The organism is uncultured Cloacibacillus sp., from assembly GCF_963926575.1.
GTDB classification, from domain to species: Bacteria; Synergistota; Synergistia; order Synergistales; family Synergistaceae; genus Caccocola; species Caccocola faecigallinarum.
Map to the genome: position 1 here is coordinate 1 of NZ_CAWUXW010000002.1, position 56,429 is coordinate 56,429.

The window sequence follows — 56,429 nt, forward strand, 5'->3', positions numbered from 1 at the left end:
ACGCGCTATCTCAGAGTCAGTCCGGCTCGATGGTCGCGGACGTTCTCTGGCACAGCGAAGTCCCCGATTTCTACCAGCTTAAGGAGCAGGGCGTGCTCGAAGCCTACAAGTCGCCCGAAGCCCAGTACGTCGACAGCCCCGTTGAAGACCCCGACGGCTACTTCACACCGGCCCGCAACGGAACGCTCGGCATAATCTACAACACCCGCTTCATCAAGACTGCGCCGACCTCGTGGAAGGACGTTCTCGGCCCCGACTATAAGGACGCCTTCGGCGTCGCCGACCCGGCGCTCTCCGGCACCGCCTACGGCAGCGCGGCGGCCCTCGTCAACCTCTACGGCTGGGACTACTTCAAGGATATGCAGAAGAACGGCGGCATCATGAGCCAGGGCTCCGGCCAGGTCGTCGACGACACTGCGATGGGCGACCTCGTGGCCTGCATCGGCGTCGACTACATAGCGATGGCGAAGATAGAGAAGGGCGCGACGCTCGCGATAGCTTACCCGAAAGAGACCGTCGTGCTCCCCAGCCCGATAGCCATCATCAAGGGAACGAAGAACCTCTCCGCGGCTCAGAAGTTTGTAGACTTCGTGCTTTCTAAGGAAGGCCAGCAGATTATAGCCAACAACTACACGCTGCCCGTGCGCGACGACGTTGCGCTCCCCGAAGGCAGCCCGCTGCCCAAGCCGCACGACGCGGTCGTCAACGCCATAAAGCTCGACTTCCAGAAGATGAGCGGCGAAGGCAAGGAAGCGTTCATCAAGCAGTTCAAGGAGATTATGCGCCCCGCCAAGTAAGGGACGCAGAACTGCGGACGGCCTGTAAAGGACGCTCCGCCAAAGTAAGCTGATTGTTCGGGGAAGGCCGAAACTCTGCGGCCTTCCCCGTAATTCTTCCCACCAACATTGAAATGAAAGGAGCAGATTTGCTTGGCTGAAGTAAAACTTGAGCATGTGCGCAAGGCTTACGGCAAGAAAGTCGTTTATAAAGACCTCAACCTCACGATAAACGACGGCGAATGCTTTACGCTGCTCGGCCCCTCCGGCTGCGGCAAGACGGTCATGCTGCGCATGATCGCGGGCTTCGAATCGCCGGATGCGGGCGTCATATCGATAGGCGGCGAGGTGCAGTCCTCGCCCGCCGATAAGATAATGGTGCCGCCCGAGGAGCGCAACCTCGGCGTCGTCTTCCAGGACTACGCCGTGTGGCCTCACATGACGGTGCGCGAGAACGTAATGTATCCGCTTCAGATGCAGAAGGTCGACAAGGCCGAGGCGGCGAAGAGGACGCAGGACGCGATAAACAGCGTCAACCTGAACGGCCTCGAGGAACGTCTGCCGTCTCAGCTCTCGGGCGGACAGCAGCAGCGCGTCGCGCTCGCCCGTGCGCTCGTCGCAGAGCCGAAGATAATGCTTCTCGACGAGCCTCTGACGAACCTTGACGCGAACCTGCGCGAGGAGATGCGCTTTGAGATACGCGCGCTGCAGAGGAGAAAGGGCGCTACGGTGCTCTACGTCACGCACGACCAGGAAATAGCGCTCGCCATTTCCGACCGCCTCGCGGTGCTCGACCAGCACGGAAATATATGTCAGATAGGCACGCCTGTGGAGCTCTTTGAGCATCCCGTCAACGCCTTCGTATTCCGCTTCATGGGCGTGGCGAATATGCTCCCGGTGGAAGGCCGCGACGGAAAGCTCTACGTCAAGGGCACGGACGCGAAGCTCGCCGATGAAATAAAAGAGCCGCTTCCCGCCGACGCAGTCATGGGATGCCGCCCCTCCGACATCGACCTCTTCCGCGATCCGTCGCAGGGCATGGTCGAGGCCACGGTCAGCCGCGTCAACCTGCTCGGCCCGATTGTAGACCAGCGCATAGACTTCGCGGGACACGAGCTGCGTTCCCAGATGGAGACGCACTACGCGATAGACCACAACCTTATCTTTGAAGAGGGAGACCGCGTCGGAGTCCGCATTGCGAACCAGCTTATATTCGACGCGAGAACAATGGAAGGAGTGATAGAGGATGCCTAGCCACAGCCACGGCGGCAAAAAATTCGGGATGGCTGAAATTATATTCCTTCTCGCCGTCCTCATCCTCGTCGTAATAGTCGCGCTTCCGGTCATACTCATCTTCTGGACCTCGTTCATAGTCGACGGCCAGCTCAACCTCCAGACCGTCTACGACACGATAATGCAGCCAGAGACCTTCCAAGCGCTCAAGATGTCCATACTGATAGCGATATGCGTCACGGTGATATGCACGGTCGTCGGCACGCTCTTCGCATGGCTCGTCACGAGGACGGATATGCCGTTTAAGGAGACGATGAAAGTCCTCTTCACCGTCCCGTTCATGCTCCCGGCCTTCATCGGGGCTATCGCGTGGAAGATGCTGCTCTCGCCCCGAGCGGGGTACATCAACCAATTCTGGATGGGACTATGGGGGACGCGCGAGCCGCTCTTCAACGTCTACGGCTTCTGGGGCATAGTCGTTATAGAAAGCATGTACCTGTTCCCGTTCGTCTTCATACAGGTCAGCGGAGCGCTAGAGCACATGGACCCGACGCTTGAGGAGTCGGCGCGCATATCGGGTGCGGGGCTCTTCACGATAACGCGCAAGATAACGATACCGCTCATAATGCCCTCCGTCGTCGCGGGCGCGCTGCTCGTCTGCCTCTACTCGCTCTCGCACTTCGGAACGCCCGCCATCCTCGGCACGGGCGTCGGCATATACACGATACCGACGATGATTTACGAGCTGATTCACCAGAGCGCGGGCAGCTTCGCCGCAATACGCGCGGCGACGGTCCTCTCCGTCGTCCTCGTCCTCTCCGCGGCGATAATCCTCTACGCTCAGAACCGCGTCATCAAGTCCGGCCGCTTCCAGATAATCGCCGGTAAGAGCGTGCGCCCGACGGTGCTCAAGCTGCGCGGGCTGCGTATGCCGCTCTTCATATTCTGCTGCATATACCTGCTCATCACCGTCGTCATGCCTACCGTAACGATATTCATCGTCGGCATGCTCAAGACCTACGGCGTACCTGTGACGCTTGAGAACATGACGTGGGACAACTTCCGCTACGTCCTCTTTGAATGGAAGCTGACGCGCGACGCTATATGGAACTCCACCTATCTGTCGCTCTCCGCGGCCTTCGTCACGATGATCGCGGGCGGAATCATCTCCTACGTCCTCGTCAAGCTCAAGGTCCGCGGCAAGTGGTTCCTCGAGTTCCTCGGAATGCTGCCCTTCTCGCTTCCGGGTACGGTCATCGCGCTCGGCGTCATCCTGACGTGGAGCGGACGCTTCGGAATCAACATCTACAACACGGCGTGGATAATCTTCGTCGCCTACATCGCGCGCTACATGGCCTTCTCGCTCAAGTCCAACAGCGCCGCGCTTGAACAGGTCCACGACTCGCTCGTCGAGGCGAGCCGCGCGAGCGGCGCCACGCCGTGGCAGTCGCTGCGCGACATCGTCATCCCGCTCATACGCCCCGGCATGGTGGCGGCGTTCTTCCTCATCTTCCTGCCGGCGCTGCGCGAGCTGACGACCTCCGTCCTGCTCTACGGGCCTACGACGAGAACGATAGGCGTCGCGATATACACGCTGAACGAGGACGGCGAGACGGTCTACGCCTGCGCCCTCGCGGGCGTCGCGCTGCTTCTCATAGTCGGCGGCGAAATAATCATCAAGCGCTTCTTTGAAAAGAAACACCGCGCTGACAACGGAGGTGCGTAAACATGGCTTATGTAGAACTCAGAGACGTTACGAAGCTCTTCGGCACGGTCCGCGCGGTCGACAAGCTCAACCTCTCCATTGAAAAGGGCGAGTGCTTCTCCTTCCTCGGCCCCTCCGGCTGCGGCAAGACGACGACGCTGCGCATGGTCGCGGGCTTCGAGGACCTCGACGAGGGCGAAATCGAAGTCGGCGGCAAGCTGATGTCGTCGAAGGCGAAAAACTTCTACGTCCCGCCGGAGCACCGAGGCTTCGGAATGGTCTTCCAGGCCTTCGCGGTCTGGCCGCACATGACCGTCTACGACAACGTCGCCTTCCCGCTCAAGATAAAGAAACTCAGCCGCTCCGAGATAGAGGAACGCACGAAGCAGGCGCTCGCCAACACGAACCTCACGAAGCAGGCGCAGCTCTACCCGAACGACCTCTCAGGCGGAGAAAAACAGCGCATAGCGCTCGCGCGCGCGCTGTCCATCAACCCGGGGCTGCTGCTGCTCGACGAGCCTCTCTCGAACCTTGACCCGCACCTCCGCGAGGAGATGCGCTTCGAGATAAAGGACCTTCAGCGCAAATATGACTTCTCAATCATATTCGTCACGCACGACCAGTCCGAAGCGATGGCGCTCTCGAACCGCATCATGGTCATGAAGGACGGGCGCACGATGCAGATAGACACGCCGCTCAACATCTACGCGCATCCGAAGAACCAGTTCGTCTTCAGCTTCATCGGCCTCTCGAACTTCATCAAGGTCAAGCTTGACGGCGGACGCGCCGTCGTAGAAAGCGCGCCCGAGGCTGGAGCCTTGGCGACTGAGATACCGCAGGAATTCGCTGGCGCGCCGTCTGCGACGCTCGCCTGCCGCCCCTCCGACGTGAAATTCGTCCCCGAGGGCGAAGGCGTGCGCGGCGTCATAGACCGCATGGCCTACCTCGGCGAGACAGTAGACTACATAGTGAAGGTCGGCAACCAGGAAATCCGAGTGGAAAAGAGCCGCCGCGAGCCGCGCCTCGAAGTCGGCCACGCCTGCTCGATTGCAATCCCGCGCGTAGTCTGGTACGAATAGCGGGAAATTGGAGAAAAGAGACATAACACAGCAAAAAGGGCCGCGTCAGCGGCCCTTTTTCTTATCGTTGAGTCTGTTCTGAGTTTTCGGACTTCGTTACTTATCCAGCCACTTCGGCATGTTCTGGAGGAAGATGTGCTGGAGCCTCTGGACGGCGGGGCCGGGGCGGCCTGAGCCTATCTTCTGCGAGCCGACGCGCACGACGGGGAGGATTTCCTTGACGGAGCCGGTGATGAAGGCTTCGTCGGCCTGCGCCAGCTCCTCCTCGCGCGGGCAGCGCTCCTCGACGGTGAAGCCGTTTTCGCGCGCGAGCGTGAGGATGATGTCGCGCGTCACGCCCTTCAGGACGCGGCCAACCGGCGCGGTGATGATCTTGCCCTCCTTGCAGAGGAAGAAGTTGCTGCTCATCGCCTCGGTTATCTCGCCCTCGGGCGTAATGTAGAGCGATTCGAAATTCGTCTTCGACGTCTTGGCGAGCGGGATGAAGCCGAAAAGATAGTTCGTGCTCTTGATGAGCGGGTAGGGGCGCGCGACGCGGTTCGGCTCGAGCGCGATGCCGTTCTTCATCTCCTCCGCGGTCGGCTTGTGGATGTTCTCGTCGAAGACGACGAAGAAGCGCGGATGCGGGAACGTGCCGTTGTCGTTCACGTCGCCGCCCGTGATGTAGGGCTTCACTATCCCGTCGAAGCCCTTGACCTCGGGCCTCGCGAGCCCTTCGCGGATAATCTCCGGGAGCTTCGCTATTATCTCCGCAGCCTTGATGCCCGCGCCCTCGGTGCTGCCCGCGAGGCGCTCGAGGTGCTGCGCCATCGCGAAGGTCCTGCCCTCGTATACCCTTATCGATTCGAACGTGCCGACGCCGCGCTGTATGACGAGATCCGTCACGGGCAGCGAGCATTCCGCTATCGGCGCGTATTTACCGTTGTAATAACAAATTGCCATAGAAATTTCCTTCCTTCGTCAGTCGTCGCATAAGAGTATAGCGCTAAACGCCGCGCTTGCAAGACGCGGCGCTAAAAAGGCACGTGAAGCCCGCTGTCTATCCTGTAGTTCCTGTAATAGAGCGCGAGGTCGCAGAGCACGAGCGTCGTGTTCAGTGTGTAGGGGATGAGCATATAGATGGCCGTATGGCTCACGAGCACCTTCGCGATGCCGGCGATGTAGCCGACGAGGACGATCATCATAAAGGCGAGGCTCTTTCCCTTCCTCGTGCGGCTTGCCCACGATTTGTGAATCGACGCGGGCCACGCGGCGGCGAAGCATATCAGCATGACGACTTCGAGAATGTTGCTCCACGGCATTGTCGTAATCCTCCCTTGAGCTTTTCGTCCGCGCGGCGGACGTATCCTCATATTATCGCACGTTTTGCGCGCGGGGAATACGCGCGGAAAAATTTTCATCGCGGCGCTTGACCGCAAAATAAAGGTGGAATACAATATCCACAATTCCATTACTCTGCGGAGGAGGAGAGGAAGCTGAATCCAATTGTAGATCTGCCTGAGCCGCTGCTGCTCGGACTGCACGCGCTCGGCGAGCTTGCGAAAGAGCCCGACCGCTGTCTGACGACGCAGCAGGTCGCCGCGGCGATAGGCACGTCGGAGCCGCACCTGTCGAAGGTGCTCCAGCGTCTCAACAAAGGCGGCCTCATCAAATCCGTCCGCGGCCCCGGCGGCGGCTACAAGCTCAACTGCGTGCCGTCGGAGACCCCGCTTTATCCGATATTCGAGCTTCTCGGCGGCCCCTTTGAATCGCACGAATGTTCGTTCGAGGGCTGCCGCGGCAAAAAATGCTTCATCGCAGACATGGTGAACGAGTTGTCGCGCGCGTTCCTGCGCTACCTCGCGTCGCGCACGCTCGCGGACTTCGCCTCGTACTATGCGAGCGGCCGCGACGTGAGCATAGAGATTTCGGTGATAACCCCGAGCCTCGGGCAGAAACACCCGAACTTCGGGCACATAGCAAAATAAAAATTTCTTAGGGAAGGATTGTTGTAATTGGTCAACGTCAGAAGGAAATTGTTGGCGCTGTTATCCGCCGCGGCACTCACGGCCTGCGCGTCGTCCGCCGCGTTCGCGGAAGGCTTCGGCGTCTACGAATGGAGCGCCGCGGGAACGGCGATGGGCGAAGCGTATATGTTCGGCGAAGAGGACCCGTCCGTCCTCGCCTACAACCCCGCGCAGATAACGAAGCTCGACGGAACATACTTCAGCATCGGCGCCAGCTTGGTCAATCCGGATACGAAGGTGCTGTTTAGACAGTTAGGCCCTCTTGTCGGCGGTCATGGACAGAATGAGGTTTGGGAAAATGAGTATGACCCTGCCGTTATCCCTTATATGTACTATGCGACGAAAGCTGGAAAAAATTCGTGGTGGGGTATCGCGATGTTCTCGCGCTTTGGTAATCAAATTGAATATGATGACCTGTGGCCCGGACGCTACGACACAATCTTTTCCGGCATAAAGGGCTTTACCGTTCAGCCGACGTATGCGTTCAAAATTGGAGATAAACTTTCTGCCGCAGTTGGGCTTGATATAAATTATGTAAAGTTGAGGATGAGAAAATCGTTGCCAGGAGCTGCTCTTGCCCCTGGAATGGGAATAGGTGATATTGGTACAGACCTTGAGGGCGATACTGTTAATGTCGGTTGGCTCGCGTCACTCATGTATGATTTTAATGAAAAAACATCATTAGCTGTAACTTATCGCTCTAGGATAAAGCACACTATGGATGACGCAGATATAGCTTTCGGTATGGGCGGCATGGGGATAAGTACAGGGGCTAGCGGCACGGTTACACTTCCTGACTCTGTATCAATCGGTCTTGGGCATAAATTCAATGATAGAACACGAGTTGAACTTAACGCAGTTTGGACTAATTGGGAAACATACAGAGACCTTGATATATACTTTAATCCCGTACCGACAATCAGCATACCTAGCATAGGAAGTGTATCATTGCCATACTCAAAAAATGAAAAGAACTGGGAAGCCTGCTGGCGTTACGGTATAGGTATTGAGCATAAGCTCAGCAAGCAGTGGAGCATCCTCGCCGGCTACGTCTTTGACGAGAGCCCGATACCGGACAGCACGATGGACTTCACCGTTCCGACCGGCGACCGCCACCGCGGAAGCTTAGGCTTCAAGTACCGCTTCAAGGAAAATCACGAAATCGTCTTCGCCTACACCGGAATTTGGGCCGATAGCCGTGAAACGCAGTCGCGCGTCTCGCCAGGCGCGGACTACCAGTCCTCCGAGATATTCGACGGCTTCACGCAGGTCATCTCGCTCGGCTACACGATCAAGCTTAAGTAATTACCTTACGTTATAGCTTTGACTTACCGGCGGCTCTCAAAAAGGGGGCCGCTTTTTTTAATATTCAGAAATTGTGTATTTTGTAAAAAAACTATTGTCAATTACAAATATTGGTGTATGCTACGGATATGTTACGCAGGCATTGACGGTTCGTTAATTTATTCCTTTTTTCACGATGAGGATAAAGGCGGCCGGGACAAATTAGGAGGGACATTGCATGGCGACTCAGGAACATTTTGTGGATCTCGACAGCTTTAAGCGTCTCAACTCTATACCGATCAGATCGACGATAGAGACCGCTTTCTACGGGAACAACATTCGCCGCATCGAGGACCTGAAAGAGGCCTACGAGCTGGCGAAGAACAGCCCGGGGACGATTGAGCTTACCGGTATGCCGGTCTACAAGCCGGTCGAGCTCGGACTGCCGGAAGGGGCCAACGTCCTTCTCTTCAACGACGGAGCGGTCTACGGACGCTGCGCCGCGGCGCGCCGCATAATCGGCGAGCCGAACGTCAACGTTACGGAGATGGCGGCGCTCCTGCGCGAAGCCGTCTACAACTCGCGCTTCCGCAAATACTACCGCGCCGAGGCCATCATCGGGCTCGACGAGGACTTCATGGTCAAGGCCCATCTCATGATCCCCGAGGGCTTTGAGAACAACCTTTACAGCTGGATGCTCAACTTCCAGTACATCAACGAAGAGTACGCGAAGCGCTACGAGAAGTCGCGCCCGCTCGCGAACGACGGCGACATCTACGTCTTCGCCGACCCGTACTGGACGCACCCCGACTATCCGCTCGGCCTCGCCTTCTTCTCGCCCGAGCAGAACTGCGCCGCCATCCTCGGCATGCGCTACTTCGGCGAATACAAGAAGGGCACGCTGACCCTCGGCTGGGGCATCGCTGCGCGCAACGGCTACGCCTCCTGCCACGGCGGACTCAAGCGCTACACGCTCAAGGACGGAAGCAATAAGAAGTTCGTCCTCGCGGTTTTCGGACTCTCCGGCTCCGGCAAGTCCACCATCACGCACGCGAAGCACGGCGGCAAGTACGACGTCACGGTGCTGCACGACGACGCGCTCATCGTCAACGTCAAGGACAAGTACGCCATAGCGCTCGAGCCGTCCTACTTCGACAAAATGCAGGACTATCCGTTCGGCTGCCCCGACAACAAATATCTGCTCTCGCTCCAGAACTGCGGCGTGACGACGACGCAGGACGGCAAGACGGTCGTCGTCGGCGAAGACGTGCGCAACGGCAACGGCCGCGCGGTCAAGTCGAAGCTCTGGACGCCGAACAGAATAGACAGAATCGACGAGCCGCTCGACGCGATATGCTGGCTCATGAAGGACCCGACGCTCCCGCCGGTCGTGAAGCTCACCGGCGCGTCGCTCGCCGCCGTCATGGGCTCGACGCTCGCGACCAAGCGCACCTCCGCGGAGCGCCTCGCCCCCGGAGTCGACCCCGACGCCCTCGTCATCGAGTGCTACGCGAACCCGTTCCGCACCTATCCGCTCGAGATGGACTACACGCGCTTCCGCTCGCTCTTTGAGGACGGCGTGGCCTGCTACATCATCAACACCGGCTTCTTCATGGACAAGAAGATACCGAAGGAAATGACGCTTGAGATAATCGAGAAGATAGTCGAGGACAGCGCGGAATGGAAGCCGCTCAACGAAATCCCCGGAATGGAGATAATGGAGATAGAGGGCTTCGTCCCCGACTTCAGCGACGCGAACTACAAGCAGCAGTTCATCAACAGAATGAACGACCGCATGAAGTTCGTCAAGTCGCGCGAGACGGAGAAGGGCGGAATAGACAAGCTGCCGCAGGACGCGATAGACGCTCTCGAAAAGGTAATCTCGAACATAAAGTAAGCTGTTTCGGCAGAAATCACAAAAGCCGCGGGCGCTCGCCGTCCGCGGCTTTTTCGCGTCCTCGCGCCGCGCGTTTTACGTATCAGCCGCAAGAGAGTAAAATTTCAGTGTGTGTTGAATTTTTATCAAAGGGGTGTGAAGCATGGCGGATTTTTCAAAGGTTGAAAAGGCGCTGAAGGAGAGAGGATATACGGTGAAGGTCTTCGCGACCGGCGCGGAGGCCGCGGCCTACCTCGACGGCGAAATCGACGGCGCGACCGTCGGCATAGGCGGCTGCGCGACGGCACAGGAGCTCGGGCTCTACGAGCTGCTCGAAAAGCACAACACGGTGATCTGGCACTGGAAGCAGGAGGGCGCCGACGTGCGCAAAAAGGCCATGACGACGGACTTCTATATAACGTCGGCCAACGCGCTCGCCGAAAGCGGCGAAATCGTAAACATCGACGGCGTAGGCAACCGCGTGGCCGCGACGCTCTTCGGCCACAAAAAGGTCTATTTCATAATCGGCCGCAATAAACTGACCGCCGACTACGAAAGCGCCGTCCACCGCGCGCGTAACGTCGCCTCGCCGCGCCGCGCGCAGCAGCTCGGAGCCAAGACGCCCTGCGCCGAAAAGGCCGACCGCTGCTACGACTGCCGCGCAGCCGGAAGAATATGCCGCGGCATGACGACCCTCTGGGGCCCGATGATGGGCTCCGAAGCCGAGGTTATACTTATAGACGAAGAACACGGGCTGTAAGTCGAAGTTTAACGAAGAATTGCAGAAAAATTTCGGGCGGCACCAATGCGGAGCCGCCCGTTTTTTATATGCCTCGAGTTTATAGTCGCTTAACCATAACCAAACAACAAAACACATTATGTCATTCCTGCAATCTTCTGGCAGGAATCTCCGTGGTAAACGTTAGGGGCGACAAGGCAACGTATACGCTTCGTTGTAGCCTCTAACGATTAGGATGGAGGCCCTGGACAGAAGATTTCCAGGGCGACATAGGTTTTGTTATAAAGTTAAGCGACTATAAGCCTCCGGCAGCCTCGGCAGCGCGTCTATCAGCGCCTTTGTGTACGGGTGACGCGGAGTCTGCATTATTTCGCGCGAGGGGCCGCTTTCGCAGATTTTGCCGTCTTTGAGGACGATTATCTCTTCCGCGGCGAAGGCGGCGAGGCGCAGGTCGTGGGTTACGAAGAGCATCGACATGCCTGTCGCGGTGCGGCGGCGCAGAGCTTCGATTATCTCGCCGCGCGTCGAGGCGTCCTGCATCGAGGTCGGCTCGTCGCAGAGCAGCAGCTCCGGCCCGAGCATGAGGGCGCGCGCGAGCTCGACGCGCTGGCGCTGTCCGCCGGAGAGGCCGACGGCGCGCGATGCGAATATCCGTTCGTCGGTGAGGCCGAACTCGGCGAGAAGCTCCTTCGCGCGCTCGCGCCGCTCCGCCTTCGGGCGTTTGACGCCCGCTATTATCTCGGGCTCCGTCACCGCGTCTATGACCGACAGGCCCGGCGGCAGAGCGCCGTATGGGTCCTGCGGCACGTAGCCGCAGCGGCGGCGCAGCGCGGTGAGTTCGCGCGCGGGCGCTGCGTTCAGCTCTTTTCCGAAAAGTTTGACGCTTCCGGATTTCTGCGGAATCAGCCCTATCGCCGAGCGCAGCAGCGTGCTTTTGCCGCTGCCGGATTCGCCGACTATCGCGAGCGCCGCGCCGCCGCCAGCGAGCGAGAGGCTGACGCCGTCTAGCGCTGTGTGGCTTTTCGCGCCGCGCGATTTGAATTCGACCGTCAGGTCTTTTATCTCAAGAATAGGTTCAGCCGTCATTTTTCGTTCCTCAGAGCATCGCGGCGATGAGCGCCTTCGTGTGCTCTTCCTTCGGCGCGCGTATCAAATCCCGCGGCGCGCCGCTCTCTATCAGCCGCCCGTCCTTCATCACGAAAAGCTCCGAACAGGCCGAGGCCGCCATCGGCAGGTCGTGCGTCACGAGCAGTATCGTAAGGTTCTTCTCGCGGCGCAGCTTTTCGAGAAGGCGCAGAATCGCCGCCTGCGTTATCACGTCGAGCGCCGTCGTCGGTTCGTCGGCGAGCACCAGCCCCGGTTCGCAGGAGAGGGCGAGCGCAATCGCGGCGCGCTGTTTCTGCCCGCCGGAGAGCTCGTGCGGGTAGCGGTGCGCTATGTCCGCGGGAAGCTCGACCTCGCCGAGTAGCTCCGCGGCGCGCCGTTCCGCCTCCTCGCCTTTTATCCCGAGATGCACTTCGAGCACCTCTTTTATGTGGCGGCCTATCGTCATTACCGGCGTGAAGGAGTTCAGCGCTCCCTGCGGCACGAGCGCTATTTCGCGCTGGCGCAGCTTCCGCAGTCCGTCTTCGGGCAGGCCGAGGATGTTCCGCCCCTTGTATAAAATTTCGCCGCGCGCCTCGGCTCCCGCGGGCAGCAGGCCGAGCAGCGTCATCAGCACCGTGCTTTTGCCGCTTCCCGACTCTCCTATGAGGCCGCAGAAGGAGTTCTCCGCGACGGCGAAGGATACGTTCTTCACAGCTTCGTTCGCCGCGCCGCGCGCGTCGTATGTCACAGTTAAATTTCTGACTTCGAGCATCATTTCTTGCCGAGCCTCGGATCTATCTTTTCTTCGAGGAATTTGCCTATGTCCATAAAGATAAGGCAGACGGCGACGATTCCGAAGCCGGGCGGCAGCAGCAGCCACCACGCGCCCTCGGTGAACGCGCCGAAGGAATGCGCCTCGTGCAGCATACGCCCCCACGAGATGAGCCGCGGGTCGGAGAGGCCGAGGAAGGCGAGCCCAGCCTCGGCGAGTATCGCGCCGGGCACGCCGAGCGCGATGTTCGCAAGCAGCACGGGGGCGGTCTCGGGCACGAGATGGCGCGCGAGTATGTAGCTGCGCTTCGCGCCGAGCGCGCGCAGAGACTCCACCCACTGGCTTTCGCGCAGCGTCAGGACGAGCGCGCGCACGCTTCGCGCCGTGCCCATCCACGAGAATATCGAAAGTATCAGAACGAGCTGCCATAGCCCCTTGCCCCAGATTCCCGCGAGGACCATCAGAATCGGCAGCGTCGGGATGGACATCAGTATGTCGACGGCGCGCATGATGAGCGCGTCGCAGAGGCCGCCCGCGTAGCCCGCCACGAGGCCGAGCGACATCCCGAGCAGGCTCGCGATGAGCGTCGCGCTGACGCCGATTATGAGCGACGCGCGAATGCCGTATATCAGCAGCGTGAAAACGTCGCGCCCGCGCTGGTCGGTGCCGAGCAGGCCGCAGCGCTCGCCGGGCATCGAAAGCCGCAGCGAGACGGAATCCGCGCCGCGAACGATGAGCTTGTATTCTCCCGCGCAGGGGAAGAGGTAGTCGACGCTTCTGCTGATAAGCGGCAGGCCGAGCGCCTGCTTGAAAATCATGTCGCGCCCGTCGAGGTTCAGCCAGTATTCGGACTCTCCGCTCATCTCCGTAAGTTTATAGTCGCGCTCAGGCGTCCGCCAGATTATCGAAACGTCCGCCTCGGGGCGCGTCGTTACAGTACCTGCGAGCGCGAATATCGCGGGCGGCTTTTTGTCCCATCTGACGGAAGTTTCCGCCGCCGTCAAATCGTATGAGACGTTCGCGGGAAGCGAGCCTGAGCGCCACCAGACGGGGCGCGCGAAGGGCGCTCCCGCGAATTCGTAGGGCGAGCGCGGCAAGAGCGCCGGGCCGAAAGCGCCCAAGAGCGCAAGCAGAATGAAGGCGATGACGCTTTTACGCGACAAAATGTCTTTCATTCTTTGCGTCCCTCGATTCTCACGCGCGGGTCGACGAGGCCGCAGACTATATCCGCAAGCAGGTTGCACGTCACCGTTATCAGCGCGAGCAGGTAGAAGGCCGCGCCCGCGCTCGGGTAGTCGCTGCCGGAAATCGCCTCAAGCAGGAACGTCCCTATGCCGTGCAGCGAAAAGACCGACTCCGTGATGACCGCGCCCGAAACGAGCCCCGGCACCGACATCAGCAGAATCGTCACGACCGGCGGCAGAATCGTGCGGAATGCGTGCCAGACGACGCGCGGGCGCGAAAGTCCGCGCGCTCGCGCCATCAGCGCGAAATCCTCGTTCATCGCGCGCACCATGAGGTTGCGCACGTAGAGCGCCCAGCTGCCGAAGCCCATCAGCGAGAGCGAGAGCACCGGCAGCGCCATGTGCCAGATATAGTCCGCCGCGAGCGCGAAGCCGCCGTCCGGCGGCGGCACTGAGAGCGTGCCGCGCAGCGGGAAGAGCGGCAGGGCGCGCGCGAATATCATAAGCAGCACGAGCTGCACGAAAAATCCGGGGAAAGACGAGGTCAGCGCGGAGGCGCGCAGCACGAGCTTCTCCGCGAATTTTCCGCGGTTGACGGCGGCCTTTACGCCGAGCCACGTACCGAGCAGCGAGGATATCAGCATCGACGAGACCGTAAGCGTCAGCGTCACGGGCAGCCGCGAGAGCAGCTCGTCCCAGACGGGGCGGCGGCTCATGAACGAGAGGCCGAAGCTGAAGGTCAGCATCTGCTTGATATATATGACGAACTGCTCCCAGAGCGGCCTGTCGAGGCCGTAGAGCGCGCGCAGGTTCGCCTTCGCCTCGGGCGAGAACGACGGGTCGATTATCGAGCTGACGGCGTCGCCGGGCATCAGGCGGAAGAGCAGGAAATTCAGCACCAGCACCGCCGCGAGCACGACAAGCGACGAAGCGACGCGGCGCAGCAGCCAGCGGCGGCTCATCGCGTCCCCTCCAAGAGCCTGTAATGCGGATTGCGCCGCATCATGACGTACTCGCCGGGCTTATAGCTTTCGAGCGTGAACGGCCCGCAGCCGAGCAGCCCGCGCGGGCCGAACTTCGCGTCCTCCGACAGCGGGTCCCAGTTCTGCCAGTCCGTCACCCTGTCGAGCACCTTCTTCGGGAAGCAGGGCAGGCCGCCGATGTTGTCGAGATACCAGTAGCTGACGCCCTCCATCACGACGCGCAGCGTGTAGTCGTCGGGCGTCTCGGTGCGGCGCACGTTCTTGACGCTGTCGAAAAATCGCGGCAGCTTGTTCGACTTGATAAAATCGACCGATGCCTTCATGTCGCGCGCCGTCAGCGGCGAGCCGTCGCTCCATTTGAGGCCGCGCTTGAGCCTGAACACGAGCTCAGTATGGCGCGCATCGCCATCGCCCGCCGTGCGAACGCTCCACGACTCCGCGAGCGCCGGCATGTCCTCGAGCGTGTACGGGTCGGTGCCGAGCATCGTCTCGTAAATCATGCCGAGTACCTGCCACGAATATGCCGACGAAGCGGTGAACGGGTTGAGATTGCGCGGCTCCTCGGAGAGCAGCATACGCAGCGGGCGCATTTTGCCGTCAGCGGGCTCCGCGGTCAGCAGCGTCCACATATTGTCGGCGGTGATTTTTTCGGTTGTGAATACGTTTTTCCAGCCGCTCGAAATCGCGGCGACCGAGATGCGGCTGTAGATAGGTACGGAGGGCATAAGCTCGGCGAGAAGCTCCTGCGCCTCGCGCGAAGCCTCGCGCGCCGCAGCCTCGTCGGGCGCGAAGCGCAGCCGTTCGAGCGCCGCGTCGAGGCGCGCGTCGCGCACGCCCGTCATGTTGTAGCCGCCCGGGAAGTCCATCGAGCTGTGATAGAAGGAGTAGAGCGAATCGGGGTTGCGCCCCATGCCCCACGCGAGCACCGCCATGTCGTACTCCTTGCGGTCGAGGCGCGCGATCATCGTCGAAAAATCCATCGGCTCCGTCTCGGCGGGGAAGCCCGCCGCCGTCAGCGAACCGGCGATAAGCTCCGCCAGCTCCGCCGTCGTCGGCGCGAGACGCGCGAGCGGCGTCAGAATCTTCATCTTGGGGAAGGGCCGTCCGTCCGGCGAACGCAGCGCGCCAGTCATGTCGCGCGTATATCCGCGCTCCGCGAGCAGCTTTGCCGCGCCCTCGGGGTCGTATATGTCGCGCGAGCTGTTCGCGAGCGCCCACGGCGAGACCGGAGGCAGCCACGAATTTATCGGCTCGCAGTAGCCCGAGAAAATCATGCGCACAATCGCGCCGCGGTCTATCGACATGGCCGCAGCGCGGCGCACGACGGCGTCGTCCCACGGGAAATTCTTGTTGTTGAGAAGAAGGAAAAAGGCGTGCATTCCGCGTGCGAGCGACATTTTCAGCTTCGGGTCCGCGCCGAGCCTGTCGATGTCCGACGGCCGCGCAATGTCGCTCAGTATGTCCAGCTCGCCCGCCTCGGCGGCGAGTATCTGCGCGTCGGGGTTCGTTATAATGAGCATCGAAAGCTCCTCGAGCTTCGGCCCGCGTATCGAATTTACGTCTATCCGTTCGGCCGCGCGCGCCTCCGCCGCGATGAAGAGCGAAAGCGCCGCGAGCGCCGCAAGCAGAAATTTTATAGCGCTCAGTCCTCTTTTTCGGGGGCCTTGAGCCGCAGCTCCCTTCCCGGAACCGGCTTGCCCGCGATGATTTTCAGCAGGAGCCTCGCCGCGAGCACGCCCGTCTCAAACGACGGCGCGCCGCCCTCCTCCATCACGAGCGAGTGAAAGCCCTCGCGCGTGAAGCCGAAGCAGAGCGCCGGCATCGAAAGCGCGCCCGGGAAATTCTCCCCGTCGCACCAGATTACCCCCTCCGCGCCGAGTCCGTCAAGCGCCTCGGCGGCGCGCCTCGCGCGCACGTCCGCGCCGTCCGTAGATTTCAGTATCACGTCGTAGCCCGAGTTCGACAGCGCGCGCTCGAGCCCCGCGACGAAAGCGCCGGCCCACGGCTCCGTAAGGTCGCGCACGACGACGCCAGCAAGTCCGCTGCTCTTCGTCGAAAGATTGCGCGCGTTGCGGTCAAGCCGGTAATCGAGCGCCCGCACGCTCTCCATCACCTTTATCTTTGTTTTTTCGGAAATTCTGTGATCCCCGCGAAGCACGCGGCTCACCGTGGCCTTGTCCACCCCGGCGCGGTCCGCCACGTCCTGCATAGTGACCCTCATTGCGACACCTCTTATGCAACCGATTGAATGAATTATAGCAGAGGTAATGTGAGAGGTAAATATTCTCGATATCACAGTTTATACATTAAGATAAATTCGAAAAAGTTTGTGTATTGATTTTTACATTTATGTATGATAATATTCATATCAGCAACAATACCATGTTATTAAGTTATTAAAACAAAAGATCTTGAGGAGGCATTCTTATGGAAGATTTCGTAAGGAAATTTACCCGTCCCAACTGGATAGAGGTAAATCTCGATGCAATAGCTAACAACTTCAACAAACTGCGTGAAATGGTAGGCCCTAATATTAAGATAATGCCTGCTGTCAAATCAAACGCATACGGACATGGAATACTTGAGTCGGCGCGTATTCTTGAGGAATGTGGCGCAGATGTTATGGGCATTGGTTCCGTAGATGAAGGAATCGCTCTTCGAAAGTATGGAATTAAGACGCCGCTCTTGATTTTTGCCAGCAACCTTATTGAAGGTGTGGCTGATACATACATTGAATACAGCCTCACCCCCACAATTATGTATGAATTTCAGGGCAAGGCCATTTCCGACGCTGCTGTTGCTGCTGGAAAGAAAGACTTTCCGATATTTATTAAGGTGGAGTGCGGTCGCGGGCGCCTTGGCATCAACGTTGAGGACGCTCCGCCGATCATAGAGAATATTGTCAAAATGCCCAATATAAAGCTCTGCGGTATCTACACACATCTTTGTGACACGAAGTGGGAGGATCAGGGAGCAAATGATTATACGCGCTGGCAGAACGAGCGCTTTAGCAAGATGCTTGATGTGCTTGAAAGCAAAGGCATATATCCTCCATTCATTCAGATTGCCAACACGGCGGCTTCCATTGCAATGCACGAAATATGGCATCATGGAATCTGCCCTGGCAGGGCAATTTGGGGATACTCGCCTCTTGATCCAAGAGAAGAGCACCCGAAACTGCAGCAAGCAATGGTGGCGTGGAAAACGCGGGTTATTCTTACAAAAGATGTCATCGGAGGAAAATTTGGCCCTGGTTTCAAGAACGTCAAATTGGATAAGCCGCTGCATATCGGAATTATCCCATGCGGTTTAAACGATGGTGTCGATCATAAGAACAGCGCTGGATATGTACTGATAAGGGGTAAGCGTATACCAGTAGGAAGCTCTGAATCTCTGGAGCATACGATCCTTGATCTTTCTGATGCGCCGGAAGTTGAAGTCGGGGATGAGGTCGTTATTTTCGGCAAACAAGGCAACGAAGAAATTACATATAAAGAAGTATCTAAACTGTGGGATAGAAATCTTAGTGAATGGCTGATTGGAATTAATCCAAATCTGCCAAGGGTTTATTTCCGTAACGGTAAGGCCGTCAGTATTGCTAACGGCTTTAATGTAACGAAGTTATAGGTTGGTTGTAATGAGGCTTGTCTGTAAATATACACAGACAAGCCTCATGTAGTATCTTGCGTTCAAACAAAAAAGGGGAGAATTGTAATGCCTGTAGACTATCAGCCTTATGAGATGTTAGATAAAGTTATGACGCTTGACATGTCATTGCGCAATGCGATAGAGAAACTTTATAAATCATCACGCAATTTGACAGGAGAAGCACCACTCACATATGCAGCCGCAAAAGCACTTATTGACGAGACAAAACCAGGAGATGTTGTGTTCTTTTTGACCGGGTTGCTTGTACGCTCCGCTTTCACTACTGACATAGCTGAAAGCGATGGGCCTATAGGTATAGCGACACTTATATATACAATGCAGAGAGCGTTGAATATCACGCCAGTTATAGTTGCTGACAAGACGATGGTGCAGCCTTTAGCTACGGTAATGCGCCATGTAGGCTACAGCCGGATTCCTATAGATACGGTACAGGGCGCGTGTGCTCCAAGTAAACGCCCAACGCGCGCATATGCCATTGTTACAATGTCAGAAGATGCCGTAACCGCAATAACAGAAGCAAAGGAACTGTTAAATCGTTTCAATCCAGCAGCCATCATCAGCTGTGAGCGCGGCGGTCCAAATGAATTTGGAATTACCCATAATTCTCAGGGAAAAGATATTAGCTATGGGCATTGCCGTTCTGATCTTTTGTTTAAAACAGCTTTTGAAGACAGTGGAAGGACAGTTACCATTGGCATCGGTGATGGTGGTAATGAGGTAGGTATGGGAAATATCCACGATGATTTGTACGAGTGGCTTCCGCATGGAGATGTTTGTTGCTGTGGGTGTGGAGGTGGCATTATCCCGGAAACGAAATGCGACGTTCTTGTATCTTCTACTGTTTCTAACTGGGGAGCATCAGCGTTGGCTGCGGCTATTGTTATTATGACAGGCAAGCAAGAGGCTTTAGCTGGTATTGACGTGCATCGTAACGCAATAGAGGGAACGGCGGCGGCCGGCTTTATTGACAGCCCGACAGGAGAGATCGCAACTCGCATTGATGGAATGGATATGCCGGTACACCTTGCAATAGCGGAAGAATTTGCTCAGATCGCACGCAGCTATCTCAACAGCCACGCAGATATGTGGGAGAAAAAATAGACTGCTATAAAAATTAAGCCATATAACTGCATGAAGTGAAGGAGTGAATATATGATGAAAAAGTTGCTTAGCATAATTTTGACATTTGCGGCTATACTCAATATTTACAGCATTGATATAGCTTTTGCTGCAGAAGATCCCCCTGTTGTACTTCGTTTAGCATACCTGCCAGAAAACGGTTCGCTTGAAGATTCTGCTGCTAGGGAGTTTAAAAAATATATTGAAGAGAAATCTAATAACAACATAACTATCCATCTATTCCCAGGTGGGCAGTTGGGATCCGAAGGACATATGACAGAACAGTGCCAGTTTGGGACAACTGAAATGGTTGCCGTTGGAGAAATCGCGGCTGTCAATGCAGCACCTGAATACGCTACAATAATGCGTATACCCTATCTTTTTGATTCTTATACTCACCTTGAAAATTATCTGAACAGCAAGATGGGCGATACAGGTAAAACGATCATGGACATTCTGCGCGAACGCCGCGGCTTAAGGACTCTGGGATATTACAACCGCGGAGCACGCCAGTTGACAGCCAATAAGGCGGTTCGCTCGGTTGAAGACTTAAAGCACCTTTCTCTCCGTGTCCCGGATGTTGCTATACAGGTAGCTGCTTGGAGAATGACTGGTGCAATTCCTACTGCGATAAGCGCAGGAGAGCTGTACCTTTCCTTGAATCAAGGGCTTGTAAATGCGCAGGAGAATCCAGTCGATTTTATAAAAGGTTATGCACTGAATGAAGTACAGAGTCATATCATGGAAACGAACCATAATTATGGTATGCGTTGGATACTCATCAACGATAAAACATACCAGTCCTTAACAGATCAGCAAAAGGCTGTGCTTGAAGATGCCGTGAAGCACTATGTAAATGTCGCGAACGAAAGCATTAGCGCTGAAGAAAAGAGTACATGGCAATGGTTTGCAGAAAACGGTATGACAGTGATACGAGCCAACGAAATTGATTCTGCTTCAATCAAAAATGCCATAATGAGCGGAATCGATTCACTCAGCAAAGGTTGGGCTCCCTGTTGCCTAGAAATATGCGAGGCTACGCGCACGAAGTAACAGATATTATTTATGTGCCTGTTTTTTATTATACAACAGGCACATATTTTTATTTATTATCTAAAAAGTGAAGGAGAGCAGTATAATGAAGAAGTTGCAGGAAATATTAAAAAATGCTTCTTGCTTTTTGATAGTTGTTATAACTGTTGTATCTCTTGCTGCAGTTTTTTGGAGAATTATGGCAAAATATATTCCTTCATTGGATGGTTCAGCTTTCTTCTGGGCCAATGAATTCGAGCTTCTTGTGCTAAATTGGGTCGTTGTACTGGGTATGATGGTTGTATATACGCTAGACAACGATATAAGGATTACTCTGTTCTTTGATAAGTTTGGTTTTTCTTCGCAAAGGTTGTTGAAACGTATATTTAACATCCTCGATATTATAGTCTGGGGTGTAGTCGTAGGCTGGGGATCCGGCTTGGCAATGCAGGAATGGCATACTCCGACCTCTACATTGATGTGGTCACGGGGCTGTTTTATTTATTTTCCGTTTGTTGTTTTAGGTGTCTTTGTCGTGTTATTCAGCGCCTATCGTCTCACAACTTCTTTTAAAACAGAATAGGCAGGAAGGAGCGTTTGGAATGTATGGACTGTTGATGTGCCTGTTTTTCATAGGAATTTGTTTATTGGGATTCCCAATCAGCGTTTCTGCCTTGGCGGCGTCAATATTCTATCTTGTTGTTAACGGTGGTAATATAAGTTTAGCCATTGTCACGCAGACAATGTGCAGCGGTATCAACCAGTATTCGATGTTGGCAATTCCGCTCTTTATATTGGCTGGCAATATAATGAACTTTGGTGGGGTTACCGAGCGAATATTTAAATTTTGCTCTGCTATGGTCGGACATATCCCTGGTGGTTTAGGGCAGGTTAACGTACTTGGTTCAATCATATTTGCCGGTATGTCTGGCTCGGGTACGGCTGATGCCGCCGGACTTGGCAAGGTAGAAATAGAAGCTATGAAAAAAGAGGGGTACGACGTCGGCTTTTCGGCTGCAGTTACAGCGGCATCGGCATGTATAGGGCCGATTATCCCTCCAAGTATTCCAGCCGTTGTTTATGCTGTTCAGGCTGGAGTCTCTACAGGGGCGATGTTCGCAGCAGGGGTCATCCCTGGGCTGATAATGGGTATGTCCCAGATGGTGCTCTGTTATTTCCTTGGTAAAAAATATGGCTATTATCAGAAAAAAGCGACATTTGCCACTGTCAAGAAAACATTTTGGTCTGCGTTGCCTGCACTGTTCGCACCTGTCCTAATAATTGGAGGCTCATTTTCTGGTTTCTTCACTCCTACAGAAGCGGCTTCGGTGACAGTTGGCTATGGCGCTGCGATTGGCCTTTTTCTGTATAGGGAATTGAAGCTCACAGACCTAAAGCATATACTTTGGGATACCGTTGAAAATACGGCGATGATTATGCTTATTATGGGGACTGTTACAACGCTGGGGTGGATTCTGACTCGCGAATTGATCCCTCAAACTATTTGCGCATGGATTGTAAGTCTCTCGGATAGTCCAACTGTTGTTATGCTATTAATGCTTGTCTTTCTCTTGATTGTAGGATGTTTTATAACCCCATCTGCGGCAATCTTAATAGTTGTGCCTATTATTAAGCCGCTTGTAGCTGACTTGAATATACCGCCTCTCCAGTTTGCTATGTTGGTGGTCTATACACTTTGCGTTGGTAATGTAACTCCTCCTGTTGGCAACGTTCTTTACATAACGGCACGAGTCGCTAATATCACACTTGAACGGTTGATCAAGTGCATGATTCCGTGGTATATCCCGCTTGTGCTTCTTGCGGTGGCAATTGTGTTCTTCCCCAACCTTTCCACGTGGTTGCCAGTTTATTTACAATTTGCAAAATAATATTTGTATTTGATGTCAAATAACACAGGAGAGTACCTGTACTTTCCTGTGTTATAATTCGATAGTTTATATGTATATGATAATCATCGCTATCTTGAATAATCTGGGATGGTGTATACGATGGCGTAGTTAACCAAATTCAAGCGAATTATGGATCCATGACAACAATTCAGAGAAAGATCGCAGATTATATTGTCAAAAATTCTTCGGCTGTTGCATTTATGACACTTGAAAAGCTTGCTGCTGAGGTCGGAAGCAGCACGGCATCTATCATACGTTTTTCTCGTTTTTTAAATTTAGGCGGTTATGCCGATTTTGTTCAAGAGCTTCGTAAAGAGCTCCTCCAAAAGGATAGTGTGCCGCAACGGCTTTATAAAAACCGAAAAAGGCAACAAAACTCTACTTTGCTTCAAAGCAACTTAAATAATACTGTCAATAACATTCAATTGACCTCAAGTCATATTGATGCGTTGGGCTGCGGACCCGTGGCCGCAAGACTTTTAACCGAGGCCAAACGTATTTTTGTTTACGGTACATGTTCAATGACCGGAGTGGCTCAGTACATGACGGCAAGTCTACGTATGAATCATAACAACGTCAACCAACTCATGGGTGTTGGCGGTATCTATGCTGATGACGCGCTATCTCAGAGTGAAGGTGATGCTATCGTAATATTCTTATTCCCTCGCTATGAGTTTTTATTGCTAAAACTACTTCCGATATTGCGCAAAAAGCAAGTCAAGATTATAGTTTTCACGACACTCATATATGATTCTATTTCTCCTTGGGCGATGTGTTCATTCCATGTAGCGTGGCTGGACTCTCAATTACGTGACTCCTTAACGTCAATAATGTTCGCTGTTGACTACATAGCGTCCGAGGTGTCTGCGCGTACGGGGTATGATATACAGGAACGATATGCGGAGAATATGGAAGAAATGGTCTCAACATTTTATGTCGGGATTTAATAACACTGTCTTTAGTGTTTCTGACTATAATGTTTACTATCCAGTTTCAGCTTAATGACCGTTCTGTAAAAGCTTTGGCCAATGCGCATGTAATTATTTTTGCGCCATACTTTATGAAAAGTATGCTTGTAGCCTCAATTGCTTTTATTTATGTGGGACTGTTCGTTTTTGACAGCAATATTGTAAAAATAATAATGTTGGCGTTTGGATGTTGGACTTTTATGATTGGCCAATACCCAAGCTACAAGCAGAGGCAAAACTTAAAACAAGTATTTAACGACTCATATCCATCATTTCGTTATGATTTTGCTGAAAGTAAATTTTCTGTCTCAAGCATTGGAAACGGAACTTATTCATATTCTGATATAGATAAACTTTTTGTACATTCGATATATCTACTAATATTGTTACACTCAACACAACTATTGTTGATAGACACATCAGCGCTGTCAAAAGAAGAAGTGTATAAATTGAAATCATTCTTAGTGCAGAAATCCTCAAAAAAATGGCGACGCTGTAGCATTATCCGCTTATAAAAGTTCATATTGCTTATGATGTAAATTTACCGGCGATGAATCCCATCGCCGGTAATGGATTCTATTTCTCCATCCACCGCGAGTAGAGCTTTGCGTATTCCGTGTCGTCCTCGATATGCCGCAGCGAGTGGAGGAAGGCGCGGCCTTTTTCGGTCTCTACTTCCTGCGTGAGGCAGCGGACGCGCGTGCGCGGGATCGGGTGGATGAATTCTCCCTCGGCGAGCGCGGGCTCCATGAACTCGGGGACTTCGTCGGGCACGGTGTCGAGCGCCCAGCTGAAGTAGACGGCGTTGTTCGTGTGGTCGTTGACGTCGAGGTCCTGCCAGCGGACCTTCCACGTTTCCTCTATCGACGGGGCCGTGACCGCCGGGATTTTAACGTCGGGCGGCAGCACCTCGTTGACGCGCTCCTTGAAGGCGGTCATCAGCTCGCATTTGTCGAGGCGCATCGGCCTCTGCTTTACGAAGTCGAGCAGCACCCACCAGGTGTAGGCCGAGCCGAGGAACTCGCCGCGCGAGTCCCAGAGCTTGAAGGAGCGCAGCGAGAAGAGGTTGCGGCACGGCTCCGCGTAGGTCTTTATGTGGATGTCGCCGCTTTCCTTCGTCGGGTATTTCTCAAGCTCTATGCGGTACTTGCGCAGCACCCAGGTGATGTTGTGCTCGAGCGTCTGGCGCACGGAGAGGCCGTATTTCGACGCGTCGGCGTCGGCCATCTCCTGGAACATCTCGAGCAGCACGGAGAATTTGACTCGCCCGCGCGGGTCTATGCCGCTGAATGGAACGGCGAGGTCGAGCTCAGTCATCGAGGTAGCTGTCGAAGTAGCCCTGTATGTAGACGACGGGCGTGCCTTTGTCGCCGGAGCCGGAGGTGAGGTCGCAGAGCGAGCCTATGAGGTCGGTCAGGCGGCGCGGCGTCGTGCCGAGCGTCGAGTGGCCGAAGCGGTCGAGGCGGCTCTTCGCGCGTATCGCCTCTTCGACGGCCTTCGCGGGGTCTTTGCCCTCGGCGTTGTCGGCGACGTATTTGAATTTGATTTCCTTCGGCAGTCCGACGAGGCCGTCTGTGAAGCCGGGCGATACGACGGGGTCGGCGAGCTCCCATATTCCGCAGACGGGGTCCTTGAAGGCTCCGTCGCCGTAGACGAGCACCTCGACGTCGCGGCCAGTGCGGCTCTTCATCTCCGCCTGGAGCTTGCGCACGAATTCTTCGCAGCCGCGCGGGAAGAGCTTCACGGAGTCGTCGTTGGTGTAGTTCGAGCCGAGGACGCCGTAGTCGGGGTTGAAGCCCGCGCCCTCGCGCACCGGCGAGGAGCATATCTGGTCGAGCGTGACGACCTTTTCCGCGCCGCCCTTTTCGAGTATGTCGCGGTGTATCGCGCGCGCGTGGATGCTCGCGACTATGACCTGCTTCGCGAATTTGAGCGCAGAGAGCGGGTTGTTCGAGAAATGCACGCTTATGCGCTCGGGGTCGATGCTCTTGTAGAGCTGCACGTAGTCGACGCCCGTGAACGGATGCTTGTACTCGCCGAAGATTTTGTAGTATTCATCCTCGCTGAAGCATTCGCCCGAGAGCCTGCCGCTGTTGAGGTAGTAGTTCATCGGCTCGATTATCTGGTTCCCCACCTCGTCGGAGGGGTAGGTGAGCACGACGTGGATTTTTCCTTTGATGCCCGCCGCCATGCCGCGCAGCAGCTGGTGGAAGCGGTTGCGCGAGAGTATCGGGCTTATGACGGCGACGTCGCCATCGGGGAATTTGCGCGCCACGTCGTCGGATATGTCGCGCAGCGTGACGTAGTTGCCCTGCGAGCGCGCGACGAGCGACTCCGTGACGCCTATCACGTCGCGGTCCCTTATCTCGAATTTGTCGCGCTCAGACGAAGCGGCCTTTATTATGTTGTCTGTGATTATCTTTACAATGTCGTCGCCCTTCGTGACGACCGGGAGGCGTATCCCTCTCGAAACGGTTCCAACGTAACGCATCGAATCGTCCCTTTCAGCCGGAGATTTTTTAGCAAGCCTATCTATTTTAGCATTAAGGGCGGCGTTTTGTGAAATCCGGCGCGCTCGGAAAATTTTTCATGCCCTCACGCAAGCGCGCGGCGCAGCGCTTCGAGCTCCGCGCGCGCGTCGGGGCATGACATGAGGCCGCTCATGACGCAGGCCCCCGCGGCTCCCGCGCCGCGGACGGCGGCGACGTTTTGCGCCGATATCCCGCCTATCGCGTAAACGGGTATGCGCACGGAGGCCGCCGCCGCTTTCAGGAAATCGAGGCCGCGCCCGGGAATGCCGCGTTTGCAGTCGGTCGCGAAAACATGTCCCGCAGTCACGTAGTCCGCGCCGAGGGCTTCCGCGCGCTTCGCCTCCTCCGGCGAATGGACGGAGACGCCGAGAAGCTCCGCCTCGCGCCGCAGCGCCGGATTGTTTTCGAGAAGCGCGAGCGGCAGGTGGAGGCGTGGCAGGCGGCGCAGAAGCGGCAGAGCGCCCGTCCCGTGAAGGACGAGCCTCTCCCCGCATACGGCGAGCGCGCGCTCCGCCAGCTCCGCGTACTCGGCTTCGGATAAATCCTTTTCGCGCAGTATCACGTAATCCGCGCCGCCGCGCGAAATTTCCGAAAGCCGCGCGATGAAGTCCCCCGCGCACAATTTCCTGTTCGTTACGCAGATTATCCGAAACATCGCCTAGAGATAAATGTAGTCGTTCGTGACCGCGCTCAGCCCGCGTTCGCGCGCCGCCGCCGTAACTTCCTCCACCGTGCGGTTGTCGGCTATCTCGAACTGGTCGTCGCCCTTTTCCTCGCCGGTGTGCCCGCCGATGCCGGTGGAGACGCCGGCGGAAATTTTCGTCGCGGCTATGTCCATCACGTTGTCGCGGAAGCCCGCGCGCTCGCGCGTCGAGACCGTGATTCCCGCGTAGGGCATGAAGAGCCTGTAGGCGCAGAGTATCTGTAGCAGCTCGCGCTCGCCGACCTTGTCCGCGGGCTGTATGCCCTCGCCGCCGACGATGGGGCGCAGCCGCGGGCAGGAGAATGAAATCTCGGCGCGCGGATATTTGCGCTGTAGCAGATAGGCGTGCATCCCGACCGCGAAGGCGTCGCGGCGGAAGTCGGAGAGGCCGAGCAGAGCAGCGAAGGCTACGCCGCGCATCCCGCCCATCAGCGCGCGCTCCTGCGCCTCGAAGCGGTAGGGGAATACGCGCTTGTGGCCCGAGAGGTGCAGCTCCTCGTAACGGTCGGAGTCGTAGGTCTCCTGAAAGACCGTGACGTAATCGACGCCGCGCCTGTGCAGGTAGGCGTATTCGTCGGAGTTCATCGGGTAGACCTCGATGCCGACGGTCTTGAAATAGCGGCTCGCGAGCTCACAGGCGTCGCCGATGTACTCGACGCCGCTCGCCTTGCGGCTCTCGCCCGTCAGTATGAGAATCTCTTCGAGCCCCGTTTCTGCTATCGCCTGAAGCTCGCGCTCGATTTCCTCCATGTCGAGCTTCGCGCGGCGGATTTTGTTGTGGCAGTTGAAGCCGCAGTAGACGCAGTAATTTTCGCAGTAGTTTGAAATGTAGAGCGGCGTGAAGAGATAGACGTTGTCGCCGAAATAGCGGCGCTTTTCCTCGCGCGCGAGGCGCGCCATCTCTTCGAGGAACGGGGCCGCGGCGGGGGAGAGCAGCGCCGCGAATTCGCGCGGGCCGCGCGACGAGGCCGAGAGCGCGCGCCGCACGTCGCCCGCGCCGAAGGCCGCCGCGTCGTAGCCCTCGCGCGCCGCTATGACCTCGCGGCGAATCGTCGAGTCTATCTGCTCCATGCCCTCCATGTAGGCCATGTGGTCCGTGCGTCGGGATTTTTCGATAGTTACGGACATTTCGCGGCCTCCTAGTCGGCGAGGAAGCCCGTCAGCGGCGACGAGGCCGCAGCGCCCTTCTCGATGACGCGGCCGAGCCCCGCGAGGTGCGCCTCGCGCCCCGCGCGCACGGCGAGGCCGAAGGCGCGCGCCATTGCGGGCACGTCGCCCGCCGTCGCTATCGCGGTGTTCGCCATTATCGCCGCCGCGCCCATCTCCATAGCCTCGCAGGCCTGCGAGGGCCGCCCGATGCCCGCGTCGACGATTATCGGAAGCTCGATTTCGTCGATGAGTATCTGAATGAACTCGCGCGTCGCGAGCCCCTTGTTCGAGCCTATCGGCGCGCCGAGCGGCATGACGGCGGCGGCCCCGGCGCTCACGAGGTCGCGCGCCGTGTTGAGGTCGGGGTACATATAGGGCATGACGATGAAACCCTCTTTCGCGAGGATTTCAGTCGCGCGCACAGTCTCGCAGTTGTCGGGCAGCAGATACTTGCTGTCGCGCATTATCTCGATTTTGACGAAGTCGCCGCAGCCGCACTCGCGCGCGAGCCGCGCGATGCGCACCGCCTCGTCCGCCGTGCGCGCGCCCGAGGTGTTCGGCAGCAGCGTCACGCCCCGCGGGATATGCTCGAGAATGCTGTCTGTCTTGGAGTTGGCGCGGCGCAGCGCTATCGTGATAATCTGCGCGCCCGCCTCCGAGACGGCGGCCTTGATGAGCTCCGGCGAATATTTACCCGAGCCGAGAATAAAGCGCGACGTGAATTCGTGTCCTCCGATGATGAGTTTGTCGGTCATTGTGGCGATACTTCCTTTCGAAGATGTCCGAGCGCTGTATGCACGGAATTGTCAGAAAATTAGATTTTTAGTCAATCAAACAAAAAACACAAAAAATAAAAACTACATTATCTATGTCGCCCCGGCAATTTTCAGGCCGGGGCCTCCGGCATAAAACGTGAGGCACAATCGGAACGCATAGGCTTTGACGCGGTCTCACGTTTTAGAGCCGGAAGTCCCGGCGCAGCGCGGGCGCGCTGTGAATCTCTTCCGCGCTTGCCGTTAACCCCCGCCGACGAAATGCACGAGCTCCACCCTGTCGCCCGCGCGCAGCTCCGCCGCGCCGAAATCCGAGCGGCGCGCAATCTCGCCGTTCACCTCGGCGGCGACGCGCTCCGGCTCGAGGCCGCGCGCCCGTATCAGCGCGAGCAGCGTCGTCCCCTCAGCGCAGTCGAACGGCTCTCCGTTGACTTCTATCCGCATACTTCTCCCTCCCGCAAAAAACAAAAAGGCGTCACGAAGATTTACACCCGCGGTGGTGTACCCCTTCGTGACGCCTTTCGGAATCACTCTACCGATTAAATTATCACCGCGCGCCCGCAATGTCAAGCGCGCGGCCCGCTAGCCCAGGGCCCCAGCATTTACCTCTTAATCCCAAACAGCACGTTAAGCATAAGCTCTGGCGTCATAGCGGCCATAAACCTTATCCTTTTCTTGCTCACGCGTCCGTATCTGGCATTGTTGAGCAGGGACAGTGCGGTTTTTCTCAGAACGTTCATACACAGCGGCGAGTTGTCTTTTCTGGCTCTCGCCGCGTCTTCTCGAAATATTACGTCTAGCGACCAGTGCAGGTTGTTTTCTATCGCCCAATGGCTTCTTACCGCATTGCCAAATTCTTTTACGTCCGTCAGCGTCGTTATGAAGTATCTCGTATGTTCACACACGGCGTCTTTCTCATATACTGTGCTCTTTGCCTCGCCCACCGCCTTTAAGCCCTTCCATTCCTTACGCCCCTCCAGCCACGAGATGTCTGTCAGAAGTCTGTATTCTCGGCGTTCCATACGTCCATGCCCTTTGTCGAGCGTTTCTTCGGATTCCATTTCATTTCGGAATGAATCGAAGTACATCCTGACGTTTTTATGCAGTTCTGGCTGGTTGTCTTTAAGCGCCAATACATAGTCGGCTTTCTTCATGACTATTTTCTCCGCTATTTTCTTCTGACAGCCTGCCGCGTCTATCGTAACTATCTGGTCTTTTATATCCACAAGGTCGAGCAGCTCAGGTATAGCCGTTATTTCGTTTGTCTTTTCCGGTACGGCTATCTCTCCCAGTGTGATTTGGTTGTCCGTAACGAAGGCGCTGACGACATGGAAGGCTTTGTGTTCCGCATTGGCGCTTCCGCATATCGTCTTTCCGTCGACTGCGACGACGGAACGTTTTCTGTGCTCGACATCAAGCCAGTTTACAAGACATTGCGACAGTTCCTTAGGATTTAAACGTTCAAAGACGCGGCGGAACGTGTCGCTGTCGGGGATGCCGTTAGGCAGTTCAAGAAACTGCTTCAGCCATTCTTCCCTTGTTCTGCCGAAATCCTCCATTTCGATAAAGTCGTCCCCGCCGCAAATTACAGTACACAGCCCGATGATGATAATATCCTCGAGCTTATGTCTGATGTTGCCGAAGTTGGTGCGTCTTGGTTCCGTGATATGCGCGATTAAATCTTTTAATGTCTCTATTTTCATGCTTTAGTTGTAGCGCTTATTTGGAGAAAAGTAAATGCTGTAGCCCTGCCGCTAGCCGTGGACCACGTCCCAGACGATTTTCAGCATAAGCATCGCGAGCACGCAGAGCATCATCGGCCTGATGAAGCGCGCGCCCTTCGTCAGAGCGCAGCGCGAGCCGAGATAATTTCCCGCCATGTTGCAGAGCGCCGCGGGAATCGCGATGGAGAAGATGACGGCGTCAGCGCAGATGAACGTGATAAGCGACGCGTAGTTCGAGGCGGCGTTGAGAATCTTCGCGTTGCCCGACGAGGTCTTCAGGTCGAGGCCGAGCAGCATAGAGAACGCGATAATCGCGAAGGTCCCCGTCCCGGGCCCGAAAAGGCCGTCGTAGCCGCCGATGAGCAGGCCGATGACCGCCGACAGCAGAGCCGCCCGCCGTTTGGAAATCTCCCGCGCGCCGCCCTCCTCGCCGAAATTGCGCTTGAAAAGCACGACGAGCGCGACGCCGGGCAGAATCACCAGCAGCGCCGTCTTTATAGCCGCGTCGCTCAAAAGCAGCGCGATATGCGCGCCGAGCGCCGAGCCCGCGAACGAAGCCGCGAAGGCGATCGCCGCGGAACGCGGCTCCACCGCGCCGCTGCGCCAGAACTTCACGACGGAGAGCGTTGTCCCGCACGCGCTCGAAAGCTTGTTGCTCCCGAGCGCGCAGTGCGCCGGCATCCCCGTGAACAGATAAGCCGGAATAGCGATCAGCGCGCCGCCCCCTGCCGAGGCGTCCACAAACCCCGCGAGAAAAACCATAAAACAGACAAAAGCAAGAGCAGGAGCAGAAACAACAAAAGCATCCGCCATAAAAAATCCTCCCCAAACGGCCCGCGCCGCTGCCGCTATTATAGCCGCGCGCCGTGGAAAGAAAAAGCAGCGGCGGATAATGTATGTGTTGGGCAAGAATATAACCTTATTGTATAATAATTTTTGACGGACTTTCGAGGTGAGGGAACTCGAAGCAGAAGTTTCTCCCTAAAGGGAGGTGAACGCCGTGCATGACAGCAGCGGAAAAGCCTCTCGGAAACGCCGAAGCAAGTGGAGACATTTGAAAAGGCGAGAGGGACGTAACTTCAGTCGCCAGCTGCTCCGTTACGTCCCTCTGTTAAGCCTGCTTCTGAGACTGATTGAGCTGTTGCTCAAACGTCTCGGGTAGCTTAACTACCCGAGAGAATTGTAACACGCCGCGTCTTTACCGTCACTATGGCGGCGGCAGTTCGCGTAAGCGAACTTTTCAAAAGTCCTTGCCGCCGCCATGTGCAGAGCGCGTTTTGCGGCAAAGGCGCGGCCTCGGCTTTTCTGTGAACAAAAAGGGACGGGGCCTGCTCGCCAAAGCTAATGTCCTCGTCCCTCTCGTAGAAGTACTCCTCAAAATCCTAGAGTTAATACTTAGGATTATGAAAGTGATTTAGCTCTACCTGTGAAGATTATAGCACCGCCGCGCCTCTACCGTCACTATGGCGGCGTTAGTTCGCGTTGGCTAACTCTTCGGGAAATCCCTGCAGCCGCCATGTGCAAGGCGCGTTTTGCCGCAAAGAGATATGGTTCCTACTTGTTATTCTTCTATATCATAGCCGCGCGCCGTGGAAAGAAAAAGCGGAGGCAGGAGCCTCCGCCCTGCGCGTCTCCGCGCATAAAACGCAACGTAAGCGTTTCAACTCACGCGCCCCGCGCGGGGGCGCGGCGTACTGTCCTAATTCTTCGCTTCGAGCCGCTTCGTCAGCTCGCGGATGAGCTTCTCGTTCTGCGCCATTATCTCGGCGTTCTGCCGGATGATTTCCTCATTGCGCGCGTTCTTCTCTTCGAGGCCGTCGAGCTTCGCCTGCATGTCGAGCACCTGCTTTTGCAGGCCGCCCATAGTCGAGGCGAGGCGCGGCTTCTTGTCCGAAGACTTGCCGACCGCGAAGCTCACGCCCGCGCGCCCCATAACGTCGCCGTCCGAGCAGAGCGACGCGCCGAGGTTGAACATCACGTTCTCGCGCGTGTAATGGAAGACGCCGACCGCCACGGCGTACTCGTCGCGGTACGCGCCCACCGCGGCGGAAAGCGTCGTCGGCTCGTAGGGGTTATACTGAATCGGGTGAAGCCCCGAGAGCGCCGCCGCGTGCGCGCCGACCACGTTCACGTCCTCGCGCAGATCGTCTATCTCGCGGTAGATATTGTTCTCCATCGTCCCCATGCGCTGATAAGTATCCCAAAGCTGACCTCCCGTCACCGCGTCCGAGCTCCCCTGATAAACGCCGCCGTCGGCGATGTTCGTAAGCTGGCGCTTAAGCGTCGCGTTGCCGAATGAGACGGTGTTGGCTTTGTCTGCTACGGAGCCGCGTCCTAAAGCGACGGAATTATTTGCGCTTGCTATACTGCCGTATCCATAAGCTGTAGCTCCATCACTTGATGCATCGGCATATGCACCTGTTGCTGTACTATATACGTTTGATGCGTTGGCGTATGTGCCAAGGGCCGTACTGCTGTTGCCTAATGCATTTGCCGAAAGCCCAACGGCAGTAGCGTATGTGTTAGATGCATTAGATACTACGCCGTAAGCTGTACTGCCCAACCCAGAGGCGCTTGAGCGAAGCCCGCCTGCTATAGAATTGCCTCCCGCTGCATTTGCATGAACGCCCAGCGCAGTGCTGCTGCCTCCAGACGCATTAGCATATGCGCCGAATGCGGAACTGCTGGAACTTGTGGCTTTTGAGGCAATGCCGCTAGCAGTTGTGTATGTACTTGATGCTGTAGCTTGAAGTCCATACGCAGTACCGCCCAGCTCTGAGGCTATGGCTCCGTTCCCGGTCGCAGTTGCATATAAACCTGACGCTTCTGCGTGGACGCCGACGGCTGTCGTGCTACTGGCTGATGCACTGGCATATGCTCCAATTGCAGTGCTACTGGCTCCAGAAGCATCAGCAACAAATCCGTTAGCAGTTGTATACGTACTTGATGCCTTTGCTTGAAAACCATAAGCGGTGCTGCAAGCGCCGGATGCATCAGCTTTGTCGTATTCTGTCGCGTTAGCTCCGGCAGCGATCGCATGGTTTGTCGATATACACAAAATAAATAGCAGGACAAACGAAGAGAGTAATAATGCCTGCAATACATTCTCCTTTATGTACCTTTCTATAGTCATCTTCACGTCTCTCCTTTGATGAAATTTTTGTCATCATCTTGCGTTTATATTCACTCAATTATTTACGGGAGCTTCGGCTTTTCGTCATTCCGCGCTTGACGCGGAATCCAGCGGCTTATGCTGCCGTGAAGCGTGTGGATTGGAGACGCCGGGCTCCGCGTCCATCAGCGAAAACGCCGCCTTTCTCGTAAATTGAGGCTCTGCGTCGCAGATATTTTTATCTCTTATCGCTTGCCGCCCGCCGAAGCGCACACCGCCAACAGCAGCATTCGCGCCGTATTTCTTCATTTATGCTGTTTAGTTCGGGAAAGGTCTGCTTGGTCGGAGTCGGCGCGGCGGCTTGCCGCCGCGGGCGCGCGCTACGTGTCGTCCGCGAAATCTGCGTAACGCATAAACGGACGGCGTGCTTTGCCGTAAGGCATGATTGTTATAGCGGCGGGCAGATGATTCACGTCCATCACCCCAACTTTCAGACATAGTCTATGTTAAATTTTATCTATCTTATTGTTAAAAATCAATCGTTTTAAGCTGAATTTGTGAAATAACTATGTCTGTAAGCCTATTGCATTGGTGAACTTCGTTTCAACTATTATCTTTGTGGGGGTGAAAATCTTGCTGGGAGACGTAATTAAGAATCGCAGGTCTGCCAAGGGATGGACGCAGGGCGCTTTTGCAAAAAAGCTCGCAGTCTCTATCGGCTATATCTCAGAGATAGAGACAGGGCGTCGTATGCCCTCACTTAATATGCTGCTTTCAATGATTGATTTGCTCGAGTGTACGCCGAATGAAATTCTTGAGTACAATGGCCGTGACGAACAAGATGTGAAAGAAAAAGCCGAACCTTATCTATGCTCAAGCGGAACGGACGAGACCATCGCCTCGACCGTCCGCATGATGCTGACGATGACGCCGGAGGAACGGTTCAAGGTTTTTACTTACGCGAAGGATCAGAAGTGTCTTTCGGATTATTTCCGCAGCTGCGGGAAGCGGCGCGGCGAGCAGTAACGGCGCGGAGGCCGCGCGGATTTTGGGAACCGGCGCAGAACGCACGAAAAAAGGGGAGCCTTTCGGCTCCCCGATTTTTTTTGTTTTCGCGGCGCGTTACTTCGCTTCGCGGCAGTGTGCCATGAGGTAGGCGTCGACGTATTTGCCGTCGAGCGTGCGCAGCCAGTCGCGCGCGACGCCCTCGACGCGGAAGCCCGCGGATTTGCAGAGCTTGAGCGCGCCGACGTTGTCGGTCGGGATTTCGACTTCAACGCGCTCGATCATGAGCTCGTTGTCGGCGAGGTCCGTCGCGGCGGCGGCGAGCGCTTTGCCGAGCCCCTGCCCCTGCCATTTCTTGTCGACGATTATGCGCAGCGTCGCCATGCGGCGGCGGTATATCTGCGGGTTGACGCGCAGCAGCGCGGCGGCGCAGAGCTCGAGCGGCGGAGTCTCGGTCTCGAGTACGAGCATGTGGTCGAACTGCGTGAGGTTCGCGATGAGCTTTTCCGCGTCGTCGAAGTGGTGGCTCGCTATGTTGCTGAATATGTTCTGCGTCTGGACGTTTTCGTTGATGCGGTTGATCGCCGCCGCGTCCTCGGGCTTTACGGGACGTATTCTCATTTCGACGCCTCCTTCGCGCGCAGGCGGCCCATGAGGTATTCGTCTGCGAAGCGGCCTCTGACGACCGCGGCGTGATGTTTGGTCGCCTCGACTTCGAAGCCGTGGCGCTTGTAAAGTTTTATCGCCTGTTCGTTGTCGGTGAGCACGAGCAGCTCGAGGCGGTGGAGCGAAAGCTCGTTGTCCGCGCAGTCTGTTATGCGCGAGAGGAGCTTTTCGCCTATGCCGCGCTGCTGGCGGCCGCTGTCGACCATGACCGCGATGAAGCCGCTGTGCGCGCGGCACTCTTCCCTGTTCGCGAGCATGACGGCGAAGCCGACGGTTTCCCCGTTTTCGACGGCGACGAAGCCTCTGTCTCTTTCGCCGAACGAGCGCAGGAAGTCCTCAGTCACCGCAACCCGCTCGCTCGAAAGGCCCAGCACGCCTTCGCGCACGCCGTCCTGCCTTCTTATCTCAGCTATTGCCTCGGCATCGCCGATTGTTACCGGTCTTATTTCCACGCCGGCACCTCCCGGAATCGGTTATTTAAGTGATCACAAATATTTTACCCCAATTACGGCGTCAGTCAAAGCTTGAAGCGCGCCGCGGGCGTCTGCTTTTATGCTGAAAGGCGCGCGCGGGGGGGGGGAGCGCGGGCGTTTCGCGGCGGCTTAGAGAAAAACCGAACTTTCATAGTATAATGGTAAAGGTCAGATTGCGCTTGACTTTCGCGGTGAATGGGCTATGATATTGATAATAATTTTGATTTAGAATATCAACGGCAGAAAGGTGATCACTATGGTAATCGACGCGAAAATGGAACAGGCTCTCAACGGACAGATTCAGGCGGAGTTCGAGTCCGCTTATCTCTATCTCTCGATGTCGGCGTGGTTCGAGGCCAACGACCTCCCCGGCTGCGCCCACTGGATGCGCAAGCAGGCGGGCGAGGAGCAGGAGCACGCGATGAAGCTTTACAAGTACGTCGCCGCGCGCGGCGGCCGCGTGGTGCTCGGCGCGATAGCCGAGCCGCGCAGGGACTGGCAGAGCGCGACCGAGGTTTTCGAGCAGACGCTCGGACATGAGGAGAAGGTCACGCAGCTCATCTACGGGCTCGTCGAGCAGGCCGAGGCGATAAAGGATCACGCGACGCGCGAGATGCTCGGCTGGTTCGTCAACGAGCAGGTCGAGGAGGAGGAGACCGCGACGGCGATCCTCACGAAGTTCAGGAAGCTCGGCGAGACGCCGGTTTCTCTCTCGATGATAGACAAGGAGCTCGCGGCGAGATAGAAACGCAAATATACGGTGACAAGGTGCGCGGCGCACGCCGCGCACAAATTTTATCCGGGGGGTGCGGATTATGGAACAGACTTTGGACATGAAGGCGCTTTTTTCTCTCACCTACGGCATGTATATCGTGAACACGGCGGAGGGCGGCAGGCTCAACGGGCAGATAGCGAACACCGTGATGCAGATAACCTCCGAGCCGCTCTGCGTGGCGACCTGCCTCAACAAGGCGAACCTGACGACGGAGCTTATACAGAAGAGCGGGATTTTCTCCGTCGCGGTGCTCGAGGAAGACGTGCCGATGACCTTCATCGGACAGTTCGGCTTTAAGTCCGGGCGCGACATCGACAAATTCGCCAACGTGCAGTACGAGCTTGGGCCGACGGGCGCGCCGCTCATAAAGGACTGGTCGATAGCCGCCTTCGACGCGAAGGTCGTCCGGACGCTCGAAATGCCTAGCCACGTGCTTTTCGTCGGCGAGGTGCAGAGCGCGCGGTGGTTCAAGGAGGCCGCGCCGCTGACCTACGCGGGCTACCATCTCGTGAAAAAGGGCAAATCGCCCAAGACCGCGCCGACCTTCGGCTTCAACGCGCTCAAATAACGCCGTGAAGCCGCTTGAAACACGCGAGTCCCGCACGGCGAGCCGCGGCATATTTGAAAAGATTTACGAGGACTACAACAGGCGCGAGTACGTCTCGCCCGATCCTCTGCAGTTTTTATACGATTACGAAGATACCGTCGACCGCGAGGCCGTCGGGCTGATAGCCTCGGGGCTCGCCTACGGGCGCGTCGCGCATATATTGAAGAGCGTTTCGCGCGTCCTCGATACGCTCGGGCCTCATCCCGCGGAGTATCTGAAAAGCACGTCGTACCGCGACCACGAGGCTGCGCTCTGCGGCTTCGTCCACCGTTTCACGGGCTGCGCGGAGATTTGCGCGTTCCTCGACGCGATAGGCGCGGCGCTGCGCGAGCACGGCTCGATAGAAAATCTGTTCCTCGCGGGCTGGCGCGGCGACATGGCCGAGGCGATGGAGAACCTCGCGCTCGCCTTCTGCCGCTACACGGGGCAGGACAATCTGTATTTGCTGCCGCGCCCTTCGAAGGGCAGCGCCTGCAAGCGCATGGCGCTCTTCCTGCGCTGGATGGTGCGGCGCGACGATGTGGACCCGGGCGGCTGGCACAACGTCTCTCCCGCCGATTTGCTGATACCGCTCGACACGCACATGTTCAATATATCCTCGACGCTCGGCCTCTGCTCTATGAAGAGCGCGAGCGGGAAGGCCGCGGCGGAGATAACGCGGAACTTCAAGGACGTTTCTCCTGACGACCCCGTGAAATACGACTTCGCGCTGACGCGCTACGGAATCCGCGAGGAGATGACGGTCGAGGAGCTTTTCGCGAAGTGGCACATGGAAAGATAACGGACGAAACGGCGCGCTCCGGCGCGCGATTTACCGCGCGCGCCGCGGATGATATAATCGGCGTAAGTTTATAAAAGGAGGCTGCGGCAATGGCTAATTCCGTTCTTCCATACTGGGATCAGAACATAGACCTCGACATCGCGCCGTGGGTTCCTTACGGCAAGGATTACTCTCCGGTCACGGTCAACTCTCTCTGCAATCCGACGCTCGGCGGCCTCGCCGGGCTCGCACTCGAGATGAAGAGCGAGTTTCTATACATGAGGAGCTTTCAGAACGGCAGCATCGGCACGATGGCGCGCCAGAACATCATCGACCCCGTGAGAAACAGCTCGATAGAGCTGGGCTTCACGATGGTATTCGCCTATTCGGAGCAGCTCGAGCAGTCCGTGCTGCGCCTGCTGCATAAATACCCCGGGCTGATGGCGGGGCTGACGCTCTGCGATATATGGCGCGAGAACGTCCTTGTGGACGAGTGCAAGGTCCTCATGCTGGTCGACGAAGACCCGTTCTTCAACGAAACGGATTTCATCGAGGCGCTCTACAAAACCTTCCAGAACGCCGCGGGGCGCGAGAACTCGAACCTTTCGTTCTTTGCGGAGAAGTTCGGCTACAAACGCTTCTCAATAAGCTACGAGACCGACGACCTGCTCCAGATGCGCATAACGCAGGCGCTCTTCGACCTAGAGCTCGACGCGACAAAGGAAGTCGTCGGCCCCGTGCCCGAGCTCAAAGTCCCGCCGATGCCGTCGCTGAAGTAGCGCGGAATGGCGGACGATAAAAGCGGCTGCGGAGAAAAGCGCGCGGCGGCGAAGCCGGCCGCGATGTTCGGCGCAGCCGCAGCTTTCTGCGATTTCTTCTGCATTGCGGCCAAGATTTTTAAGAACGTCGTCTTGCTTGTGTTCTATCTTGCAGTCGCGCTGCCGCTCGCCTTTATATTGTGGAAATTTCTGCTCTCTTAGAACAGTACGACAAAGCCCCGCTTGCGCGGGGCTTTTGCTTTTATAGCCATTCAGCTACACAATATAATTGCTTAACTAGTAACAGGAATTATGTCATGCCAGCAATTTTCTGGCTGGCATCTCCACCGCTCATCGTTAGAGGCTGAGACGAAGCGCGTACAGCACTTTGCTGTCTCTAACGTTTCATGCAGGAGGCCCCGTGCAGAAAATTCACGGGGCGACATAATTTAGTTTGGTTCTTTGTCTGAGTGACTGTACCTTACGGCTTCACCGCCGTTATCAGCGCGCTCGACGAGACGCCCTCTATCGCGGCGACGTCTTCGTCGGTGAGGTCGTTCACCGTGCTTTTGACGACTTCTATGTTTATCTCGTGCGGCTTCGTTATCGTGACGTTCACCTGCTCGAAGCCGGCGCGGCGCAGCTTCGCGGCGTACTCTTCCGACGGAAGAGCGCCCGTTATTCAGCCGGACCACGCCGCGGGGCTCTGCTTCAGCTTTTCGGGGACGGGCTTGTTGAGCACCACGTCCGAGACGCAGAAGCGCCCGCCGCTCGTCAGTACGCGGAAGGCCTCCGCGAATACCTTGTCCTTGTCGGGCGAGAGGTTTATCACGCAGTTCGAGATGAGCACGTCGGCGCTGCCGTCGTGGAGCGGTATGTCCTCGATGTAGCCGCGCAGCAGCGTCACGTTGCGCAGGCCGAGCTTGTCGAGATTGCGCCGCGCGCGGTCGTGCATCGCCTTCGTCATGTCGAGGCCGTAGACGTGTCCGCCGGGGCCGACGCGCTTCGCGGCGAGGATGAGGTCCATGCCAGCGCCGCTGCCGAGGTCGAGCACGCGCTCGCCCTCCTTCAGCAGCGCGGCGCGCACCGGGTCGCCGCAGCCGAAGCTTGCCGCCCCCGTCTCGCGCGCTTCCTCGTCGCTGTAGTTGCCGACGGTCATGTCGCTTATGTCGACGCCGCCGCTCGAGACGGAGGTGATAGCCTCCGTGTACGCCTGCCTTACCTTTTCGCGAATATCGTCCATCGCCCGCACCCCCGCGTTTTTTGCAGCTTTTTGCATAATTTTACGCGGGCGCGGATTTTTGCGTAAGAGAGTATATCTATTCGCCCGGGCTAATCGTATTCTTCGAGTATCGAAAGCAGCTTTTCTTCGTCGATGTTGCCGCCCGAGATGATTATGCCGGTCTTGCGGCCGTTTATCGGGGCTTTGCCTGCGAGCAGCGCCGCGACGCCGACGGCTCCCGCGCCCTCGACCTGCTGGTGGTGCTCGCGGTGCATGAAGGCTATCGCCGCGGCTATCTCGCGTTCCGTCACTTCGATGATTCCAGTGACGCGCTGCTTCGCGAGCGAAAGCATGCTCTGCGGTATCGCGCCGGAGAGGCCGTCCGCAATCGTCGGCGCGAGCGTGAATTCGCCGCCTACCTTGCCGCTTTCCCACGAGACCACCCACGGGTTCGACGCCTCGGACTGCACGCCCCAGACCTCGGCCTTCGGCGCGAGCGCCGCCGCGGCTATCGCCGTGCCGTTGAGCAGCGCGCCGCCGCCCGCCGGGACGAGCAGCAGCTCTATGTCCGGCTCGTCGGCTAGGAATTCGACTCCCGCCGTGCCCTGCCCTGCTATGACGTCCGAATCCTCGAAGGGCGATATGAAGGTCATGCCGCGCTCCGCCGCGAAGGCGCGCGCCTCGCCCTCCGCGAAATCGTAGTCGCCGTTCGCCACGACGAGCTCGACCCATTCGCCGCCGAGACGGCGTATAGCGGTCTTCTTCGTCTCGGGGCAGACGTCCGGGACGTATATCCACGACTTCGCGCGCAGCTCCGCCGCCGCCTTCGCGACGCCCTGCGCGTGGTTGCCGCTCGAACAGGTTACGACGCCGCGCTCGAGCGTCTCGCGGGAGAGCGAGAACATTTTGTAGAATGCGCCGCGCACCTTGAACGAGCCGCAGATCTGCTGGTTGTCGAGCTTGAGGACCACCGGCGCGCCGGCCCTTTCGCTGAGTGCGAAAGAGTATTCCGCCGGCGTGCGCCTCACGCGGTTCCTAAGAAATTTGCTGGCTTTCATTACGTCGGTTATAGTCGGTTCTACCGGAAGTCTTTCCATGCGTTCATCTCCTTTTGAGCGTTTGTTATATAATATTATGCCGACGATGTAATTGTAACATGACGCGCCGCGCGGCGCGCCGGTAATGTACGCCGTCATCTTTTGTTTGGGAGTGTTTCGCATGACGGGGGAGAAGGAAAGATACCCGCTGCTGAGAGTCAGGACGGACAGGATAGAGCATAACGGACGGCGGCTCGCCGCGGACTGCGCGGCGCACGGCATGAGCGTCTGGGGCGTGTCGAAGGGGATTTCCGCCTTCGCCGAGGCTGCGCGCGCCTTTGAGGCCGCGGGCATAGATACGATAGCGGACAGCCGCGTCGCGAACATGCGCAAGATGCGCGAGGCCGGCGTGCGCGCGAAGTTCGCGCTGATACGCATACCGATGTACTCTGAGCTCGCCGAGGCCGCCGAATTCTGCGACTACGTGCTCGTCTCGGACGCGGGCGTGACGGCGGAGCTCGCGCGGATATGCGAGGAGAAGCGCAAAAAAATAAAGGCGGTCGTCATGTTCGACATGGGCGACCTGCGCGAGGGATACTGGTTCGAGGATGCGGCGGAGGCCGCGCGCGAGCTCGCGCCCTGCGACGGCGAGTTCCTGAGCGTCGCGGGCGTCGGCGCGAATTTCTCATGCGCGAGCGGCGTGCTGCCCTCGGAGAAGAATCTGACGGCGCTCGTAAACTGCGGGCGCGCCTTCGAAGCGGAGCTCGGACGGAAGCTCGAGATATATTCCGGCGGCGGCACCTGATCGTTCGTACAGATGCGCCGGGGCCATCTTCCTAAAGAGATAAACAATTTGAGACTGGGCGAATGTCTGCTGCTCGGGCGCGACATGGCCTTCGACGTGGACATCGAGGGGCTGTCGCAGGATACGATGCGGCTCGAAGCCGAGCTTGTCGAGGTGCGCGCGAAGCGCACGCTGCCCGTCGGAGAGATAGGACACGACGCCTTCGGCAACGTGCCGGTCTTCGTCGACCACGGCACGCGCAGGCAGGGCATCCTCGCCGTCGGCAAGCAGGACGTGAACGTACTCGGCCTGACGCCGCTCGACGAAGGCGTGAAAATTAAAACGGCGTCGAGCGACCATCTGCTCGTCGACATCGAGTCGCGCCCCGACCTGAAGGTCGGCGACGTGCTGAGCTTCCGCCCCGACTACACGGCCATGCTCTCGGCATCGACCTCGGAGTATGTGGCGAAGGTTTTCGAGGACGGGGGAGAATAAAGCGGCGCGGGCGAATTTGCGCTCCTGCGGTAAATATGGAAAAGAGGAAGCGGGAGTTATTCCCCTTCCTCTTTTTTCTTGCTTTCTTCCTTGATGCGGGCGGTCAGCTTTTCTTCGGCGCGGAGGAAGGGCGCGGTCTTTTCGCGCACTCGGCGGACGATTCGGAAGCTCCGCCATCTGCGGTCGAGCGCGGTCTCGGGCGGTGCTTCCTCGGGCTTTTCCCCGCTTTGCGCCGCTTCGTCCGGTTTGCCGCCGCGCCGCAGGGATTTCAGCACGGCGCAGATGTCATCGACCTCATCGTCCGTGAGCGAGTCGAAGCGGTCGAGCTGGCTCTGCACCGCGGCGAGGTGCGGATTCTGCCGCTTCTGCTCCCCGCTGCGCGCCATGATGCGCCCCGCGATGATGCTGGTGAAGGCCGTCGTGCAGGCGACGCCGAGTATCATCAGGCAGACGCCCGTGACGCGCCCCATGTCGGTCTTGGGCACGATGTCGCCGTAGCCCGTCGTGCTCGCGGTGACGAAGGCCCACCATATCGCGTCCTCGTAGCTGCTCTTCTCAGAGTTGACGAAGAACATCGCCGCCGTGACGATGGCGATTATCGTGACGCCGCCCGCGTAGTGCAGCAGGTTCGTGCGGAAGAAACGGCTCTGCGTCGTGTAGGCGCGGCCCAGATATGCGATGAACTTGACGAAGAATATCGCCTGCACGTAGACGGATGAGACCGTATCCCAGCCGAGCCGCTCAAAGACATAGTTGAGCGCGATGAAGGGCACGACGGGGACGACGGCTGCAAGCTCCGGCAGGCGGCTCAGCGCGAAGGCGCGCAGGTTGTCCGCGGAGCAGAGGCGCACGAGCAGGTCGGCGGTGAAAATCAGCCAGATGAGATGGTCGACCGCGTAGATGACGAAGGGCTGCCGCTCGGGATGGAAGTACGACGAGCCGAGCGCGATGAGCGTCGCGAGCGAAAAGAGCGCCATCAGCGGCAGCGACACCTCGTAGGCGAATATCAGACGCTTCTTCATAAACGGCTTTATATCCATAAGCGCAGCATCCCCTTCCCAAACGCATGAGAAAATTCTGAAATCCGCAAAGCTCCGGTAATTCTGTTCAGCGTCTATATTATACATTAAACCCGCGGAGATAATCCGAAGCGCAAAAAAGGCGAAACGGGCGCGGAATTGAAATTTCCGTAAAAACGGCGCGGCGTTCGGTCAAAATATCATGCAGCGGCGCTGCAAAGGTGATATTATATCCGTGAACGAAAAATTTGAGTTCATTTCAGGAGGAAATATAAATGCACATCAAAATCCAGGATGAAAATTTCAACGCCGAATCGCTGCCGGTCATAGCGATGCTCGCGGCGGAGGGCGAGCCGGAGACCGTCTCGCTCGACCCGCTGCGCGGCGAGATGCGCGACTTCTGCCGCCGCGTCGTCGTCAACGAGAATTTCCGCGGCGAGGCGGGCAAGCTGCTCGTCGTGCCGGTCGCGGACAAGACGGTGCGCTGGGCCGTCATAGCGGGGCTCGGCCCCGAGGACAAGCTTACTCCGGAGCGCGTGCGCGTCGCGGCCTTCTCGGCGGCCCGCGCCGTCGCCTCGCGCGGCTGCACGGAGCTCTCTCTGACGATGCCGAAGGCGGGCGACGCGGACCGTTCGCGCGCCGCGGCGGAGGGCTGCGCGCTCGCCTCGTACCGCTTCGACAAGTATCTCGCCCGCAATGAGAAGGACAGGTTCGCTGCGGTCGAGACCGTGACGGTCGCAGACGGCTGCGAAAAGGCGCTTGAAGAGGGACGCATCCTCGGCGAGTCGCAGTGCTGGACACGCGACCTCGCGAACGAGCCGGGCTGCGTGATCAACCCCGAGGCGCTCGCCGCGAAGGCGCAGGAGCTCGCCGCCGAGCTCGGGCTCGCCTGCGAGATTTGGGACGAGAAGCGCATCGCCGACGAAAACATGGGCGCGTATTCCGCCGTCGCCTCGGGCTCTGCGAATCCGCCGCGCTTCATACACCTGACCTACGAGCCGGAGAACGCGAAGGGCCACATCGCGCTCGTCGGCAAGGGGCTGACCTTCGACAGCGGCGGACTCGACATCAAGCCGGCTGAGTTCATGCTCACGATGAAGGGCGACAAGAGCGGCGCATGCGCGGTGCTCGGAGCGATACGCGCTGCGGCTCTGATGAAACTGCAGTGGAAGGTCACTGCCATAATAGCCGCGGCTGAAAATATGCCGGGCGGCGCGGCCTACAGGCCCGACGACATACTGCGCGCGCGCAACGGCAAGACTATAGAGGTCAACAACACCGACGCCGAGGGCCGCCTGACGCTCGCCGACGCGCTCTGCTACGCCTCGGAGCTCAAGCCCGACATGATTGTCGACATAGCGACGCTGACGGGGGCCTGCGCCGTCGCGCTCGGCTCTACGACGGCCGGGCTTTTCACTAACAACGACGAATTCGGAGACAAGGTGCTGAAGGCCTCCGCCGCGAGCGGCGAACGTCTCTGGAAGCTGCCGATGGACGACCCGAACCTGCGCGAGCTGGTGAAGTCGCCCTTCGCCGACCTCGTTAACAGCGCGGGACGCTACGGCGGAGCCATAACGGCGGCGATGTTCCTCGAGGCCTTCGTCGACAAGGACATCCCGTGGGTGCACCTCGACATAGCGGCTGCGGATTTCGTTAAGACGCCGTACAGCTACTACGTCAAGGGGGCCACCGGCTTCGGCGCGAGGACGCTCGCCGAGCTCATCCGCGAGCTGTAGGCCGAAGAAGGAGCGCATCTCCGAATGGCAGACGGGAACCGAAACGATTCCATCGCTCTCATAAACGCAGTAATCTACCCGATGGCGCAGCCGGGGCGCGCGCAGGCGCTCTTCGCGCGCGGCGGGGTGATAGAGGCCGTCGGCGGCGACAAGGACATACTCGCGATGTGCGATTCAAGGACCGTGGTGCTCGACATGAAGGGCAAGTACGTCCTTCCGGGCTTCACCGACACGCACAACCATCTGCTCGCGGCTGGGCGCAGCCTCGAGACGCTCGATTTGAGCGGCGCGCGCTCGATCGACGAGATGATAGGCCGCGGGCGGCACTTCCTCGCGGAGAACGCGCTGCCGCCCGGAGGCTGGTTCTTCGCGCGCGGCTGGGACCAGAACAAAATGGCCGAGAAGCGCTTCCCGAACCGCCGCGACCTCGACCTTATCTCTACGGAAGCGCCGCTCTTCTTCGAGCGTTCATGCGGACATATCGCCGTGCTCAACAGCGCCGCGCTTAAACTCCTCAAGATAGACGGGGATTTCAGGATATCGGGCGGCGTCGTCAACACCGACGGCTCCGGCGAGCCGACGGGGCTCATCAGCGAGGCCGCCGTCAACTGGGCGCGAATGAACATACCGGAGCAGTCGCGCGAGACGCTCGAGCACTGGTACGGCCTCGCCGTCGACCGCATGATAAAGTACGGCGTCACCTCTGTTCAGACCGACGACCTTGAGATGGCGGGCGGCGTCGACGGCGTCTTCGACCTCTACGAATCGCTCGAGTCGCGCGGAAAGATGCCGATGCGCATAGCGCAGCAGTGGCACCTGCGCGGCGAGGAGGGGCTCGCGGAGTTCATCGAAAACGGCGGATGCAGCCGCGGCGGGAAATTCTTCCGCTCCGGCCCGCTCAAGATACACGTCGACGGGACGCTCGGCGCGCGTACCGCGGCGCTGCGCGAGGAATACTCCGACGACCCCGGCAACCGCGGCGTCTACGCGCACTCGCAGGAGACGCTCAACCGCCTCGTGAAGCGCGCGCAGGAGGCCGGAATGCAGGTCGCCTTTTACGCGATAGGCGACGGCGCGATAGAGCGCTGCCTCAACGCCGTCGAGGCGGCGCGCGGCGCGGCGAACTCCGACATACGCCACAGGATAGTCCACTGCCAGATAGGCGCGCAGGACCTTTTCGCGCGCATGACGGAGCTCGGCGTCATGGCTGACATTCAGCCCGCCTTCGCCACGTCGGACTGGCCGATAGTCGTGCCGCGCCTCGACACGGACCGCGCGCGCTGGAGCTACGCGTGGAAGTCGATGCTCAAAAGCGGCATTCCGCTCGGCGCGGGTTCCGACGCTCCGACAGAGTCGCTGAACCCCTTCGTGGGAATACGCGCCGCGATACTGCGCCAGGACCTCAACAACGAGCCCGAGCACGGCTGGATGCCGGTGCAGCGGCTCGACCGCGTCGAGACCTTCGAGATGTATACGAGCGGCGGCGCGCGCGTCTGCGGCGAGCTGTCGTGGCGCGGCACGCTCGAGCCCGGCAAGGCCGCGGACTTCACGGCCTTCCTCGAAGACCCCTTCCAGACCGCGGACGACGACCTGCCTAAGCTTGAAGCGGGGCTCACGGTCGTCGACGGAAAGATACGCCACATAGAGTAGGCGCGCGGCTTGAGCGGGGAAGAATCCAAAACGCTGAAATCCCCCGCCCTTGTGATAGACCTTCAGGGGCAGGCGGAGCACATAGTCTACCGCAACGCGGAGAACGGGTACACCGTTCTCCGCATTCGCGTGCGCGGCTATCCGGACCCTGTGACCGCGGTCGGCATCGCGGCCGAGCCCGCGCCCGGCGAGATGCTGACGATGAAGGGCCGCTGGGAGGAAAACAGCCGCTACGGAATGCAGTTCCATTTCGACAGCTGCGACAGTGCGCTGCCCTCGACCGCAGACGGCCTTGAAAAATTCCTCGGCTCCGGCCTCATACGCGGCATAGGCCCAGCGACGGCGCGCAAGATAATCGAGAAATTCGGCGCGGAGACGGCGAAGATACTCGACGACGACCCGATGCGCCTCGCCGAGGTCAAGGGCGTCAGCCGTGCGAAGGCCGAGGCGGCGGGGGAGTCGTGGCGCGAGCAGCGCGACATGCGCGAGGTCATGGTATTCCTCCAGGGCTACGGCGTCGGCGCGGGCTACGCGATGCGCATATTCAAAAAATACGGCACGGCCGCGCTCGAGGTGATGAAGGCCAACCCGTACCAGATAGCGCTCGACGTGCAGGGCATAGGCTTCGCCACCGCAGACGCGATAGCGCAGAAGCTCGGCGTGCCGCACGACTCGCCCTACCGCGTCGCGGCGGGAGTACACAACGCGCTCAACGACCTCACGGGCGAGGGCCACGTCTACGTGCCTCGCAAAATGCTCGCCGCGCTCGCCGCGGAAAAACTCGGCGTCGCGGAAGAAATTGCGGCTGCGGGCATAGAGCAGGCGCGCCTCGCCGGAAACATCGTCGTCGAGGAAATCCCCGGCGGCGGCGAGGACGAAAACGCCGTCTACCTTCCGGCCTTCCACTACGCGGAGACCCACTCGGCGGAAAACCTGCGCCGCATCGCCGAAGAGCCCTACAACAGCAAAGCCGTAGACACGAACGCCGCGATACCGTGGCTCGAACGCGAAATGGAAATGACCTTCGCCGAGGCGCAGCGCGAGGCGATAACGCGCGCCGTAAACTCCAAGGTCATGGTCATAACCGGCGGCCCCGGCACGGGAAAGACTACGATAATCCGCGCCGTCCTGCGGCTGCGCGAGGAGGGCGGCTACCGCGTGATGCTTGCCGCGCCGACCGGGCGCGCCGCGAAGCGCATGACCGAGGCGACGGGCCACGAGGCAAAGACGATACACCGCCTGCTCGAATACTCAAGCGGCGGCGGCTTTGCCGACGACGCGGCGGGGCGCGCGAGCTCGCTCTTCGGCGGCGGCTTCATGCGCAACGAGGAAAACAAGCTCGAATGCGACCTTCTCATCGTCGACGAAGCCTCGATGATAGACCAGATACTCTTCCACCACCTGCTCAAGGCCGTGCCGCGCGGAGCGTCGCTCATATTCGTCGGCGACGTGAACCAGCTTCCCTCAGTTTCGCCCGGCAACGTGCTCAAGGACATCATCGACTCGGGCGTATGTCCCGTCGTCATGCTCAACGAAATATTCCGCCAGAGCGGCGCGAGCCGCATAATCACCAACGCCCACCGCGTCAACCGCGGCGAGCTGCCGCTCGAGCCCGAGGACGGCGCGCTCTCCGACTTCTACTTCATCGAGCCGAAGGTCGCGGCTGACGGCCTGACCGACGAAGAATACAAACGCCGCTTCGACGACAAGGTGCTCGCCACGATAAAAAAACTCGTCACGGAAAACATACCGCGCCGCTTCGGCTTCGACCCAGTCAACGACATACAGGTGCTCTGCCCGATGCACAGCGGCGTCGCCGGAACGCGCCGCCTCAACGCCGAGCTCGAAAAGCTGCTCAACGCGGGAAACGGCGCGCGCGTGCAGCGCCTCGACCGCGTATTCAAAGCCGGCGACAAGGTCATGCAGATAAAGAACAACTACGACAAAGACGTCTACAACGGCGACATCGGCACAATCGTATCGATAGACGGCGAAAACTCGCGCCTCTACGCGAAAATGGACGCCGGCATAGTCGACTACGACTTCACCGAGCTAGACGAACTCGTCCACGCCTACGCCGTCTCGATACACAAATCGCAGGGCTCCGAATACCCCGCCGTCGTCATCCCGCTGCTCACGCAGCACTACGTAATGCTCCAGCGCAACCTCCTCTACACCGCGATAACGCGCGGCAAAAAACTAGTCGTAATAGTAGGCACCAAAAAAGCCCTCCGCATCGCCGTAGCGAACGACAAAACAAAAAAAAGATACACGCGCCTGGCGGAACGGCTGAGAGGCGAGAAATAGGCTTGATTAATTTTTGACGATTTTTTAAATTTTTCCCTGCTCGTTAAATCCCGCGTCAGAGATACAAAAACGCGCCCCTCCGCTGAACGGAAGGGCGCGTTCATGCTTTACGCCGTTAGAAATATCTCGTGCTGCTTCTGTAAATGTTCTCTCTGTGCCCTTCCTGTCCGTCCTTTTCGGAGGCGGCTAGGCGTCTCTCCGTGTAGCGCGAGAAACGCACGAAAGGAAGGCCGATGAGGAGGTAGATTATCGCAACGAGGATTCCGGGGCCGAAGTAGTCGTAGTATGTCGCGGAGACCTGTCCGTAGACTTTCGTGAGGTCTACCATCGTGATGATGGAGACGAGCGAGGAGTCTTTGAGCAGCGATATGAAGTCGTTGTTTATCGGCGGGATTACGACGCGGATGGCCTGCGGCAGTATTACCTCGCGCATCGCCTGCCAGCGCGTCATGCCGAGCGCGAGCGCCGCCTCCCACTGGGTGCGCGGTATTGCGAAAAGCCCCGTCCTGTAAACTTCGGCTTCGTAGGCGGCGTAGTTGAGGCCGAGCCCTATCGCTCCGGCCCAGAAGGGCGAGAGCTTGATGCCGACCGAGGGCAGCCCGTAGAAGATGAAGAAGAGCTGTATCAGGAGCGGCGTGCCGCGTATGATTTCGACGTAGGCGGTAGCTATCATCGCCATCCATTTGGGCGCGAAGACGCGCGTGACGGCGAGCGCGAGGCCGAGCGCCATCGCTATGACCATCGAGACTATCGAGACTTCTATCGTTACGACGGCTCCGCGCGCGAAGAGCGGCGCGGCTTCCCAGTATCTTTCGAGGCGCTTCTGGAGCGTCAGCTGCGGCCTGTGGGCCTCGGCCCATTCGTTGTAGCGCGCGGGCTCGACCTTCGGCGGGTCGTAGTCGTTGAAGGTCTCGGCCATGACCGGGGTCCAGAGGTTCCAGCGGTCGTATATCTCGCGCAGTATGCCCTTGTCGCGCATCGCGATGAGCGCGCGGTTGACTTCGCGCGTGAGCTCGGTGTCGCTCTTGCGCATCGCTATCGCGTAGATTATTTCGCCTATCGGCTCGCCGACGAATTTTATCTCGGGGTTGAAGCCCGCGGAGTAGAGCGCTATCGGCTGGTCGAAGAGCGCCGCGTCGAGGCGTCCGTTGGCGAGGTCCTCGTAGGTGTTGGCCTCGACGATGTAGGTGCGTATCTCAACGTCGCCGACCTCTTCGAGCACCATCTGCGCGTAGCTTTCTTTAAGCGTTCCGGCGATCTTGCCCTTGAGGTCCTGGAGGCCCTTTATCGAGTCGTCCTCGCGGCGCACCGCGAGCTGCAGGAAGGTCTTGTAGTAGGGTATCGAGAAGTTGACCTCGCCCTCGTGCTCCGGCGTGACCTCGAGGCCGTTTATCGCGATGTCGTAGAGGTTGCGGTCGAGGCCCGGGATGAGGTTGTCCCACGCGTTGTTGACGTAGACGGGCGTGCGGCCCATCTCTTTCGCGAGCGCATTGACTATGTCGACCTCGAAGCCTATGAGCTTCTTCGGGTCTTGCGGGTCGGGGAACATGTAGGGGAATCCGCCCTCGGAGTCTCCGCCCCAGCGCAGCACCTTTTCGCCGGCCGCGGGCGCGGCTGCGTCGGGCGACGGCGTCGCCGTCTCTTCCGCGAAGAGCGCGGCGGGCGTGCAGAGCGTAAGTATAAGCGCAAAAATTGCAATGAGCTTTTTCATCAGCATGTCACCCCTGCGTTTACAAAGTGGCGTAGGAAGGCGCGGGTGCGTTCGTTCTTCGGATTCGCGAAGAGTATGTCCCCGTCCTCGTACTCGACTATCTCGCCCTTGTCCATGAATATGATGTAGTCCGAGGCGTCCTTGGCGAACTTCATCTCGTGCGTGACTATTATCTGCGTCATGCCTTCCGCGTCGAGCTCCTTCATGACGTGGAGGACTTCGCCGACGAGCTCGGGGTCGAGCGCCGACGTAGGCTCGTCGTAGAGCATCACGCGAGGGTTCATCGCGAGCGCCCGCGCTATCGCGGCGCGCTGGCTCTGCCCGCCGGAGAGCGTCGACGGGTATTTGTTGGCGAAGCCCGCGAGTCCGACCTTCTCTAGCATCCTCATGCCGAGGTCGCGCGCCTCTTCTTCCTTCATCTTTTTCACGACCATCGGTGCGAGCATGATGTTGTGGAGCAGGTCCTTGTTCGGGAACAAATTGTAGCTCTGGAAGACCATGCCGACCTCGGTGCGAAGCGCGTGGACCTTGGCGAGCATTTCGTCCGTCGGCTTCTCGCCCGGTTTGCGCGAGACGGTGACGCCCGCGACCGTGACGGAGCCGGAGTCCATAAGCTCGAGGCAGTTGATGCAGCGCAGGAAGGTAGACTTGCCGCAGCCCGACGGGCCTATGATCGTGGCGAGGTCTCCTTCGCGTATGGTGAAGCTGATGTCCTTGAGGACGACTCCGTCCTCGTAGCTCTTAGAGAGGTGTTCGATAACTATAAGCGGCTTGTTGATGGTGTTCATATCCGTACCCCCTTGAGATTTTGTTTTTGTGATGGTTTTTCAAAAGGGCCGTCATATTCGGAGATATTCGCCGCATATCGCATGGGCGGGAAGAGCCGCCGAATACGCGGGAATCGGAAGAGCCGCCGTGAAAACACGCCGCGGCCTGCGCGCGCTGGAAAGCTGTGTTTCGTGTCTGTCACACCAGACACCAGTGATTTTTTTCAATTTTCGTCTCACGTCCCTTCCGTGTAACGACATAAACGCCGTTAGTGTAATGGTTTTGGCGTGGGATTGCAAGGAGTTGACGGAGACTTTTACGCAAAGTAAACGAAAAGGCCGCGGCTTTGCGCCGCGGCCCGCGCCTCTAGCCCTCGTAGCCGAGCTCGCGCTTCGTCTTTGCGATGTCGGCCTCGGTATCCTTTATCCAGCGCGCGAGGAGCTCCGGCTTCACCTTCTTCGACTTCGGGTCGTTCAGCAGAGTGTCGAGCTTCTTCTCCTGTATGCGCAGCCACTCGAGCTTCGCCTCGCGGAACTGAATATCTGCGACGGCGTTCCCGCGTTCGCCGTCGTCCTCTTTTACAAATGCGCGGCTCAAACTGCCGTTCCTCCCTTCGCGCGGCGTTCGCGCGCCGCGTCATGCGTTGTTTCAAAAGTTTTACGATATTATAGCAAACGCGCGCGGTTTTCAGGATTTCGCGCCGCGTCGGGATATTGACGGCTCGCCGCGCGCGTATATAATTAAGCGTCGTTATATTAAGTATGCTTAGCTTTCGGGAGGCAACTATGGAACCGCTGCATTATCTGTTGATGAGGGCGCACGGCGCGGTCAACCGCGAGATACTCGACGGCGCCGCGAAGCTGGGGCTGACGCCGGGGCAGCCGAAAATTTTGGAATTCCTTACGAACAACGGCGAGAGCGACCAGAAGACGCTCGCCGCGGAATGTGAGATAGAGCAGGCGACGGCGGGCGGCATCCTGCTGCGCATGGAGCAGGCCGGACTCATAGAGCGGAAGCACAGGGAGGGCAACCGCCGCTCGCTCTACGTCTCGCTGACGCCTAAGGGCGAAGAGGCGGCGCGCGGCATGGCGGAGGTCTTCGCGCGCGCCGACCGCCGCGCCGCGTCGCTGCTTTCGGACGGCGAGGAAGAACGGTTAAAAAATATGCTCGCGTCGGTGCGCCGCGCGATGGCGGAGACGGAGGTGGACGCGAGATGACGCGCCGCGATTACGCCGTGTTGGCGAAACGCTATATATTTCTATGCTTCGGCCTCGCGCTGATGGCGCTCGGCATAGGCTTCTCCGTCAAGGCGAAGCTCGGCACGTCGCCGATTTCGAGCCTGCCCTACGTCGTGAGCCTCTTCTCACCCTTCACGATAGGGCAGGCGACGATAGCGATGCACTGCGTCTTCATCGCGATGCAGATAGCGCTGCTGCGGCGGCGCTTCGACCCCGTGCAGCTCGCGCAGCTTCCTATCGGCATAATGTTCGGCTATATGATTGACGCTGGGCTCTGGGCTCTCGGCTGGGTGGACTGCTCGGCATACTGGCAGCTCTGGCTGCTCGTCATCGCGGGCATAGTGCTCGTAGGCACCGGCGTGGCCTGCGCCGTCGCCTCGGGAGCCGTGCCTCTCGCGGGCGAAGGCGTGGTCGTCGCCGTCTGCCGAGTGCTGCACGTCAGCTTCCCGCGCACGAAGATAATTTTCGACGCGAGCCTCGTGGCCTCGGCGCTGCTGTTATCGTTCGCCGTCGCGGGAAAAATAGAGGGCGTCCGCGAAGGCACGCTCGCCGCCGCGCTCTGCGTCGGCCTCACGGTGAAGGCCGCGAACAAATTCGTCGTGCCGATGGCGAAGAGGTTTATCGCGTAATGGCGCGCCGTATTATGGAAGGGCAGACCGCCGCAAGCGAGGAGAACGCGGCGCTTCGCGAAGAGATGCGGAGGCTCCGCGCCAAGCTCGCCGCAGCGGAGTCGTCGCGGCTTTCCGGGCAGCCGTCGTTCTCTCTTGAAGAATCGCGCGCGCGGCTTGAAGCGATTTGCCGCTGTTCGATTTAAGCGGCGGGAACTATGCGGCGCTGAAATATTTCCATCGTTATATGAGCGGCATATAAAAGCAAGAGCCCCGGACCTTTCGGTTCGGGGCTCTGCTGCGTTCTTTGCTGCGTCTGTTTTACTTAGTCGTCGTAGTTCTTGCCGTCGTTGCCGCCTTTGCCGGGGGCGTTGTCTTTTCTGAAGTCCTTGCGCTCGCAGAGGACTTTGCGGTCCGGCGCGGCGTTGTGGTCGGGGCGCGCCGCCATGATTTCGGCGACTGCGTCGGCTGTGCCTTCGGCTCCGAAGGCGTCGATGAAGCGTCCGGCCCACCACTCAACTTCGTCGACGATTCTGTCGATTATCGGCTGCGGCTCGTTGAGGATCATCTCGGCGAAGGGCAGGTTGAGCTTCTTGTAGTCTCCGCTCTTGCGGCTCATGCCCTTTTCGTCGGCCGCGGCGACGATCTTCTCCCAGAGCTCGACGGAGATTCCGCGGTCGGCTTCCTTCGTGTAGGTGCCGCCCTCGGTTATCGCGTTGCCGGTGTCGGGGTCCATCTTGATTCCGAAGTAGACGTTCTGGAAGAGCGTCGCGACGTTGCCCTTGCGGATGCCGTACTTGCGGAAGGTCGAGACCTTGTCGAGCGGCGTGCCGGAGATGCCGTGCTGCGCTATCGCGACGCCATAAGGGGCTATCGCGTCGGCTATTTCCTTCGTGCGCGTGAGGTCGATGCCCTCCATCTGTCCGACCGCCGGGTCGTAGGTGCCGTGGAGGCTTCCGTTGGAGATGGCGAGGTAGTCGGGGAAGATCTGCCACGCGTTGAGGCCGCCGATGTAATAGGTCGCCTCTTCGACGGTCGAGAGCTCGCCGGGGCCCTTTATCTCGCCGACTTCGACTTCAAGGCCGAGCTCGGGCGGCAGCCAGCCCGCGAGGGCGCGCGTCGCCGCGAAGTTGTCGTAGTCCTCGAGGTGCGATGCGTCGATTGCGACGGAGGTGAAGCCGCTGTTCAGTATTTTCGTGAGGTGGCCTACTCCCTTGAGAACGTCCGCTTCGCTCTTTATCGCGTAGTGGTCTACGTGGAGCCCGAAGACCGCTCCGTGTCCGAGCTCGGTCGAGTATTTCAGCGCGTAGTCGGCGAGGTTGTCGTAGGTCGAACCGCAGTAGGTCGACTCCGACTTCGCTAGCTCGATGAGCACGGCGGCGTTTTTCTTCTTCGCCGCGCGGAGCACGCCCTTCACGACGAGCGGATGGCGCGCGTTGGCCGCAAGTACGATTGAGTCGCACTTCTTCGCAGCGGCGGCGATGTCGCGTCCGCTGACGAGGCCCATCTCGTCGTTCGCGAAGCGCGCCTGCACGTTGAGCGGGCGCTTTTTCAGAAGTTCCTGGTAGGCTTTACTCTTTACATCCATTGGAATCTCCTCCTAATGATGTTTTTATTTATGACCGTATTATTATTGTAGCCTTTATGACCTGATATTGCAAAGAAAATTTACGGGACGGCGCGCTTTCCGCGCGTTTTTGCAAAAATTTCGCGGCGCTGTCCTTTCACGCGCGCCGCGTCGTCTCAGCCTTTTATAAATTTTTTCTCGATGAATTCCGCGCGCCCCTCCGCGCCTATCTCGCGGTAGGCGCGCGCCGCCTCTTCGGCGTAGCGCGCGGTGGGGCGGCCGAGGGCGTCCGCAAACGGCGCGCCGTCCAGGCGGCCCTCTTCGACGGCGGCTGCGGTCCACGCCTTCGCCATGTACTGCGCGGCGTGCCAGCTCTTTTTGCCTATCGCGGAGAGGAAGTCGGCCTTCCGCAGCGAGTCGAGCGCGCCCTCCACGTCTCCGGCGTCTGCGTCGCATATCGCCTTGAGGCTGTAGAGCAGCGAGGTGCAGTGTCCGCCCTTCGAGCTTTCGAATAGCTCCGCGCCCTTGCGCACGTGCGCCTCGAAGAGCGCGCGGTCGCCGATGTCGAAGGCCGCGTCCGCGGCGTGCGCGTGGAAGTGGCTGCGCCCCCAGAAGAGGCCGCGCTTCTCGCATGTATCGACACATTCCTCGAAGAGCTTCAGCGCCTCCGCCGCGCCGCCGCGCCGCTGGCGCATCTCGCCGATGTAGCATTTCGGCGCGAGCATGCTGAGCGTGTAGCTGCGGCCCGTGAGCGCGAGGTTCTCGAATACCTTGACCGAGCGCGTGAAAATCTCCTCCGCGCCGTCGAAGTCGCCTTCGATCTGCTTCGCCATGCCGAGGAAGCGCAGCGCGAGCCCAGCGTGGTTTTCCTTGCCGAGCTCACGCGAGAGCGAGAGCAGCTTCTCGCCCGCGGCGCGCAGCTTTTCGCCCTCGTCGGTCTGTAGGTAGAAGTGCGCTATGTCTTCAAGAGCGTGTATGTACGTCTCTCCGACGCGATTTTCTTCGGATATTCGCAATGCGCCGGATAAAAGCGTCATGCCTTTGTCGTACTCGCCCCAGTTTATGAGATAGCCGCCGTACATCTCGAAGTACGACGCCTCGAGCGCCGTCAGCTCGCGTTCGTTTTCCGGCCCGGCCGCGCGCAGCTCGCCGAGGGTACGGCGTATCCGTTCAAACTTTTCCTCCGTCTCCTCGCGGCTGCTGTAGGGTACGGAGCAGCGGAGCAGGACGCCGTCCTCTATCATCGGGAAGAGTATGTGGTTCAGGTTGATGTGGAAGAGCATCTCGGAGACGTTCTGGCGCAGCACCTGCATCTTCATCCCCGCCGCCGTGTAGTGGTGGCAGAGCTTCGCGCTGAGCGCCGGGTTCCATACGTGCGGCGACCAGCCCGCGGAGAGCACGTCCGCTATCTTGGCGTGGAGCTGCTTTTTGCGGAAGGCCGGCATAGAGTCGTAAAGGCATTCGCGCACGTTGGCGTGTAGGAAATCTATCGCCGCGCGCGCGCCGTCGCTGACCTCGCGTATCATCTTCTTCCGAAGCAGCGCGTCGAGCGTCCTTTCCGTAGCTTCCGGCTCTTCGCCGAGCACCGCGGCGAGTTCCTCCGGCTGCGCGCCGCCGCCGAAGGCCGAGAGCGCGAGCACCAGGGCGCGCTCCCGCTCCGACATTCCCTCGAGGCGGCTCATTATGAGCCCCTTGAGGCCGTCGCGGCAGTCGGCGTTTTCGTTTTCCATCAGAATCCGCATCATCTCCGCGAGCAGCAGCGGCATGCCTTCGCTCTCGCGGATGAAATATTCCTCGCCGCGGCAGCTTATGACCTTGTCGGAGAGGAAT

The 56,429-nt window shown here is 58.3% G+C and carries 57 protein-coding genes (1 of these 57 running past the window's edge); 28 read left to right on the plus strand and 29 right to left on the minus strand.

Features of this window, described 5'->3' with window-relative positions; translation table 11 throughout:
* The 4 genes from ABGT66_RS02665 to ABGT66_RS02680 all read left to right on the plus strand — a co-directional run.
* A partial coding sequence (locus tag ABGT66_RS02665; protein ID WP_346688663.1) for an extracellular solute-binding protein occupies positions 1–797 on the plus strand: 797 nt, incomplete at its 5' end.
* 132 nt (positions 798–929) lie between these two features.
* Complete coding sequence (locus ABGT66_RS02670; RefSeq protein WP_346688665.1) at positions 930–2,030, plus strand: ABC transporter ATP-binding protein; 1,101 nt, start codon at positions 930–932, stop codon at positions 2,028–2,030.
* Complete coding sequence (locus ABGT66_RS02675; protein WP_346688667.1) at positions 2,023–3,735, plus strand: iron ABC transporter permease; 1,713 nt, start codon at positions 2,023–2,025, stop codon at positions 3,733–3,735. The genes ABGT66_RS02670 and ABGT66_RS02675 overlap by 8 nt, the downstream gene beginning before the upstream one ends.
* Positions 3,736–3,737: 2 nt before the next feature.
* A complete protein-coding gene (locus tag ABGT66_RS02680) occupies positions 3,738–4,793 on the plus strand; it encodes an ABC transporter ATP-binding protein (RefSeq protein WP_346688668.1) in 1,056 nt (351 codons plus the stop codon).
* A gap of 96 nt (positions 4,794–4,889) precedes the next feature.
* Here the strand turns inward: ABGT66_RS02680 and ABGT66_RS02685 are convergent, their stop codons facing one another.
* Both ABGT66_RS02685 and ABGT66_RS02690 read right to left on the minus strand, forming a co-directional pair.
* Complete coding sequence (locus ABGT66_RS02685) at positions 4,890–5,735, minus strand: aminotransferase class IV (RefSeq protein ID WP_346688670.1); 846 nt, start codon at positions 5,733–5,735, stop codon at positions 4,890–4,892.
* Positions 5,736–5,806: 71 nt separating this feature from the next.
* A complete protein-coding gene (locus ABGT66_RS02690; protein ID WP_303149731.1) occupies positions 5,807–6,094 on the minus strand; it encodes a hypothetical protein in 288 nt (95 codons plus the stop codon).
* Positions 6,095–6,310: 216 nt separating this feature from the next.
* Here ABGT66_RS02690 and ABGT66_RS02695 point away from each other — a divergent pair, with 216 nt between their 5' ends.
* From ABGT66_RS02695 to ABGT66_RS02710, 4 genes are all read left to right on the plus strand, one after another.
* On the plus strand, positions 6,311–6,760 hold the full coding sequence (locus tag ABGT66_RS02695; RefSeq protein WP_294193791.1) for an Rrf2 family transcriptional regulator: 450 nt from the start codon (positions 6,311–6,313) through the stop codon (positions 6,758–6,760).
* Between the two features lie 27 nt (positions 6,761–6,787).
* Positions 6,788–8,104, plus strand: coding sequence for an outer membrane protein transport protein (locus ABGT66_RS02700; protein ID WP_346688672.1), 1,317 nt, complete (start codon positions 6,788–6,790; stop codon positions 8,102–8,104).
* A 217-nt stretch (positions 8,105–8,321) separates the two neighbouring features.
* Positions 8,322–9,980: a phosphoenolpyruvate carboxykinase (ATP) gene (locus ABGT66_RS02705; protein ID WP_346688674.1), complete on the plus strand. Its 1,659-nt coding sequence runs from the start codon at positions 8,322–8,324 to the stop codon at positions 9,978–9,980.
* 142 nt (positions 9,981–10,122) lie between these two features.
* A complete protein-coding gene (locus ABGT66_RS02710) occupies positions 10,123–10,719 on the plus strand; it encodes a lactate utilization protein (protein WP_346688676.1) in 597 nt (198 codons plus the stop codon).
* Positions 10,720–10,977: 258 nt separating this feature from the next.
* Here the strand turns inward: ABGT66_RS02710 and ABGT66_RS02715 are convergent, their stop codons facing one another.
* Genes ABGT66_RS02715 through ABGT66_RS02740 form a run of 6 tightly spaced genes read right to left on the minus strand, consistent with a single transcriptional unit; the run spans position 10,978 to position 16,944 of the window.
* A complete protein-coding gene (locus tag ABGT66_RS02715; protein ID WP_346688678.1) occupies positions 10,978–11,784 on the minus strand; it encodes an ABC transporter ATP-binding protein in 807 nt (268 codons plus the stop codon).
* A gap of 10 nt (positions 11,785–11,794) precedes the next feature.
* Positions 11,795–12,559 (minus strand): ABC transporter ATP-binding protein, encoded by a 765-nt coding sequence (locus ABGT66_RS02720; RefSeq protein ID WP_346688680.1) that lies wholly within the window; start codon positions 12,557–12,559, stop codon positions 11,795–11,797.
* Entirely contained in the window at positions 12,556–13,731 is a 1,176-nt protein-coding gene (locus ABGT66_RS02725) for an ABC transporter permease (protein ID WP_346688682.1), read from the minus strand. The genes ABGT66_RS02720 and ABGT66_RS02725 overlap by 4 nt, the downstream gene beginning before the upstream one ends.
* On the minus strand, positions 13,728–14,702 hold the full coding sequence (locus ABGT66_RS02730) for an ABC transporter permease (RefSeq protein WP_346688684.1): 975 nt from the start codon (positions 14,700–14,702) through the stop codon (positions 13,728–13,730). Before ABGT66_RS02730 ends, ABGT66_RS02725 begins: the two co-directional genes overlap by 4 nt.
* The gene (locus ABGT66_RS02735; RefSeq protein WP_346689227.1) at positions 14,699–16,369 is read right to left on the minus strand and encodes an ABC transporter substrate-binding protein; all 1,671 of its coding nucleotides are present in this window, start codon (positions 16,367–16,369) and stop codon (positions 14,699–14,701) included. Before ABGT66_RS02735 ends, ABGT66_RS02730 begins: the two co-directional genes overlap by 4 nt.
* Complete coding sequence (locus ABGT66_RS02740) at positions 16,366–16,944, minus strand: LacI family DNA-binding transcriptional regulator (RefSeq protein WP_294193767.1); 579 nt, start codon at positions 16,942–16,944, stop codon at positions 16,366–16,368. The genes ABGT66_RS02735 and ABGT66_RS02740 overlap by 4 nt, the downstream gene beginning before the upstream one ends.
* Before the next feature lie 206 nt (positions 16,945–17,150).
* Between ABGT66_RS02740 and alr the strand changes: the two genes are divergently transcribed.
* From alr to ABGT66_RS02770, 6 genes are all read left to right on the plus strand, one after another.
* Positions 17,151–18,350 carry an alanine racemase gene (gene alr / locus ABGT66_RS02745; protein WP_346688686.1) on the plus strand — a complete coding sequence of 400 codons (1,200 nt, stop codon included), beginning with the start codon at positions 17,151–17,153 and terminating at the stop codon, positions 18,348–18,350.
* Positions 18,351–18,437: 87 nt separating this feature from the next.
* Positions 18,438–19,493 carry a glutamate cyclase domain-containing protein gene (locus ABGT66_RS02750; protein ID WP_346688688.1) on the plus strand — a complete coding sequence of 352 codons (1,056 nt, stop codon included), beginning with the start codon at positions 18,438–18,440 and terminating at the stop codon, positions 19,491–19,493.
* A gap of 51 nt (positions 19,494–19,544) precedes the next feature.
* Positions 19,545–20,564: a TRAP transporter substrate-binding protein gene (locus ABGT66_RS02755; protein ID WP_346688690.1), complete on the plus strand. Its 1,020-nt coding sequence runs from the start codon at positions 19,545–19,547 to the stop codon at positions 20,562–20,564.
* An 85-nt stretch (positions 20,565–20,649) separates the two neighbouring features.
* Entirely contained in the window at positions 20,650–21,126 is a 477-nt protein-coding gene (locus ABGT66_RS02760) for a TRAP transporter small permease subunit (RefSeq protein WP_346688692.1), read from the plus strand.
* A gap of 19 nt (positions 21,127–21,145) precedes the next feature.
* Positions 21,146–22,432: a TRAP transporter large permease gene (locus tag ABGT66_RS02765; RefSeq protein ID WP_346688694.1), complete on the plus strand. Its 1,287-nt coding sequence runs from the start codon at positions 21,146–21,148 to the stop codon at positions 22,430–22,432.
* Positions 22,433–22,533: 101 nt separating this feature from the next.
* A complete protein-coding gene (locus tag ABGT66_RS02770) occupies positions 22,534–23,400 on the plus strand; it encodes a MurR/RpiR family transcriptional regulator (RefSeq protein WP_346689228.1) in 867 nt (288 codons plus the stop codon).
* Positions 23,401–23,997: 597 nt separating this feature from the next.
* Here the strand turns inward: ABGT66_RS02770 and ABGT66_RS02775 are convergent.
* From ABGT66_RS02775 to ABGT66_RS02820, 10 genes are all read right to left on the minus strand, one after another.
* On the minus strand, positions 23,998–24,738 hold the full coding sequence (locus ABGT66_RS02775) for an acyl-ACP thioesterase domain-containing protein (protein WP_346688696.1): 741 nt from the start codon (positions 24,736–24,738) through the stop codon (positions 23,998–24,000).
* Entirely contained in the window at positions 24,731–25,912 is a 1,182-nt protein-coding gene (locus ABGT66_RS02780; RefSeq protein ID WP_346688698.1) for a coenzyme F420-0:L-glutamate ligase, read from the minus strand. The genes ABGT66_RS02775 and ABGT66_RS02780 overlap by 8 nt, the downstream gene beginning before the upstream one ends.
* 104 nt (positions 25,913–26,016) lie before the next feature.
* Positions 26,017–26,607 carry a thiamine phosphate synthase gene (locus tag ABGT66_RS02785; RefSeq protein WP_346688700.1) on the minus strand — a complete coding sequence of 197 codons (591 nt, stop codon included), beginning with the start codon at positions 26,605–26,607 and terminating at the stop codon, positions 26,017–26,019.
* A gap of 3 nt (positions 26,608–26,610) precedes the next feature.
* Positions 26,611–27,783 (minus strand): 2-iminoacetate synthase ThiH, encoded by a 1,173-nt coding sequence (gene thiH, locus ABGT66_RS02790; protein ID WP_346688702.1) that lies wholly within the window; start codon positions 27,781–27,783, stop codon positions 26,611–26,613.
* An 11-nt stretch (positions 27,784–27,794) separates the two neighbouring features.
* Complete coding sequence (locus ABGT66_RS02795) at positions 27,795–28,559, minus strand: thiazole synthase (RefSeq protein WP_346688704.1); 765 nt, start codon at positions 28,557–28,559, stop codon at positions 27,795–27,797.
* Between the two features lie 261 nt (positions 28,560–28,820).
* Complete coding sequence (gene thiS, locus ABGT66_RS02800) at positions 28,821–29,021, minus strand: sulfur carrier protein ThiS (protein ID WP_294193772.1); 201 nt, start codon at positions 29,019–29,021, stop codon at positions 28,821–28,823.
* A 158-nt stretch (positions 29,022–29,179) separates the two neighbouring features.
* Positions 29,180–30,280: an ISAs1 family transposase gene (locus tag ABGT66_RS02805; protein ID WP_346688706.1), complete on the minus strand. Its 1,101-nt coding sequence runs from the start codon at positions 30,278–30,280 to the stop codon at positions 29,180–29,182.
* A gap of 51 nt (positions 30,281–30,331) precedes the next feature.
* Complete coding sequence (locus ABGT66_RS02810) at positions 30,332–31,114, minus strand: TSUP family transporter (protein ID WP_346688708.1); 783 nt, start codon at positions 31,112–31,114, stop codon at positions 30,332–30,334.
* Between the two features lie 886 nt (positions 31,115–32,000).
* Positions 32,001–32,522: a YadA C-terminal domain-containing protein gene (locus tag ABGT66_RS02815; protein ID WP_346688710.1), complete on the minus strand. Its 522-nt coding sequence runs from the start codon at positions 32,520–32,522 to the stop codon at positions 32,001–32,003.
* 371 nt (positions 32,523–32,893) lie between these two features.
* Positions 32,894–33,058 carry a hypothetical protein gene (locus ABGT66_RS02820; RefSeq protein WP_346688712.1) on the minus strand — a complete coding sequence of 55 codons (165 nt, stop codon included), beginning with the start codon at positions 33,056–33,058 and terminating at the stop codon, positions 32,894–32,896.
* A gap of 946 nt (positions 33,059–34,004) precedes the next feature.
* Here ABGT66_RS02820 and ABGT66_RS02825 point away from each other — a divergent pair.
* Complete coding sequence (locus tag ABGT66_RS02825) at positions 34,005–34,439, plus strand: helix-turn-helix transcriptional regulator (protein ID WP_346689229.1); 435 nt, start codon at positions 34,005–34,007, stop codon at positions 34,437–34,439.
* 96 nt (positions 34,440–34,535) lie between these two features.
* Here ABGT66_RS02825 and ABGT66_RS02830 read toward each other — a convergent pair whose 3' ends face one another.
* Both ABGT66_RS02830 and ABGT66_RS02835 read right to left on the minus strand, forming a co-directional pair.
* Complete coding sequence (locus ABGT66_RS02830) at positions 34,536–35,039, minus strand: GNAT family N-acetyltransferase (protein ID WP_294193776.1); 504 nt, start codon at positions 35,037–35,039, stop codon at positions 34,536–34,538.
* On the minus strand, positions 35,036–35,536 hold the full coding sequence (locus ABGT66_RS02835; protein ID WP_300262986.1) for a GNAT family N-acetyltransferase: 501 nt from the start codon (positions 35,534–35,536) through the stop codon (positions 35,036–35,038). The genes ABGT66_RS02830 and ABGT66_RS02835 overlap by 4 nt, the downstream gene beginning before the upstream one ends.
* Positions 35,537–35,813: 277 nt before the next feature.
* Here ABGT66_RS02835 and ABGT66_RS02840 point away from each other — a divergent pair, with 277 nt between their 5' ends.
* From ABGT66_RS02840 to ABGT66_RS02860, 5 genes are all read left to right on the plus strand, one after another.
* On the plus strand, positions 35,814–36,302 hold the full coding sequence (locus ABGT66_RS02840; RefSeq protein WP_346688715.1) for a ferritin: 489 nt from the start codon (positions 35,814–35,816) through the stop codon (positions 36,300–36,302).
* 70 nt (positions 36,303–36,372) lie between these two features.
* Entirely contained in the window at positions 36,373–36,900 is a 528-nt protein-coding gene (locus tag ABGT66_RS02845; protein ID WP_346688717.1) for a flavin reductase family protein, read from the plus strand.
* A 4-nt stretch (positions 36,901–36,904) separates the two neighbouring features.
* Positions 36,905–37,720 carry a TIGR02757 family protein gene (locus tag ABGT66_RS02850; RefSeq protein WP_346688719.1) on the plus strand — a complete coding sequence of 272 codons (816 nt, stop codon included), beginning with the start codon at positions 36,905–36,907 and terminating at the stop codon, positions 37,718–37,720.
* Between the two features lie 89 nt (positions 37,721–37,809).
* On the plus strand, positions 37,810–38,478 hold the full coding sequence (locus ABGT66_RS02855; protein ID WP_300262976.1) for a hypothetical protein: 669 nt from the start codon (positions 37,810–37,812) through the stop codon (positions 38,476–38,478).
* 6 nt (positions 38,479–38,484) lie between these two features.
* Positions 38,485–38,679: a hypothetical protein gene (locus ABGT66_RS02860; protein WP_346688722.1), complete on the plus strand. Its 195-nt coding sequence runs from the start codon at positions 38,485–38,487 to the stop codon at positions 38,677–38,679.
* A gap of 259 nt (positions 38,680–38,938) precedes the next feature.
* Here the strand turns inward: ABGT66_RS02860 and ABGT66_RS02865 are convergent, their stop codons facing one another.
* From ABGT66_RS02865 to ABGT66_RS02875, 3 genes are all read right to left on the minus strand, one after another.
* Positions 38,939–39,076: a hypothetical protein gene (locus ABGT66_RS02865; protein WP_294193782.1), complete on the minus strand. Its 138-nt coding sequence runs from the start codon at positions 39,074–39,076 to the stop codon at positions 38,939–38,941.
* A gap of 63 nt (positions 39,077–39,139) precedes the next feature.
* On the minus strand, positions 39,140–39,700 hold the full coding sequence (locus tag ABGT66_RS02870; protein ID WP_346688724.1) for a methyltransferase domain-containing protein: 561 nt from the start codon (positions 39,698–39,700) through the stop codon (positions 39,140–39,142).
* Between the two features lie 89 nt (positions 39,701–39,789).
* Entirely contained in the window at positions 39,790–40,776 is a 987-nt protein-coding gene (locus tag ABGT66_RS02875) for a threonine/serine dehydratase (RefSeq protein ID WP_346688726.1), read from the minus strand.
* 121 nt (positions 40,777–40,897) lie between these two features.
* Between ABGT66_RS02875 and ABGT66_RS02880 the strand changes: the two genes are divergently transcribed.
* Together ABGT66_RS02880 and ABGT66_RS02885 are read left to right on the plus strand one after the other, a co-directional pair.
* The gene (locus ABGT66_RS02880) at positions 40,898–41,521 is read left to right on the plus strand and encodes an alanine racemase (protein WP_346688728.1); all 624 of its coding nucleotides are present in this window, start codon (positions 40,898–40,900) and stop codon (positions 41,519–41,521) included.
* Between the two features lie 48 nt (positions 41,522–41,569).
* Complete coding sequence (locus ABGT66_RS02885; RefSeq protein ID WP_346688729.1) at positions 41,570–41,995, plus strand: hypothetical protein; 426 nt, start codon at positions 41,570–41,572, stop codon at positions 41,993–41,995.
* Between the two features lie 56 nt (positions 41,996–42,051).
* On the opposite strand, the gene ABGT66_RS02890 is transcribed toward ABGT66_RS02885, so the two are convergent.
* Complete coding sequence (locus ABGT66_RS02890; RefSeq protein ID WP_346688731.1) at positions 42,052–43,035, minus strand: ion channel; 984 nt, start codon at positions 43,033–43,035, stop codon at positions 42,052–42,054.
* Between the two features lie 254 nt (positions 43,036–43,289).
* Here ABGT66_RS02890 and ABGT66_RS02895 point away from each other — a divergent pair, with 254 nt between their 5' ends.
* Genes ABGT66_RS02895 through ABGT66_RS02905 form a run of 3 tightly spaced genes read left to right on the plus strand, consistent with a single transcriptional unit; the run spans position 43,290 to position 48,707 of the window.
* Entirely contained in the window at positions 43,290–44,750 is a 1,461-nt protein-coding gene (locus tag ABGT66_RS02895) for a leucyl aminopeptidase (protein ID WP_346688733.1), read from the plus strand.
* 24 nt (positions 44,751–44,774) lie between these two features.
* Positions 44,775–46,400 (plus strand): amidohydrolase, encoded by a 1,626-nt coding sequence (locus ABGT66_RS02900; protein WP_346688735.1) that lies wholly within the window; start codon positions 44,775–44,777, stop codon positions 46,398–46,400.
* A gap of 51 nt (positions 46,401–46,451) precedes the next feature.
* A complete protein-coding gene (locus ABGT66_RS02905) occupies positions 46,452–48,707 on the plus strand; it encodes an ATP-dependent RecD-like DNA helicase (RefSeq protein WP_346688737.1) in 2,256 nt (751 codons plus the stop codon).
* Positions 48,708–48,822: 115 nt separating this feature from the next.
* On the opposite strand, the gene ABGT66_RS02910 is transcribed toward ABGT66_RS02905, so the two are convergent.
* The 3 genes from ABGT66_RS02910 to ABGT66_RS02920 all read right to left on the minus strand — a co-directional run bounded on the left by ABGT66_RS02910 (position 48,823) and on the right by ABGT66_RS02920 (position 51,783).
* On the minus strand, positions 48,823–50,418 hold the full coding sequence (locus ABGT66_RS02910) for an ABC transporter substrate-binding protein/permease (protein WP_346688739.1): 1,596 nt from the start codon (positions 50,416–50,418) through the stop codon (positions 48,823–48,825).
* Complete coding sequence (locus ABGT66_RS02915) at positions 50,418–51,206, minus strand: amino acid ABC transporter ATP-binding protein (RefSeq protein ID WP_346688741.1); 789 nt, start codon at positions 51,204–51,206, stop codon at positions 50,418–50,420. Before ABGT66_RS02915 ends, ABGT66_RS02910 begins: the two co-directional genes overlap by 1 nt.
* A gap of 346 nt (positions 51,207–51,552) precedes the next feature.
* Entirely contained in the window at positions 51,553–51,783 is a 231-nt protein-coding gene (locus ABGT66_RS02920; RefSeq protein ID WP_294194091.1) for a hypothetical protein, read from the minus strand.
* A gap of 188 nt (positions 51,784–51,971) precedes the next feature.
* Here ABGT66_RS02920 and ABGT66_RS02925 point away from each other — a divergent pair, with 188 nt between their 5' ends.
* From ABGT66_RS02925 to ABGT66_RS02935, 3 genes are read left to right on the plus strand one after another with little or no spacing between them, the layout of a single operon-like run.
* The gene (locus ABGT66_RS02925; RefSeq protein WP_346688744.1) at positions 51,972–52,403 is read left to right on the plus strand and encodes a MarR family transcriptional regulator; all 432 of its coding nucleotides are present in this window, start codon (positions 51,972–51,974) and stop codon (positions 52,401–52,403) included.
* Between the two features lie 20 nt (positions 52,404–52,423).
* Entirely contained in the window at positions 52,424–53,053 is a 630-nt protein-coding gene (locus ABGT66_RS02930) for a DUF6198 family protein (protein WP_346688746.1), read from the plus strand.
* Complete coding sequence (locus ABGT66_RS02935; RefSeq protein ID WP_346688748.1) at positions 53,053–53,238, plus strand: hypothetical protein; 186 nt, start codon at positions 53,053–53,055, stop codon at positions 53,236–53,238. Before ABGT66_RS02930 ends, ABGT66_RS02935 begins: the two co-directional genes overlap by 1 nt.
* Before the next feature lie 119 nt (positions 53,239–53,357).
* On the opposite strand, the gene ABGT66_RS02940 is transcribed toward ABGT66_RS02935, so the two are convergent.
* Complete coding sequence (locus tag ABGT66_RS02940; protein ID WP_346688750.1) at positions 53,358–54,620, minus strand: class II fructose-bisphosphate aldolase; 1,263 nt, start codon at positions 54,618–54,620, stop codon at positions 53,358–53,360.
* A 155-nt stretch (positions 54,621–54,775) separates the two neighbouring features.
* A protein-coding gene (locus ABGT66_RS02945) for an AAA family ATPase (RefSeq protein ID WP_346689231.1) crosses the window boundary here: on the minus strand, positions 54,776–56,429 show its 3' portion. The gene runs 623 nt beyond the window's last position; the window shows 1,654 of its 2,277 coding nt (coding positions 624–2,277); its start codon lies off the right edge, out of view; its stop codon occupies positions 54,776–54,778.

Bases quoted from the DNA above. Each gene is read 5' to 3' on its own strand.
- ABGT66_RS02855 (WP_300262976.1), top strand. From the start codon at position 37,810: ATGGCTAATTCCGTTCTTCCATACTGGGATCAGAACATAGACCTCGAC.
- ABGT66_RS02690 (WP_303149731.1), bottom strand. From the start codon at position 6,094: ATGCCGTGGAGCAACATTCTCGAAGTCGTCATGCTGATATGCTTCGCC.
- ABGT66_RS02755 (WP_346688690.1), top strand. From the start codon at position 19,545: ATGATGAAAAAGTTGCTTAGCATAATTTTGACATTTGCGGCTATACTC.
- ABGT66_RS02750 (WP_346688688.1), top strand. From the start codon at position 18,438: ATGCCTGTAGACTATCAGCCTTATGAGATGTTAGATAAAGTTATGACG.
- ABGT66_RS02730 (WP_346688684.1), bottom strand. From the start codon at position 14,702: ATGAGCCGCCGCTGGCTGCTGCGCCGCGTCGCTTCGTCGCTTGTCGTG.
- ABGT66_RS02830 (WP_294193776.1), bottom strand. From the start codon at position 35,039: ATGAGAATACGTCCCGTAAAGCCCGAGGACGCGGCGGCGATCAACCGC.
- ABGT66_RS02840 (WP_346688715.1), top strand. From the start codon at position 35,814: ATGGTAATCGACGCGAAAATGGAACAGGCTCTCAACGGACAGATTCAG.
- ABGT66_RS02675 (WP_346688667.1), top strand. From the start codon at position 2,023: ATGCCTAGCCACAGCCACGGCGGCAAAAAATTCGGGATGGCTGAAATT.
- ABGT66_RS02775 (WP_346688696.1), bottom strand. From the start codon at position 24,738: ATGACTGAGCTCGACCTCGCCGTTCCATTCAGCGGCATAGACCCGCGC.
- ABGT66_RS02710 (WP_346688676.1), top strand. From the start codon at position 10,123: ATGGCGGATTTTTCAAAGGTTGAAAAGGCGCTGAAGGAGAGAGGATAT.
- ABGT66_RS02715 (WP_346688678.1), bottom strand. From the start codon at position 11,784: ATGACGGCTGAACCTATTCTTGAGATAAAAGACCTGACGGTCGAATTC.
- ABGT66_RS02935 (WP_346688748.1), top strand. From the start codon at position 53,053: ATGGCGCGCCGTATTATGGAAGGGCAGACCGCCGCAAGCGAGGAGAAC.
- ABGT66_RS02895 (WP_346688733.1), top strand. From the start codon at position 43,290: ATGCACATCAAAATCCAGGATGAAAATTTCAACGCCGAATCGCTGCCG.
- ABGT66_RS02740 (WP_294193767.1), bottom strand. From the start codon at position 16,944: ATGAGGGTCACTATGCAGGACGTGGCGGACCGCGCCGGGGTGGACAAG.
- ABGT66_RS02795 (WP_346688704.1), bottom strand. From the start codon at position 28,559: ATGACCGACAAACTCATCATCGGAGGACACGAATTCACGTCGCGCTTT.
- ABGT66_RS02780 (WP_346688698.1), bottom strand. From the start codon at position 25,912: ATGCGTTACGTTGGAACCGTTTCGAGAGGGATACGCCTCCCGGTCGTC.
- ABGT66_RS02685 (WP_346688670.1), bottom strand. From the start codon at position 5,735: ATGGCAATTTGTTATTACAACGGTAAATACGCGCCGATAGCGGAATGC.
- ABGT66_RS02765 (WP_346688694.1), top strand. From the start codon at position 21,146: ATGTATGGACTGTTGATGTGCCTGTTTTTCATAGGAATTTGTTTATTG.
- ABGT66_RS02870 (WP_346688724.1), bottom strand. From the start codon at position 39,700: ATGGACGATATTCGCGAAAAGGTAAGGCAGGCGTACACGGAGGCTATC.
- ABGT66_RS02910 (WP_346688739.1), bottom strand. From the start codon at position 50,418: ATGAAAAAGCTCATTGCAATTTTTGCGCTTATACTTACGCTCTGCACG.
- ABGT66_RS02810 (WP_346688708.1), bottom strand. From the start codon at position 31,114: ATGGCGGATGCTTTTGTTGTTTCTGCTCCTGCTCTTGCTTTTGTCTGT.
- ABGT66_RS02880 (WP_346688728.1), top strand. From the start codon at position 40,898: ATGACGGGGGAGAAGGAAAGATACCCGCTGCTGAGAGTCAGGACGGAC.
- ABGT66_RS02805 (WP_346688706.1), bottom strand. From the start codon at position 30,280: ATGAAAATAGAGACATTAAAAGATTTAATCGCGCATATCACGGAACCA.
- thiH (WP_346688702.1), bottom strand. From the start codon at position 27,783: ATGTCCGTAACTATCGAAAAATCCCGACGCACGGACCACATGGCCTAC.
- ABGT66_RS02940 (WP_346688750.1), bottom strand. From the start codon at position 54,620: ATGGATGTAAAGAGTAAAGCCTACCAGGAACTTCTGAAAAAGCGCCCG.
- ABGT66_RS02725 (WP_346688682.1), bottom strand. From the start codon at position 13,731: ATGAAAGACATTTTGTCGCGTAAAAGCGTCATCGCCTTCATTCTGCTT.
- ABGT66_RS02785 (WP_346688700.1), bottom strand. From the start codon at position 26,607: ATGTTTCGGATAATCTGCGTAACGAACAGGAAATTGTGCGCGGGGGAC.
- thiS (WP_294193772.1), bottom strand. From the start codon at position 29,021: ATGCGGATAGAAGTCAACGGAGAGCCGTTCGACTGCGCTGAGGGGACG.
- ABGT66_RS02915 (WP_346688741.1), bottom strand. From the start codon at position 51,206: ATGAACACCATCAACAAGCCGCTTATAGTTATCGAACACCTCTCTAAG.
- alr (WP_346688686.1), top strand. From the start codon at position 17,151: ATGGAAGATTTCGTAAGGAAATTTACCCGTCCCAACTGGATAGAGGTA.
- ABGT66_RS02845 (WP_346688717.1), top strand. From the start codon at position 36,373: ATGGAACAGACTTTGGACATGAAGGCGCTTTTTTCTCTCACCTACGGC.
- ABGT66_RS02900 (WP_346688735.1), top strand. From the start codon at position 44,775: ATGGCAGACGGGAACCGAAACGATTCCATCGCTCTCATAAACGCAGTA.
- ABGT66_RS02680 (WP_346688668.1), top strand. From the start codon at position 3,738: ATGGCTTATGTAGAACTCAGAGACGTTACGAAGCTCTTCGGCACGGTC.
- ABGT66_RS02705 (WP_346688674.1), top strand. From the start codon at position 8,322: ATGGCGACTCAGGAACATTTTGTGGATCTCGACAGCTTTAAGCGTCTC.
- ABGT66_RS02760 (WP_346688692.1), top strand. From the start codon at position 20,650: ATGAAGAAGTTGCAGGAAATATTAAAAAATGCTTCTTGCTTTTTGATA.
- ABGT66_RS02820 (WP_346688712.1), bottom strand. From the start codon at position 33,058: ATGGACTTCAAGCTACAGCATCAAGTACATACACAACTGCTAGCGGCA.
- ABGT66_RS02925 (WP_346688744.1), top strand. From the start codon at position 51,972: ATGGAACCGCTGCATTATCTGTTGATGAGGGCGCACGGCGCGGTCAAC.
- ABGT66_RS02875 (WP_346688726.1), bottom strand. From the start codon at position 40,776: ATGGAAAGACTTCCGGTAGAACCGACTATAACCGACGTAATGAAAGCC.
- ABGT66_RS02890 (WP_346688731.1), bottom strand. From the start codon at position 43,035: ATGGATATAAAGCCGTTTATGAAGAAGCGTCTGATATTCGCCTACGAG.
- ABGT66_RS02860 (WP_346688722.1), top strand. From the start codon at position 38,485: ATGGCGGACGATAAAAGCGGCTGCGGAGAAAAGCGCGCGGCGGCGAAG.
- ABGT66_RS02720 (WP_346688680.1), bottom strand. From the start codon at position 12,559: ATGATGCTCGAAGTCAGAAATTTAACTGTGACATACGACGCGCGCGGC.